This window comes from Streptomyces sp. NPDC056480 (assembly GCF_042795405.1).
In the GTDB taxonomy this organism is placed as follows: Bacteria; Actinomycetota; Actinomycetes; order Streptomycetales; family Streptomycetaceae; genus Streptomyces.
In genome coordinates this window covers 1-56465 of the sequence record NZ_JBHTSA010000046.1, presented here as the reverse complement: position 1 = coordinate 56465, position 56465 = coordinate 1, and the positions used below count along the sequence as shown (strand labels likewise).

At 72.5% G+C, this 56465-nt stretch carries 47 protein-coding genes, 9 tRNA genes and 1 riboswitch (1 of these 57 running past the window's edge); of the genes, 25 read left to right on the top strand and 31 right to left on the bottom strand.

Going from position 1 to position 56465, the window contains the following annotated elements:
• Window positions 1-2020 carry the 3' portion of a sigma-70 family RNA polymerase sigma factor gene (locus ACFQ79_RS21275; protein ID WP_383585741.1) on the top strand. The gene continues 128 nt to the left of window position 1, outside the view, so 2020 of the gene's 2148 nt are visible here — the last part of the coding sequence; its start codon lies beyond the left edge, outside the window; it ends in the stop codon at window positions 2018-2020.
• Here the strand turns inward: ACFQ79_RS21275 and ACFQ79_RS21270 are convergent.
• The 3 genes from ACFQ79_RS21270 to ACFQ79_RS21260 all read right to left on the bottom strand — a co-directional run bounded on the left by ACFQ79_RS21270 (window position 2007) and on the right by ACFQ79_RS21260 (window position 8619).
• Window positions 2007-5591 (bottom strand): BTAD domain-containing putative transcriptional regulator, encoded by a 3585-nt coding sequence (locus ACFQ79_RS21270; protein ID WP_383585740.1) that lies wholly within the window; start codon window positions 5589-5591, stop codon window positions 2007-2009. The genes ACFQ79_RS21275 and ACFQ79_RS21270 overlap by 14 nt on opposite strands.
• A gap of 72 nt (window positions 5592-5663) precedes the next feature.
• Window positions 5664-6260, bottom strand: a complete 597-nt coding sequence (locus ACFQ79_RS21265) for a Uma2 family endonuclease (protein ID WP_383585757.1) — start codon at window positions 6258-6260, stop codon at window positions 5664-5666.
• Window positions 6261-6381: 121 nt separating this feature from the next.
• Window positions 6382-8619, bottom strand: coding sequence for an asparagine synthase-related protein (locus tag ACFQ79_RS21260; protein WP_383585755.1), 2238 nt, complete (start codon window positions 8617-8619; stop codon window positions 6382-6384).
• Between the two features lie 570 nt (window positions 8620-9189).
• Here ACFQ79_RS21260 and ACFQ79_RS21255 point away from each other — a divergent pair.
• From ACFQ79_RS21255 to ACFQ79_RS21230, 6 genes are all read left to right on the top strand, one after another.
• Window positions 9190-10671 (top strand): MFS transporter, encoded by a 1482-nt coding sequence (locus ACFQ79_RS21255; RefSeq protein ID WP_383585738.1) that lies wholly within the window; start codon window positions 9190-9192, stop codon window positions 10669-10671.
• A gap of 213 nt (window positions 10672-10884) precedes the next feature.
• Window positions 10885-12069, top strand: coding sequence for an L-2-hydroxyglutarate oxidase (gene lhgO, locus ACFQ79_RS21250; protein ID WP_383585736.1), 1185 nt, complete (start codon window positions 10885-10887; stop codon window positions 12067-12069).
• 46 nt (window positions 12070-12115) lie between these two features.
• The gene (trmB, locus tag ACFQ79_RS21245; RefSeq protein ID WP_383585734.1) at window positions 12116-12919 is read left to right on the top strand and encodes a tRNA (guanosine(46)-N7)-methyltransferase TrmB; all 804 of its coding nucleotides are present in this window, start codon (window positions 12116-12118) and stop codon (window positions 12917-12919) included.
• Between the two features lie 66 nt (window positions 12920-12985).
• The gene (locus tag ACFQ79_RS21240) at window positions 12986-14314 is read left to right on the top strand and encodes a PrsW family intramembrane metalloprotease (protein WP_383585732.1); all 1329 of its coding nucleotides are present in this window, start codon (window positions 12986-12988) and stop codon (window positions 14312-14314) included.
• A 107-nt stretch (window positions 14315-14421) separates the two neighbouring features.
• A complete protein-coding gene (locus ACFQ79_RS21235) occupies window positions 14422-14637 on the top strand; it encodes a hypothetical protein (RefSeq protein WP_355969166.1) in 216 nt (71 codons plus the stop codon).
• A gap of 30 nt (window positions 14638-14667) precedes the next feature.
• Complete coding sequence (locus ACFQ79_RS21230) at window positions 14668-15156, top strand: hypothetical protein (RefSeq protein WP_383585729.1); 489 nt, start codon at window positions 14668-14670, stop codon at window positions 15154-15156.
• Window positions 15157-15196: 40 nt separating this feature from the next.
• Here the strand turns inward: ACFQ79_RS21230 and ACFQ79_RS21225 are convergent, their stop codons facing one another.
• The 8 genes from ACFQ79_RS21225 to ACFQ79_RS21190 all read right to left on the bottom strand — a co-directional run bounded on the left by ACFQ79_RS21225 (window position 15197) and on the right by ACFQ79_RS21190 (window position 22495).
• On the bottom strand, window positions 15197-16357 hold the full coding sequence (locus ACFQ79_RS21225) for a M23 family metallopeptidase (protein WP_383585727.1): 1161 nt from the start codon (window positions 16355-16357) through the stop codon (window positions 15197-15199).
• A gap of 11 nt (window positions 16358-16368) precedes the next feature.
• Window positions 16369-16515: riboswitch (cyclic di-AMP (ydaO/yuaA leader) on the bottom strand.
• Window positions 16516-16718: 203 nt separating this feature from the next.
• Window positions 16719-17948 carry a PP2C family protein-serine/threonine phosphatase gene (locus ACFQ79_RS21220; protein WP_383585725.1) on the bottom strand — a complete coding sequence of 410 codons (1230 nt, stop codon included), beginning with the start codon at window positions 17946-17948 and terminating at the stop codon, window positions 16719-16721.
• Window positions 17949-18142: 194 nt separating this feature from the next.
• Window positions 18143-19366, bottom strand: coding sequence for an MFS transporter (locus ACFQ79_RS21215; RefSeq protein ID WP_383585723.1), 1224 nt, complete (start codon window positions 19364-19366; stop codon window positions 18143-18145).
• Window positions 19363-20403, bottom strand: a complete 1041-nt coding sequence (locus tag ACFQ79_RS21210) for a PLP-dependent cysteine synthase family protein (protein WP_383585721.1) — start codon at window positions 20401-20403, stop codon at window positions 19363-19365. The genes ACFQ79_RS21215 and ACFQ79_RS21210 overlap by 4 nt, the downstream gene beginning before the upstream one ends.
• Before the next feature lie 64 nt (window positions 20404-20467).
• Window positions 20468-20848, bottom strand: a complete 381-nt coding sequence (locus ACFQ79_RS21205) for a hypothetical protein (RefSeq protein ID WP_383585719.1) — start codon at window positions 20846-20848, stop codon at window positions 20468-20470.
• Between the two features lie 178 nt (window positions 20849-21026).
• Window positions 21027-21767: a MerR family transcriptional regulator gene (locus ACFQ79_RS21200; RefSeq protein WP_383585717.1), complete on the bottom strand. Its 741-nt coding sequence runs from the start codon at window positions 21765-21767 to the stop codon at window positions 21027-21029.
• A gap of 106 nt (window positions 21768-21873) precedes the next feature.
• Window positions 21874-21947 (bottom strand) — tRNA-Met (locus ACFQ79_RS21195).
• A 53-nt stretch (window positions 21948-22000) separates the two neighbouring features.
• Window positions 22001-22495, bottom strand: a complete 495-nt coding sequence (locus tag ACFQ79_RS21190; RefSeq protein WP_383585715.1) for a rhodanese-like domain-containing protein — start codon at window positions 22493-22495, stop codon at window positions 22001-22003.
• 199 nt (window positions 22496-22694) lie between these two features.
• Here ACFQ79_RS21190 and sigJ point away from each other — a divergent pair, with 199 nt between their 5' ends.
• The gene (gene sigJ, locus ACFQ79_RS21185; RefSeq protein WP_383585713.1) at window positions 22695-23648 is read left to right on the top strand and encodes an RNA polymerase sigma factor SigJ; all 954 of its coding nucleotides are present in this window, start codon (window positions 22695-22697) and stop codon (window positions 23646-23648) included.
• Between the two features lie 61 nt (window positions 23649-23709).
• Here sigJ and ACFQ79_RS21180 read toward each other — a convergent pair whose 3' ends face one another.
• The 6 genes from ACFQ79_RS21180 to ACFQ79_RS21155 all read right to left on the bottom strand — a co-directional run bounded on the left by ACFQ79_RS21180 (window position 23710) and on the right by ACFQ79_RS21155 (window position 29909).
• Window positions 23710-24312 carry a phosphatase PAP2 family protein gene (locus tag ACFQ79_RS21180; RefSeq protein WP_383585711.1) on the bottom strand — a complete coding sequence of 201 codons (603 nt, stop codon included), beginning with the start codon at window positions 24310-24312 and terminating at the stop codon, window positions 23710-23712.
• A complete protein-coding gene (locus ACFQ79_RS21175) occupies window positions 24309-25703 on the bottom strand; it encodes a diacylglycerol/lipid kinase family protein (protein WP_383585754.1) in 1395 nt (464 codons plus the stop codon). The genes ACFQ79_RS21180 and ACFQ79_RS21175 overlap by 4 nt, the downstream gene beginning before the upstream one ends.
• Window positions 25704-25878: 175 nt before the next feature.
• Window positions 25879-25951 (bottom strand) — tRNA-Lys (locus ACFQ79_RS21170).
• Window positions 25952-26174: 223 nt separating this feature from the next.
• On the bottom strand, window positions 26175-28529 hold the full coding sequence (locus ACFQ79_RS21165; RefSeq protein WP_383585709.1) for a DEAD/DEAH box helicase: 2355 nt from the start codon (window positions 28527-28529) through the stop codon (window positions 26175-26177).
• A 197-nt stretch (window positions 28530-28726) separates the two neighbouring features.
• Entirely contained in the window at window positions 28727-29353 is a 627-nt protein-coding gene (locus ACFQ79_RS21160) for a hypothetical protein (RefSeq protein ID WP_383585707.1), read from the bottom strand.
• 205 nt (window positions 29354-29558) lie between these two features.
• Window positions 29559-29909 (bottom strand): metallopeptidase family protein, encoded by a 351-nt coding sequence (locus ACFQ79_RS21155; RefSeq protein WP_187622110.1) that lies wholly within the window; start codon window positions 29907-29909, stop codon window positions 29559-29561.
• Window positions 29910-30013: 104 nt separating this feature from the next.
• Between ACFQ79_RS21155 and ACFQ79_RS21150 the strand changes: the two genes are divergently transcribed.
• The 3 genes from ACFQ79_RS21150 (at window position 30014) to ACFQ79_RS21140 (ending at window position 30296) form a co-directional block, all read left to right on the top strand.
• Window positions 30014-30086: transfer RNA gene (locus ACFQ79_RS21150), tRNA-Glu, on the top strand.
• 40 nt (window positions 30087-30126) lie between these two features.
• Window positions 30127-30200: transfer RNA gene (locus ACFQ79_RS21145), tRNA-Asp, on the top strand.
• A gap of 22 nt (window positions 30201-30222) precedes the next feature.
• Window positions 30223-30296, top strand: a tRNA-Phe gene (locus tag ACFQ79_RS21140).
• A gap of 97 nt (window positions 30297-30393) precedes the next feature.
• Here the strand turns inward: ACFQ79_RS21140 and ACFQ79_RS21135 are convergent.
• From ACFQ79_RS21135 to ACFQ79_RS21125, 3 genes are read right to left on the bottom strand one after another with little or no spacing between them, the layout of a single operon-like run.
• On the bottom strand, window positions 30394-31236 hold the full coding sequence (locus ACFQ79_RS21135) for a cytochrome c biogenesis CcdA family protein (protein WP_383585705.1): 843 nt from the start codon (window positions 31234-31236) through the stop codon (window positions 30394-30396).
• Window positions 31233-32015: a DsbA family protein gene (locus tag ACFQ79_RS21130; RefSeq protein WP_383585703.1), complete on the bottom strand. Its 783-nt coding sequence runs from the start codon at window positions 32013-32015 to the stop codon at window positions 31233-31235. The genes ACFQ79_RS21135 and ACFQ79_RS21130 overlap by 4 nt, the downstream gene beginning before the upstream one ends.
• A gap of 58 nt (window positions 32016-32073) precedes the next feature.
• Window positions 32074-32424, bottom strand: coding sequence for a hypothetical protein (locus ACFQ79_RS21125; RefSeq protein ID WP_383585701.1), 351 nt, complete (start codon window positions 32422-32424; stop codon window positions 32074-32076).
• A gap of 229 nt (window positions 32425-32653) precedes the next feature.
• On the opposite strand from ACFQ79_RS21125, the gene hrpA reads away from it, so the two are divergent.
• The 3 genes from hrpA (at window position 32654) to ACFQ79_RS21110 (ending at window position 37166) form a co-directional block, all read left to right on the top strand.
• On the top strand, window positions 32654-36592 hold the full coding sequence (gene hrpA / locus ACFQ79_RS21120) for an ATP-dependent RNA helicase HrpA (RefSeq protein WP_383585699.1): 3939 nt from the start codon (window positions 32654-32656) through the stop codon (window positions 36590-36592).
• Window positions 36593-36679: 87 nt separating this feature from the next.
• Window positions 36680-36753 (top strand) — tRNA-Asp (locus ACFQ79_RS21115).
• Between the two features lie 128 nt (window positions 36754-36881).
• Window positions 36882-37166, top strand: a complete 285-nt coding sequence (locus tag ACFQ79_RS21110; RefSeq protein ID WP_383585697.1) for a DUF6274 family protein — start codon at window positions 36882-36884, stop codon at window positions 37164-37166.
• Window positions 37167-37506: 340 nt separating this feature from the next.
• Here ACFQ79_RS21110 and bldC read toward each other — a convergent pair whose 3' ends face one another.
• Window positions 37507-37713, bottom strand: coding sequence for a developmental transcriptional regulator BldC (bldC, locus tag ACFQ79_RS21105; RefSeq protein WP_003949541.1), 207 nt, complete (start codon window positions 37711-37713; stop codon window positions 37507-37509).
• A gap of 581 nt (window positions 37714-38294) precedes the next feature.
• Window positions 38295-39248 carry a hypothetical protein gene (locus ACFQ79_RS21100; RefSeq protein ID WP_383585695.1) on the bottom strand — a complete coding sequence of 318 codons (954 nt, stop codon included), beginning with the start codon at window positions 39246-39248 and terminating at the stop codon, window positions 38295-38297.
• Window positions 39249-39403: 155 nt separating this feature from the next.
• On the opposite strand from ACFQ79_RS21100, the gene ACFQ79_RS21095 reads away from it, so the two are divergent.
• Both ACFQ79_RS21095 and ACFQ79_RS21090 read left to right on the top strand, forming a co-directional pair.
• Window positions 39404-40495 (top strand): Leu/Phe/Val dehydrogenase, encoded by a 1092-nt coding sequence (locus ACFQ79_RS21095; protein ID WP_383585693.1) that lies wholly within the window; start codon window positions 39404-39406, stop codon window positions 40493-40495.
• A 322-nt stretch (window positions 40496-40817) separates the two neighbouring features.
• Complete coding sequence (locus tag ACFQ79_RS21090) at window positions 40818-41072, top strand: DUF3073 domain-containing protein (RefSeq protein ID WP_030318267.1); 255 nt, start codon at window positions 40818-40820, stop codon at window positions 41070-41072.
• A 210-nt stretch (window positions 41073-41282) separates the two neighbouring features.
• On the opposite strand, the gene purM is transcribed toward ACFQ79_RS21090, so the two are convergent.
• The 4 genes from purM to ACFQ79_RS21070 all read right to left on the bottom strand — a co-directional run bounded on the left by purM (window position 41283) and on the right by ACFQ79_RS21070 (window position 45950).
• Window positions 41283-42377, bottom strand: coding sequence for a phosphoribosylformylglycinamidine cyclo-ligase (purM, locus tag ACFQ79_RS21085; protein WP_073909212.1), 1095 nt, complete (start codon window positions 42375-42377; stop codon window positions 41283-41285).
• 57 nt (window positions 42378-42434) lie between these two features.
• Window positions 42435-43961, bottom strand: coding sequence for an amidophosphoribosyltransferase (gene purF / locus ACFQ79_RS21080; protein WP_383585691.1), 1527 nt, complete (start codon window positions 43959-43961; stop codon window positions 42435-42437).
• Between the two features lie 218 nt (window positions 43962-44179).
• The gene (locus ACFQ79_RS21075; RefSeq protein WP_383585689.1) at window positions 44180-45073 is read right to left on the bottom strand and encodes an META domain-containing protein; all 894 of its coding nucleotides are present in this window, start codon (window positions 45071-45073) and stop codon (window positions 44180-44182) included.
• An 88-nt stretch (window positions 45074-45161) separates the two neighbouring features.
• Window positions 45162-45950: a sterol carrier family protein gene (locus ACFQ79_RS21070; RefSeq protein ID WP_383585687.1), complete on the bottom strand. Its 789-nt coding sequence runs from the start codon at window positions 45948-45950 to the stop codon at window positions 45162-45164.
• A gap of 78 nt (window positions 45951-46028) precedes the next feature.
• Between ACFQ79_RS21070 and ACFQ79_RS21065 the strand changes: the two genes are divergently transcribed.
• Window positions 46029-46439 carry a nuclear transport factor 2 family protein gene (locus tag ACFQ79_RS21065; protein WP_383585685.1) on the top strand — a complete coding sequence of 137 codons (411 nt, stop codon included), beginning with the start codon at window positions 46029-46031 and terminating at the stop codon, window positions 46437-46439.
• Here the strand turns inward: ACFQ79_RS21065 and ACFQ79_RS21060 are convergent.
• The 5 genes from ACFQ79_RS21060 to purS form a co-directional block, all read right to left on the bottom strand.
• Window positions 46427-47257, bottom strand: coding sequence for a M23 family metallopeptidase (locus ACFQ79_RS21060; protein ID WP_383585683.1), 831 nt, complete (start codon window positions 47255-47257; stop codon window positions 46427-46429). The two genes, ACFQ79_RS21065 and ACFQ79_RS21060, sit on opposite strands and share 13 nt — an antisense overlap.
• 29 nt (window positions 47258-47286) lie before the next feature.
• Entirely contained in the window at window positions 47287-47880 is a 594-nt protein-coding gene (locus tag ACFQ79_RS21055; protein WP_383585681.1) for an ArsR/SmtB family transcription factor, read from the bottom strand.
• Window positions 47881-47982: 102 nt separating this feature from the next.
• Window positions 47983-50232, bottom strand: a complete 2250-nt coding sequence (purL, locus tag ACFQ79_RS21050) for a phosphoribosylformylglycinamidine synthase subunit PurL (protein WP_383585679.1) — start codon at window positions 50230-50232, stop codon at window positions 47983-47985.
• The gene (gene purQ, locus ACFQ79_RS21045) at window positions 50232-50912 is read right to left on the bottom strand and encodes a phosphoribosylformylglycinamidine synthase subunit PurQ (RefSeq protein WP_383585677.1); all 681 of its coding nucleotides are present in this window, start codon (window positions 50910-50912) and stop codon (window positions 50232-50234) included. The genes purL and purQ overlap by 1 nt, the downstream gene beginning before the upstream one ends.
• Window positions 50909-51154 carry a phosphoribosylformylglycinamidine synthase subunit PurS gene (purS, locus tag ACFQ79_RS21040; RefSeq protein WP_017240564.1) on the bottom strand — a complete coding sequence of 82 codons (246 nt, stop codon included), beginning with the start codon at window positions 51152-51154 and terminating at the stop codon, window positions 50909-50911. The genes purQ and purS overlap by 4 nt, the downstream gene beginning before the upstream one ends.
• Window positions 51155-51520: 366 nt before the next feature.
• Between purS and ACFQ79_RS21035 the strand changes: the two genes are divergently transcribed.
• The 8 genes from ACFQ79_RS21035 (at window position 51521) to ACFQ79_RS21000 (ending at window position 56382) form a co-directional block, all read left to right on the top strand.
• Window positions 51521-51862: an Lsr2 family protein gene (locus ACFQ79_RS21035; RefSeq protein ID WP_266967420.1), complete on the top strand. Its 342-nt coding sequence runs from the start codon at window positions 51521-51523 to the stop codon at window positions 51860-51862.
• 123 nt (window positions 51863-51985) lie between these two features.
• Window positions 51986-52057, top strand: a tRNA-Gly gene (locus tag ACFQ79_RS21030).
• Between the two features lie 80 nt (window positions 52058-52137).
• Window positions 52138-52213: transfer RNA gene (locus ACFQ79_RS21025), tRNA-Gly, on the top strand.
• A gap of 159 nt (window positions 52214-52372) precedes the next feature.
• Window positions 52373-53332, top strand: coding sequence for an ABC transporter ATP-binding protein (locus ACFQ79_RS21020; protein WP_383585674.1), 960 nt, complete (start codon window positions 52373-52375; stop codon window positions 53330-53332).
• Window positions 53329-54180 (top strand): ABC transporter permease, encoded by an 852-nt coding sequence (locus ACFQ79_RS21015; RefSeq protein WP_383585672.1) that lies wholly within the window; start codon window positions 53329-53331, stop codon window positions 54178-54180. The genes ACFQ79_RS21020 and ACFQ79_RS21015 overlap by 4 nt, the downstream gene beginning before the upstream one ends.
• Window positions 54181-54230: 50 nt before the next feature.
• Entirely contained in the window at window positions 54231-55619 is a 1389-nt protein-coding gene (locus ACFQ79_RS21010) for a sensor histidine kinase (RefSeq protein ID WP_383585752.1), read from the top strand.
• Entirely contained in the window at window positions 55616-56284 is a 669-nt protein-coding gene (locus ACFQ79_RS21005; RefSeq protein WP_383585670.1) for a response regulator, read from the top strand. Before ACFQ79_RS21010 ends, ACFQ79_RS21005 begins: the two co-directional genes overlap by 4 nt.
• A gap of 22 nt (window positions 56285-56306) precedes the next feature.
• Window positions 56307-56382: transfer RNA gene (locus tag ACFQ79_RS21000), tRNA-Gly, on the top strand.
• Window positions 56383-56465: the final 83 nt, after the last annotated feature.

Below are 56465 nucleotides of genomic sequence, written 5' to 3'. Positions count from 1 at the left end.
TTCCGCGGGGGCGGGTTCGGCCGGTACGGGTTCGACCGCATCGGGTTCGGCCGGTACGGATTCGGCCGGTGCCGTGGGGGCCGGCGAGCCGCTCGACCCGAGTGTGCCGCAGCAGCGCGAGGGCAAGGCCTCCGGGCGGGGCCCCGGATCCGCGACGGGCGCCGGGCTCGACACGGCACGCACCGGTCCCGCCGCCGAGGACCACCACGAGTACGACACCGTCCTTCCGCCGCCCGTCGAACTGCCGCCCTCCGACTCCGAACTCGTCCAGCTCATGCGGGACGGCGACGACTCCGCGTACGAGGAACTCTTCCGCAGACACTCCGACGCCGTGCGCCGGTACGCCAGGACCTGCTGCCGCGACGCCCACACCGCCGACGACCTGACCGCCGAGGTCTTCGCCCGCACCCTCCAGGCGGTCCGCGGCGGAGCCGGGCCCGAACAGGCCGTACGCGCCTATCTGATGACCACCGTCCGGCGCGTCGCCGCGAACTGGACGAAGACCCAGAAGCGGGAACACCTCGTCGAGGACTTCGCGGTGTTCGCGGCCGAGGCCGCCCGCTCCTCCGAGGTCTCCGACCAGACCGCGTCCTTCGGGGCGGGGCTCGACCTCGGCGCCGACGTCCTGGCCATGCACGAGGCCGAGCAGTCGCTCGCCATGCAGGCCTTCCGCTCCCTGCCCGAGCGCTGGCAGGCCGTGCTGTGGCACACCACCGTCGAGGAGGAGTCCCCCAGCGAGGTCGCACCGCTCTTCGGTCTGACCGCCAACGCCACGGCCGTACTCGCCAGCCGCGCCCGCGAAGGCCTCAAGCAGGCCTACCTCCAGGCCCACGTCAGCCAGTCCCTGACGGCCGGCGGCGACTGCGCCCGCTACGCCGACCGGCTCGGCGCCTACGCGCGCGGCGGTCTGCGGATGCGCGCCGAACGCGGACTGCGCAAGCACCTCGACGAGTGCGCCAAGTGCCGGCTCGCCGCCGGTGAACTGGCCCATGTCAACGCCGGGATCCCCGCGCTGCTTCCGGTCGCCGTCATCGGCTGGTTCGCCGCCGGGTACTCGCTCAAGGCCGCCGGCGTCGTCGCCGGTGGCGCCGTCGGCGCGGGCGCGGCCGGTGCCGCGGCCGCCGCCACCGGGTCCTCCGGCGGAGCGGCCTCCGGCGGGGCCGCCGCCGAGGGGCTCGGCGCGCCCGCCAAGGCCGGCATCGCGGCGGCCGTGGCCGTCGCCGCGGCCGCCGGGCTCGTCTGGGCCATGGCCGGGGACCCGCAGCCCGTCGCCGCGCCCAGACCCACCCAGCCCGTCGTCACCCCCGTCGTACCGGCGGAGCCCGCGCCGCCGCCGAAGCCGACGCCGACGCCGAAGCCCGTACCGCCGCCGCCCGTGACGTCCGAGCCGCCGGCGCCGACGCCGAAGCCGACGCCCACGCCCCCTCCCGCGAAGCCCGCGCCGAAGCCGACGCCCGCGAAGCCGTCACCCGAACCGACGCCGCCGCCGAAGCCGAAGCCCACGCCCCCGCCCGCGAAGTCCACGCCGACGCCCAGTCCCGAGAAGCCCTCGCCGAAGCCGACGCCGCCGCCCGCCGCGCCGCGGGTCTACCAGGTCAACGAGCTGGACTACGGGATCTTCGGCGACGGCACGAAGCCCGAGGTCGCCCTCTCCGACAGCAGCTGGATGTGGCAGCGCGAAAGCCTGTCCATCGGCGGCACTCCGTACGCGCACGGAGTGAGCGTCCACGCGCCCTCGTCCCTGCTGATCGACCTCAACCGGCAGTGCACGAGTTACGACGCGGTCGTCGGTATCGACGACCTCAGCGCCCTGCTGGGCATCGGCGGCGTCCGGTTCTCGGTGTACGGGGACGAGGAGCGGCTCTGGCGCTCCGACGTGGTCCGGGCCGGCGACCCGCCGGTCCCGGTGCACGTCGACATCTCCGGCCGCCGCACGATCCGGCTGGTGGTGGAGGAGCACACGCCGTTCGGGCGGGCCGCGGTCGCCGACTGGGCGCAGTCGCGGATCAGCTGCGCCTGACGGTCCCGTCCGTCCCTGATCCGTCCGTCCCTGATCCGCCCGGTTCGGGCCGCGCGACGGCGGCCCCCGCGAGGGCGGTCTCCGCGAGGGCGGTCTCCGCGAGGGCGAGCACTTCGTCGACGTCGAGGCCCTCGCCCGCCGCGCGGGCGGCGGCGACGCCCGCCGGGCCGAGCGCCGCGAGCGCCCGGTCGGTCACGTCCTCGAGGTCCTTCAGTCCGGGGACCGAGCGGGGCAGCCCGGTGCGCCAGCCGTCGACGGCCGCCATGATCTCGACCGCCAGGGCGGGTTCGCCCGACGAGGACAGCACGACCGCCAGGCACTCGCCCAGGCCCGCGATGAAGACTTCCGCGCACTGCGCGTCCCGCGCGCCGCGCAGCGCTTCGGTGGCCGTGGCGACGGCGGACGCCCGCCCCTCGCCCGCCTCGACACGCGCGGACAGCCCCACGAACGCCGCCTCGAAGTGCGGTGGGGGCGCTCCGGTCGCGATCGTGCGGCCCGCCTCCTCCAGCTGGGCGCGGGCCTTCGCGACCTCACCGCGGTACAGGGCGACGCCGGCCCGCAGGAAGCAGACGAACACGCCGGTGTCCCGCACGCTGTAGCGCTCCGCCTCCAGGGCGGCCTCGTCGAGCCCCTTCTCCGCGGCGTCCATGTCACCCTTTTGATAGGCGAGTTCGGCCAGCCGGGCGAGGAGGAACGGGGACTCGGCGTGTGCGCCGACCTCACGGGCCAGCCGGAGGGCCTCCTCGTACGCCTCCCCTGCCTCCTCGGTGCGGCCGCGCAGCATGTCGGCCTCGCCCACCGCGCTCGCGATCTGGGCCCCCATCCAGCGGTCGCCGACCCTCCGGGCGAGGTCGCGGAGCTCGGCCAGGTCGTCGTCGATGCCGGGCATGCCGCCGGGCATGTCGACGACCATGTGCGTACGGAACATGAGGCTGACGCCGACCTCCCAGTCGCCGCCGTGGCGGCGGCAGTTGGCGACGGCCTCGTCGAGGAGGGCACGGACCACGGCCGGTTCCTCGGTGAGGTACGCGGTGAACGGCCAGAGCAGGCCGGGGAACCGGGCGCCCTCGGGGCCGGGCGGCTCGCCGAACGCCGAGCGCACACGGCGGGCGAGCGCGAGCGCCTCGGGTTGCTCGAAGTCCCGCAGGGTGCGGCTCTCGACCTCCAGGAAGAAATGCAGCATGCGCAGGCGCATCCGGGGCCAGTAGCGGGGGTCGGCGGGGTCGTCCGGGTCCTCGCCGAGCGCGACCGTGCGGGCGACCCAGGTCAGGCCTTCGGGGCGGTAGTTGCGCAGCCACCAGAACCAGCCCATGGCGAAGACCAGGCGGTGGGCGGTGGCCTCGTCGGGGGAGGTGACGACGGTGCGGTGCAGGGCGGCGCGGATGTTGTCCAGATCGCGTTCGATCCGCTCGATCCACGGGAGCTGCTCGGCCGAGCGGAGTTTCGGCTCCGCCGTCTCTGCGAGGGCCGCGAAGTGGGCGGTGTGGGCGGCCTCGGCGGCGGCGAGGACGCCCGGGGTCTCGGCGGCGCGCTCGGCCGCGTACTCGTGGATGGTCTCCAGGAGCCGGTAGCGCATCTCGCCGCCCTCGGTGGGGGCGGCGACGACGAGGGACTTGTCGACGAGGGCCCCGAGCGGGTCCGCGGCGCGCGGGGACAGGGCCTCGGCGGCGGCGAGGTCCCAGCCGCCGGCGAAGACCGAGACCTGGCGGAGCAGGGTGCGCTCGTCGGGGTCGAGCAGGTCCCAGGACCAGTCGACGACCGCGCGGAGGGTCTGCTGGCGGGGCAGGACCGTACGGGAGCCGGAGGTGAGGAGACGGAAGCGGTCGTCGAGGCGGTCGGCGATCTGGCGCGGGGTGAGCAGCCGGAGCCGGGCGGCGGCCAGTTCGATGGCGAGGGGCAGTCCGTCGAGGCGGCGGCAGATCTCGTCGACGGCGGCGCCGCCGTCCCGGGTGAGGTCGACATCGGGGCGTACGGCGCGGGCGCGCTCGGCGAAGAGGCGGTGCGCGGGGTCCGGCGGCAGGGGTTCGAGGGGGCGGACCGACTCCCCGGGGACGCCGAGGGGTTCGCGGCTCGTGGCGAGGATACGGAGCTGCGGGCAGTCGGTGAGGAGGGTCTCGGCGAGGGCGGCGGCCGCGTCGATCACGTGCTCGCAGTTGTCGAGGACGAGGAGGAAGGGGCGGCGGGCGAGGTGTTCGACGAGATGGGCCGTGGGGTCGTCCTGGAGGGTCACGCCCTCGCGGGTGATCAGGTTGACCTCGCGGAGCCGGAGCGCGGAGAGGACGGCGCCGGGGACGGCCTCGGGGTCGTCGAGCGGGGCGAGTTCGGCGATCCAGGCGGCGGTGGGGGAGGCGGGTGCGGGTGCGGGCTCGGTCCCTCGGAGGTCGGCCCCGGTGAGGCCCGGACCGGTGGGGGCTGAGGTGGTGGGGTTTGCAGCTGTGGCGGGTGTGCTGGCTGAGCCGGTGGCGGGGGCGACGGGCGCGAAGACCCTCAGGGCGGCCTCTTCGGCGAGCCGGGTCTTGCCGGAGCCGCCGGGGCCGGTGAGCGTGACGAGCCGGAAGCGGTCCAGATCGGCGTGGATCGCGGCGAGCTCGGGCTCCCGGCCGACGAAGGAGGTGAGGCGGGGGCGGATGTTGCCGGGGGCGGGGGCGAGGGCGGGGGTGAAGTGGGGGGTGGGGGTGGAGTCGGCCGGGGGCGTCGGGGGGCGCGCGTCGTCCGGCGGTGCGGTCGGCCGCGGGTCGGCAGCGGTCGGCGGACCCCACGCGGTGCCCGTACGCACGGAGGCCGGGGCCGGGGCCGGGGCCGGGGCCGGGGCCGGGGCCGGGGCCGGGGCCGGGATCGGGTGCGGGATCGGGGGCGGACCCGCGAGGAGCTCCCGGTGGAGGGCGGCGAGTTCGGGGCCGGGGTCGGCGCCGAGGGCGTCCGCGAGGGTACGGCGGGCCGAATCGAAGGCGGCGAGGGCGTCGGCGTGCCGGCCCTCGGCCCGCAGGGCGCGGATGAGCTGCGCGTGGAAGGCCTCGTCGTACGGGTACGTGGTGGTGAGCCCGGTCAGCTCCGGTACGAGTCCGTCGGCGGCGCCCCGGCGCAGATCGGCCTCGACGCGCTGCCGCAGCGCCGCGAGCCGCTGGGCCTCGGGGCGGACACCGGCCGGGGCGGACAGGTCGGCGAGGGCGGGGCCCCGGAAGAGGCCGAGGGCCAGGCGGAGCAGGGCGGCGGCCTGCTCCGGGTCGCCGGCGTCGAGGCGGGCGGCCGCGTCCCGGACGTGGCGCTCGAAGACGTACAGGTCGATGTCCTCGTGGCCGGCGACGAGCCGGTAGCCGGGGCCGGGGGTGGAGGCGACGGCGTCGCTGCCGATGATCCGCCGGAGGCGGCCGACGAGGGCCTGGAGGGCGGCGGGGGCGTCCTGCGGCGGGGAGTCCCCGTACACGTCGTCGGCGAGCTCCGTGACGGAGGCGGCCCGTCCGCCGCGCAGCGCCAGCGCGGCGAGCAGCGCGCGCAGCCGGGCACCGCCGACGGGGAGGCTGCGGCCACGGGGGTCGAGGGCCTCGGTGGTGCCGAGGATGAGATACCGCACCGGCTCATTGTGTCCGGTGGCACCGGCGTACGCCTCGGGGTTTACCCGGGTGTGCCCTCCGGGGTCCGGCCGTCAGAAGGCGGAGGTGTCCAGGTCGAAGCCGAGGGGGTGGGGCAGGGCGACGACTGTCCCCAGCTTGTGGACGGACTTGTGTCCGTAGTCGTCCCCGGAGGGCTCGGAGCACACGACGGCTTCACCCGCCTCGCGGTCGATCAGCAGGTAGAGCGGGATGCACCCGCGCGCGTAGGCCCGGATCTTCTGGACGCGGTCGCGGCGCGCGGTGGACGAGGAGGTCACCTCGGCGACGAGCAGGACGGGGTCGGGTGTGTGCCACTCCTGCTGGTCGTCGAAGCTGCCTTTGGGGGCGATGACGAGGTCCGGGATGACTCTGACCGCGTCGGCGGTCCCGGGCAGGCTGAGGCCGATACCGGTGAAGTTGCGCAGCTCCCGGTCGACGCGCCTGGCGATGACCTGTTCCACCACTTCGGTCACGATCGCCTCATGCTCTCCGTTGGCCGGAGGTACCACGTGGATCTCCCCTTCGATCAGCTCCACGCGCCAGCCCTTGGGGGCAGCCGCACTGAACAGCTCGAAGGTCTCCTGCACACTCGCACCCTCACGGTCGGGCATGCCCTCGGAGAACGCGTCCTCGGGAACCGGCAGCGGCATCGCCATGCTGGGCCTCCTTCGCTCGGTGCGACGCTCCCAGCTTAAGGACGCGACCCCGCGGCACTACGGGAGCCGTTAACTCGAACGAACGTGCTGGGACGTTTCGCCCGGAGGGCGGGTTTCACGCCGGGAGGGATCTCGACGCCGGGATCAGGGGGCCCTGGACCGCGCGGTGGGCCCGGGGTTCCGTGGTGTTGGTCCAGCAGGAGCCTCGGCGGGACATGAGGCGGCGGAGCCAGAGTTCGGTGGAGACCAGGTCGGCGAGGCCGTCGAGGGGGACGGGGGCGCCGTCGGCCGCCGAGCGGAGGGCCTCGCGGACCACGCGGGCCTCGATCAGCCCCGCGTCGGCGAGCAGCGGCGCGTCGAAGAGGGCGATCAGGTGGGGCAGCGCGGCACGCAGGCCCGCGCGCGTGGCGCCGGCCGGGACCGCCGGGTGGGGGGCGCCCCAGCCGGTGGGGAGGTCGTGGATGCCGGCGCCGGAGAGGACCGTGCGCAGGACGTTGGCCCGGGCGTCGGGCTGGACCCGGAGCGATTCCGGGAGGGCGCGGCAGGCCCGTACGACCTGGTTGTCGAGGAAGGGGGCGTGCAGGCGCTGGCCGCGGATCTCCGCGGCCTGTTCCAGGACCCGGTGGTCGCCCGCCGCGCGGGCGAGCGCGGCACGCGCGCGTGCTTCGCCCGGACGCTGGACGGAGGTCGGCAGTGTCGCCGCCCGGTTCAGGCGAACCGATACTTCCGCCAGCGCCTCCCCCGTCAGCCACCGCGCCGCGGGCCCGGGCCGGGACCAGGTCAGCGCCGAGAGGGACGCCTCCAGGGGGCCGAAGCCGTCCGAAGCCGTGCGGTTCGCCTCCAGGACCCGCTGGGCGGCCGCCTCCAGGCCCGTCCGGTACGGGGTACGGGCCAGCTTCCGCGCCGCCCGGTACACCGTCAGCGGCACCAGGAGCGAGCCCGCCGAGGTCCCCGAGGCCTTCGCGAGCGCTGTCACCGGACGCACCAGGGAGCGGCGCCTGCGGTCCATCAGGAGGTCCGCGAGGCGCGCCGGGTGCGCGTCCAGAACCTGCTTGGCGCCCATGCCGGTGAAGTGGTCGGCGCTGCCGCCCGCGAGCCGTCTCCGGTGCCGTTCGGCCGTCACGAGGGAGGGCCCCGGCTCGTCCGTGAGCGGCCCGTCGAGCACGGCGTACGGGAGCGCCTCCTCGCCGCCCGCGACGACCACGTGATGCAGCCGCGGGTCGGCCGCGATCGCCCCGGCCCGCTTCAGCTCGTCCTCCCGGTCCGCACCCGCGCGCGTGGCCAGGTCGTTGAAGGTGACCGCGAGCAGCCGCTCCCCCGCGCCCGTGCCCTGCCCGGTGATCGTGCCCGGCACCCCGGGCAGGCCCGCCGCGAGCAGTGCGAGCGTGCCGGACGCGCTGCCGCCCGACAGGTCGGCGCCGATGCCGGGCGCCGGGCCCGCGCCCCGGGCCGCGCGCCGGTCGGCCGGCCCCATGCCGGGCACCGGGCCCGGGTCGGGCAGCGGGGCCTCGGGCGCGTGCCGCGGGGCGGTGAGCCGCGCGCGTACGGCTTCGATCAGGGCGTCCCTGACCCCCTCGACGGCCTGCCGGGGATCGGACTGGGCCGCCGCGACCGCGAGCGAGGCGACCTGCTCGTAGCCGGTGATCTCGCGCGAGCCCTCCCGCAGGATCAGCGCGTGGCCCGGCGGCACCCGCCTGACCCCCTCGTACGGGGTGGAGTCGCGCAGCGCCTCCGGGGTCTCCGGGCAGGCGAGCAGCGCCGCGAGGTGGCCGATGTCGAGCTGGGCCTCGACCAGGTCGGCGAGCGGCAGGGCGGCGGTGGCGAAGGCGGTGCCGCCGGCCCACGGGGTGTGGAACACGGGCCGGGCGCCCGCGAGATCACCGGTGACGGTGACCCGGCGGCCGGCCTTGACGACCGCGGTGTAGCTGCCCGGCCATGCCGTGAGATGCCGCAGCGCGCCCCCGCGCGCGGTGAGCAGGCCGATCCGCAGTTGCTCGTCGCTCGCGGCGCAACAGCCGAGGACGGCGAGGCGGGTGTGGTCGTCGACGGCCACGACCCGCACCTCGTCGGGGCGCCAGTCGCCGACCGCCCACAGCGGATCGGGGTCGCCCCAGAGGAGTTGTGCGCCGACCGGTTGCACCGTGCGCCCCTCGGTGGCGGCCGCGTGGCCGTAGCCGGGACCCGAGGCGGAGCCGTAGCCGGAATTGTGGTCGGTGCCCGAGCCCGAGACGTAGCCGGCGCCCGAGCCGGAGCCGTATCCGCCGCCGTACGAGCCGCTCACCGAGCCCGCCCTGGGCCCGGCCGCCGTTGCGAAGCCCGCGGCGACACTGCTCCAGCCCACCAGCCATCGCATCGGCGCCTCCACATCCGTTTCGGTGGGAGACATGCTGCCACGACAACGGCGCACGGGGCGGAGTCCGGGTGCACGCGCGCGAAAGCCGAATGCGCCCCTGGCATGGGCCAGTTGAACACCGGCGTCATTCGGCCAAATATCGCCCCTCCTCGGTGGGCGTGAGAAGCGTCCGGGGCACCCGCCCACGCACACCGCTTCACACCGGCCACCGGCAGCCCGGGAGGCGCTCCCGCCTCCCGGTGCCGTCCGCCGCCCGCGGGGAATGGGGCGGCGGTATCCCCCAGCCCACTGGTCCGGGACACTTTCCCGGCCGAGCGGGCCGACCCACGCGCTACTCATGGAAGCGCTCCCCCGGCCACCCCGAGAGAGCGCACGGCCGGGCGCACGGCCACACGGCGGGAGCACGAGCCGGTCCCCCGGGCCCGGCTGTCGGTCTTTCACACAACAATCTCGCCATACGGAACACCGCCCCTTAACGGTAGGGATGCGGCGAACTACGCTGTGTTTACGAATGCCGCACGCCTATGCCCGGCGTCGTGGCGGCCGTCTGGGTTGTCGAGGGGTGGCGTCATGTCCAGGGAGCAACGCGGGCCGAACGAAAAGCTCGGCACGGTTCTCGCCCTCGCGGGAATCAGCAACGCCGGGCTGGCCCGGCGCGTCAACGACCTCGGTGCGCAACGGGGCCTGACGCTTCGTTACGACAAGACCTCGGTCGCCCGGTGGGTGTCGAAGGGCATGGTGCCGCAGGGCGCCGCGCCGCACCTGATCGCCGCCGCGATCGGGCAGAAGCTCGGCCGGCCCGTGCCGCTGCACGAGATCGGGCTCGCCGACGCCGACCCCGCGCCCGAGGTGGGCCTCGCGTTCCCGCGCGACGTGGGCGAGGCGGTGCGCTCGGCGACCGACCTGTACCGGCTGGATCTCGCCGGGCGGCGGGCCGGTGGTGGCGGGATCTGGCAGTCGCTCGCCGGCTCCTTCGCGGTGAGCGCGTACGCGACGCCGGCGTCCCGCTGGCTCATAACCCCGGCCGATCCGTCGGTGGAGCGCGAGGCACCGCGCCCGCCGGGGCCCGGGGGCACGGGCGGGAGCGGGGGCGCCACGGGCGGCGCGGCGAGCGTCTCGGCCGCCACCGAGTACGTGCGCGTGGGGCACAGCGACGTCGCCAAGCTCCGCGAGGCCGCCGAGGACGCGCGCCGCTGGGACTCCAAGTACGGCGGCGGGGACTGGCGTTCGTCCATGGTCCCCGAGTGCTTACGGGTGGACGCGGCCCCGCTGCTGCTCGCCTCGTACTCCGACGAGGTCGGCCGGGCCCTCTTCGGTGCGACCGCCGAGCTCACCCGGCTCGCCGGCTGGATGGCCTTCGACACGGGGCAGCAGGAGGCCGCCCAGCGCTACTACATCCAGGCGCTGCGGCTCGCCCGCGCCGCCGCCGACGTGCCCCTGGGCGGCTACGTCCTCGCCTCTATGTCCCTCCAGGCCACCTACCGGGGCTTCGCCGACGAGGGCGTCGACCTCGCCCAGGCCGCGCTCGAGCGGAACCGTGGCCTTGCCACCGCCCGCACCATGTCCTTCTTCCGGCTGGTCGAGGCACGCGCGCACGCGAAGGCCGGTGACGGGGTCGCCGCGGCGGCCGCGCTCAAGTCCGCCGAGGGCTGGCTGGAGCGCTCCCGCGAGGGGGACGGGGACCCGACCTGGCTCGGCTTCTACTCGTACGACCGGTTCTGCGCCGACGCCGCCGAGTGCTACAGCGACCTGAAGGCACCGCGCGAGGTGCGCCGCTTCACCGAGCAGGCGCTCTCGCGGCCGACGGAGGAGTTCGTCCGCTCGCACGGGCTGCGGCTGGTGGTCTCGGCCGTCGCCGAGCTGGAGTCGGGCAATCTGGACGCGGCCTGCGCGGCGGGCACGCGCGCGGTGGAGGTGGCGGGGCGGATCTCGTCGGCGCGGACGACGGAGTACGTACGGGATCTGCTGCACCGGCTCGAGCCGTACGGGGACGAGCCCAGGGTCATGGAACTGCGGGAGCGTGCCAGGCCACTGCTCGTCGCACCGGCGTGAGGGCCGGGGGCGCCGCTCGTCGCCCCCGACGCGAGGGGCGCGACGCGAGCCGGCCTGACGTGAGCCGGCCCGACCCGCGTCGGCACGCCCCGCGGCGGCACGACGGGCGTCGGCGTGGCCTGTTTCGGCGTGACGTGCGTCTCGTGCCGTCGCGCGAGGTTTCACGGGATTGTCAGTGGGCCAGTGCACTATCGGGGGTGGGAGGTGGCGCTGGTGTTTGACTGTGACGTGCTGGTGATCGGCGGTGGGATCGTCGGTCTGTCGACGGCGTACGCCCTGACGCGCGCCGCTCCCGGCACCCGGGTCACGGTCCTGGAGAAGGAGCACGCCCTCGCGAGCCACCAGACCGGGCGCAACAGCGGGGTGATCCACAGCGGGATCTACTACCGGCCGGGGTCGCTCAAGGCCCGGTTCGCGGTCGAGGGCGCGGCCGAGATGGTCAAGTTCTGCGCGGAGTGGGACATTCCGTACGAGGTGACGGGCAAGCTCGTCGTCGCCACCGCGCGCGAAGAGCTGCCCCGGCTGCACGCGCTCGTGCAGCGCGGCAGGGAGAACGGCATCCCGGTGCGCGAGCTCGGCCCCGCCCAGATCAGCGAGTACGAGCCGCGGGTGACGGGCCTGGCCGCGATCCACGTCGGCACGACCGGCATCTGCGACTACGGGGCGGTGTCCCGGCGGCTCGCCGAGTCCTCCCGGGCCCGGATCCTGTACGGGGCCGAGGTCGCCGTCATCGACCGGCGGCCCTGGGGGGTCGCCGTGCGGACGGCGGACGGCCGGGTGGTGCGCGCGCGGGTCCTGGTCAACTGCGCGGGGCTGCACTGCGACCGGATCGCGCTGCTCGCGGGCGACGACCCGGGCATGCGGATCGTTCCCTTCCGGGGGGAGTACTACGAGCTGAAGGACCCCTCGCTCGTGCGGGGTCTCGTCTATCCGGTGCCGGACCCGGCCTTCCCGTTCCTCGGGGTGCATCTGACGCGGGGGATCGACGGCGGCGTCCACATCGGGCCGAACGCGGTCCCGGCGCTCGCCCGGGAGGGGTACGGCTGGTCCGTCGTCCGCCCGCGCGAGCTGGCCGGCACGCTCGCGTGGCCCGGCTCGTGGGCGATCGCCCGGGCGCACTGGCGGTACGGGGCGGGTGAGCTGCGGCGGTCGGTGTCGAAGCGGGCCTTCACGGAGGCGGTGCGGCGGCTGCTGCCGGTGGTGTCGGAGTCGGACCTGCGGCGGGCGGACGCGGGGGTGCGGGCGCAGGCGGTGCTGCGGGACGGGACGCTCGTCGACGACTTCCTGATCCGTGAGGCGCCGCGGACGGTCCACGTCCTGAACGCGCCTTCGCCCGCGGCGACGGCGTCGCTGCCGATCGGACGCGAGGTGGCGGGGCGGGCCCTGGCGCGGCTGTAGCCCACCGCCGGGTGGGCCGCGGGATTCGCCGTAGAATCGGGTCATTGTGTCTGAGCAGCCAGAGAACATCGCGCGTCCCGTCGCCGACCCCGCCGAGTCCGTACGGCCCGTCTCGCAGCGGGGCAGTCAGCGGTTCGCGCCCGGCGAGGGCCCCATGCCCGATCCCGCCGGGTCTCACCACGAGCGGCGGATCCGCAGCTTCCAGCCGCGGCGCAGTCGCGTCACCGCCGGTCAGGCCGAGGCCCTGCTGAAGCGGTGGCCCGACTGGGGTCTCGACATCGACGGCAAGCGGGTCCTCGACCTCGGCGAGATGTTCGACGGCCTCCCCGTCGTCCTCGAGATCGGCTTCGGCATGGGCGAGGCGACCGCGCAGATGGCCGCCGCCGACCCCGGCACGGGCATCCTCGCCGTCGACGTCCACACCCCCGGCCAGGGCAATCTCCTCGGCCTCGCCGACCGGAACGGCCTGACCAACGTCCGGGTCGCCAACGGCGACGCGATCATCCTGCTCCGCGAGATGCTCGAGAAGGACTCCCTCGACGGCTGCCGCGTCTACTTCCCGGACCCCTGGCCCAAGGCCCGCCACCACAAGCGGCGGCTCATCCAGCCCGAGTTCCTCAGCCTCCTCGCGACCCGGCTCAAGCCCGGCGGCGTGCTGCACTGCGCCACCGACTGGGAGTCGTACGCCGAGCAGATGCTGGAGGTGCTCTCCGCGCACCCCGACTTCGAGAACACCCAGGCCGAGGGCGGTTTCTCGCCCCGGCCCGCCTTCCGGCCGCTCACCCGGTTCGAGGGACAGGGCCTCGACAAGGGCCACGTCGTGAACGATCTCCTCTTCCGGAGGAGGTGACCGGGGGATCTCCCCGGGGGCTTAACCCTTTCCCGGCTGTCGGTGCGGGTCGTTAGGGTCGCTGACGTGTCCTTCCCCGTCCCCACCGAAGCCGGTGCCGCTCCCGTCCCCCACCGGGACACCGAGGAGCCGGCCTTCCCTGCCGCCGCCGACCGGTCCCAGTGGCGCTACCGGCCCCGCCGGGACTTCTGGCGCAGCAGGGTGGTCCGGGCCGTCGCGCTGGTCACCGTGCTCGCGATCTGCGCGCTGTTCATCCTCGGGCTGGTCCGCGAGCAGACCGGCACCGAGGGGTTCCTCGTCGGCCTGGGCCTCGCCGTGCTTCCCGTACCGCTGCTGATGGCGGCGTTCCGCTGGCTCGACCGGGTCGAGCCGGGTCCCTGGAAGAACCTGCTCTTCGCGTTCGCCTGGGGCGCCTTCGCCGCCGCGCTCGTCGCGATCCTGGCGAACTCCTTCGCGGTCCGCTGGATCGCGACGGCCACGGCCGATCCCGCCTCGGCGGACACCCTCGGCGCGACCGTCGTGGCGCCCGTCGTGGAGGAGACCGCGAAGGCCGCCGCGATCCTGCTGCTCTTCCTCTTCCGCAGGAGGCATTTCGGCGGGCTCGTCGACGGGGTCGTGATCGCCGGGTTCACCGCGACCGGCTTCGCCTTCACCGAGAACATCCTCTACCTCGGCAACGCCTTCGGCGAGGACCAGGAGTTCGGCTCCACCGGCCTCGGCTCGGTGACCGCCGCGACCTTCTTCGTCCGGGTCGTCATGTCGCCGTTCGCGCATCCGCTCTTCACCGTGCTCACCGGCGTCGGCTTCGGCTTCGCCGCCCTCGCGCCGCGCGGCAAGCGCCTGCGGCGGGTGCTGCTGCCGCTCGCCGGGCTGCTGCTCGCGATGGGCCTGCACGCCGCGTGGAACGGCTCGGCCACCTTCGGCGGCCCCCTGACCTTCTACGCGGTGTACGGGGCGCTCATGGTCCCGGCCTTCGGCCTGCTGACCTGGCTCGCGGTCTGGAGCCGGCAGCGCGAGCTGCGCACGATATCCGGCGAGCTCCCGGCGTACGCGGCGGCCGGCTGGCTCTCCCCCGCCGAGCCGCTCGCGCTCTCCTCGATGCGCGCCCGCCAGCTGGCCCGCTCCTTCGCCGCCCGTACGTACGGGCCGCCGGCGGCGCGGGCCGTCGGCGAGTACGAGTCCTTCGCGACGACCCTGGCGTTCCTGCGGGACCGGGCCCGGCGCGGCACGGCAGGGCCCGACTTCCCGGCCCGTGAGCAGGAGTTGCTGCACCATCTGTGGCAGCGCCGGGCGGTGGCGTCCCCCGCCCTGACGTACGCGGCGCGGGCGACGGGCCAGGTCTGGGCGCCGCCGCAGTACCTGGACTACGACGGCTTCAACCCGTACCGCAGTTAGGGGCGGACGCGACCGCCCCCCGACAGCCGCCCCGAACTGCCGGTGACGGGCTCCGGGGCCTCCTAGCGTGCCGGTACGCCTTTCGTACCCATCCAGGAGGTTGCAGCATGAAGTACACGAGTCGTCCCGCCGTCGGGGGTACCGCGGCCGCGCTCGCGGCCGCCGCGCTCGTTCTCGGCGGAGCGGGTGCCGCGTCCGCGCAGTCCTCGCCCAAGCCCGGACAGATCACCTCGGCGCAGCTGGAGGCGCACCTGGCCAAGGCGGTCGAGCAGGAGCGCACGGCAGCGGCCTGCACTCCGGCCTGCGCCGGCCAGATCGTCTAGCGGTCCCGCCCGACGGACGAGGAGGTGGAGATGAGCACCGCGGACCGTTCCGGAGCGAGCAGGACATGGTGCCCGAGCGGCAAGGCCGACGCACCGGAGTCGGTCGTCCTGGGAGTGCGGTCGGGGCAGGGCGGCGAGGTCGTGTACCTCGCCGATCCCGTGCCGGCCCGAGACGTGCTGCCGGTCATCCCGAAGGATGTCGAGCCGACCCGGGTCCTGCGCTTCGCGTCGCACTGCGTCAGCAACTGTCTGCACCGCAGGGGCAATGACTGCGGCCTGGTGGAGCGGGTGGCCGCAACGCCGGCGGACGAGCGTCGGAGCGTGCCGCGGTGTCATCTGCGCGCCCACTGCAAGTGGTGGGTCCAGGTCGGTGTGGAGGGCTGCCGCAGGTGCCCGGCCCTGGCGACCACCGTCGTCGAGGGCGACGACCTGGGTGCGCTGGTCGCCGACCCCGGCACCACCCGGGAGCAGCTGGACGCCTGGGTGGCGGAGGCCGGGGCCGGCGCGCCCGCGCGGTAGGGCGGGCGGACCGGGTCGCCGTCGTGGCGACCCGGTCGGGTCAGAGGCTGAGGCCCTTGGAGCGCAGCCACTCCGCCGGGTCGAGGCCGGAGCCGCCGGGGGTGTGCACCTCCATGTGGAGGTGGGCGCCGGTGACGTTGCCGGTGGCGCCGACGCGGCCGATGGTCTCGCCGGTGCCCACGGTCTGGCCCGCGGAGACCGTCATGGAGGACATGTGGGCGTACCAGATCTCGGTGCCGTCCGAGAGTTCCAGGACGACGCGGTAGCCGTACGAGCCGGACCAGCCGGCCGACTTGATCGTGCCGCCGTGGACCGCCTTGAGCGGGGTGCCGGTGGGGGCGGCGAAGTCGAGGCCGGTGTGGTAGCCGGAGGACCACATCGAGCCGGACTGCATGTAGGTGGCGCTGAGGCTGTACGAGGAGAGGGGCAGCGTGTAGCTCGCGGCCAGCTTGGCGAGGCGCTCGGCCTCGGCCGCCGCCTCGGCCTTCGCCTTGGCCTCGGCTTCCGCCTTCGCCTTGGCCTCCGCCTCGGCCTTGGCCTTCGCCTCGGCGGCCGCCTTCTCCGCGGCGTCGGCCTTGGCCGCGGCCTCCGCGGCGGCCTTCTCGGCCGCCGCCTTCTCCGCCGCGGCCTTGTCGGCGGCGTCGGCGGAGGCCTGCTGCTGCTCGGCCTGCTGGAGGATGCGGGCGCGCAGGGCCTCGCCCGCGTCGCCGGCGCCGGGCGCGGCCTCGGCCGCCGGGCCGTCCTGGGTGACCAGGCCGGCCTGCTGCATCTGCGGGGCCTTGGTGCCCTGCGCGTCGTCGAGGGTGGCGTACGTGGCGACGGTGAGCGGGTTCGGGTTGGCGCGGGCCGCGCTGACCGTCTCCTGGGTCTCCTCGGGGAGGAGGTCGCCGACACCGGGGAGGTCGTGGGCGTCCGGCAGGTGGAGGTCGGGCAGGTCCGGGAGCGATATGGCCACCGGGGGCTTCTCCTGCGCGGTGGCGAGGCCACCCGCACCGACGGCCGCGATCACACCGACGCCGAGGACGGTGGAGGAGCGGGCGAAGTTGGAGCGCTGCTTGACGACACGGTGGCGGCCGCCGGAGCGGCTCTCGGCGCGGAGGGATCCCTCGGTGGGGTTCCACTCGGTGTCCGGGGCGGCAGGACCCGCACCACCACCGAAGGCATCGAAGGGGGCTTCGGGTGCGGGAGTGTTGGACGCCACGGAGGCGCGCTCCTTTCCTTCCTTCTCGCCTACCGGGTTAGCTGACGGGTTCGGAGCAGGAAGGTCTCCTACGGGCACGGTCGCACAAGTGCGAAGGGCCCGATTCACCCCAAGTAGTGGTTCCCCGGTTCCTTTTCAGGATTCGGCGCGTGCGCACGGTGCCGCCTCTTGCGACGGCTGGGACGACCGCGCTGCGTTATCGAACGTTAATAGACACGGGGTGCCGATTCCAAGCTGTTCCTCTTGATCATTCATTGAATTGGGAGGGAATGGTCCGAGTTGACCCCCCTTCAGTAAGGGAAGCCGAAACCCTCGCGATCTGACGTTATGTCAATTGTTATCGCAGTGAGACACCTTGCGACTACGGCCGGTGACCGGGCCCGCCTCGGGGGGATCCGGACCCGCCCGGCGGCACCACCGGCATCGTCCGGCGACGCTCCGGCTGCCCCGTCGCGGGACGGCTCACCGCGAGCAGCGCCATGTCGTCGGTCGACCCGCCGCCGGTGTGCAGCCGTACGTCGTCCACGAGCGCGTCGAGCAGTTCCTCGGGCCCGGGGAAGATCCGCCCGGCGAGCCGTTCCCCCGGGTCGTAGAAGACGCCCTCGGCGTTCCGCGCCTCCGAGAGGCCGTCGGTGTAGAGGAGCAGCGTGGCGCCCGGCGGGTACGGCCGCGCCTCGGCGCGGTCAGGCCACGACGCCAGCTCGCCCATGCCGAGCGGCAGCGCCGGCTCGCCCGGCTCCATCGTGTCCAGGCGCCCGTCCGCGTACAGCATCAGCGGAGGCGGGTGCCCGCGATTGACGACCCGTACGAAACCGTCGAAGGTGCCGCCCCCGTCACCGCGCGGGATCTCGGCGAGGACGGCCGTGGTGAACCCCTCGAAGGCGTCGAGCCCGTGCCGGCGGGTGCCCTCCCGGGCAAGGGCCCGTTCCAGCCGCTGCGCCACGCCCTCCAGGGTCCGCTCCTGTTCGGCCGCCTCCCGGAACGCCCCGATGACGACGGCGACGGCCTCGACCGCGTCCATGCCCTTGCCGCGGACGTCGCCGACCACGAGCCGTACCCCGTAGGGGGTGTCCTGGACGGCGAACAGGTCGCCGCCGATGAACGCGTCCGCCTGCGCCGCCTCGTACCGCGCCGCGCACTGCAGCCCGCCGATCCGCTCGGCGGGCGTCGGCAGCACCGCCTTCTGCGCGGTCTCCGCGATGACCCGCGCCGAGGCCAGCCGCTCGCCGCTGCGGAGGACGACCCGGTTGATGAGCATGGCGAGCGCGGAGACCGTGAGCACGGTCAGGAACTCGGTGAGCGAAGGGATCCGGGTCGCCGTGTCGTTGTAGACGTGCAGCCCGACGGAGGCGAGGACGGCCGCGATCCCGGTGAGCAGCGTCGTGAGGGTGGAGAAGAAGGGGGCCGCGATCAGCGGGGCGGCGGAGAACATCGGCGCCGCGCTGTACTGGGGCGGCGTCAGGACGTCGAAGAAGACACCGCCCACGATGATGAGCGGCGGGAGCGCCCGGATGAACCGCCGGGCACCCCCGTACGGGCGGCGGCCCTCGCCGCCCCGCCGCCCGCCGATCGCTCCTGGGGGGTGCCCCACCTGTGCTCTCCTGCCCGGTCCGTACCCGGCCGCGGCCCGTACCGCGCCCTCCCAGGGTGGCCGCCGCCGCCCGGGGCGGCGACTCCCGCGGGGCCGACTGGCGTACGGACCCGGGGGAAGGCCCGGCCACGCGCGCGGGGAGACGGACCGGGCCCGGCCGCGCGCGCGGGTACGCACCGTGGCCCCGCCCCGGCTCAGTCCGCCGGCGTCGCTCCCTCCGCCAGCCGCCCGCCCCTCGCCAGAAGGGCCATCGCCGCGGCGCACCCCAGCCCCACCGCGCACAGCGCAAGCCACGGCACCGCCGACCACCCCGTCACGTCGAGCAGCGCGCCCGTCCCCAGGTTCCCGAGGGTGATCCCGATCCCGCACACCGTGTTGTAGAGCCCGTAGTGGGTGGCCACCCAGCGCCCCCGCGACAGGGCGACGACGGTGTCCATCTCGTACGGGTAGAGCACCGCGTTCGCGACGGCCAGGACCGCCGCGCACCCCAGCAGCCCCACCAGGCCCCTGCCCAGGGCCGCCGGGAGCAGGAAGGCACCGCCCATCAGGGCGAGCCCGAGGACCAGACACTTCTCCCGGCTCAGCCGCCGCTTGCACCAGGCGGTGATCCGCAGCTGTCCGGCGAGCGCGACCAGCGCGGAGACGACGAAGAGCGCGGTCGTGGGCCCCGTGCCCCCGGCGGCGAGCGGCAGCGCCAGATAGACCTGGAACGACAGCACGTACGAGCCGGTCATCGCGAGCGAGAACAGCCAGAAGGTGCGGTGGGAGAGCACCGTGCGGAACTGCCCGCGCCCCTCCCCGTCCCGCTCCCGCCGCTCGCCCCGTGCGGGCATGTACCGCAGCTGTACGAGGGTCAGCCCGGCGAACAGCACCGCCGCCACCCCGCACGTCAGCCGGAACGACACCCCCGTCAGGGCCACCCCCACGAGCGGCCCGAGCAGGATGCCCGCCTGGTAGTGGACGTTGAACAGCGCGAAGGCCTCGACCCGGCGCTCCTCTCCCGCCTCGGCCGCGAGACAGGCCCGTACGGCGGGGTTGAACAGCGCCCCCGCGAGCCCGGTCGCGAGCGAGGCGGCGATCAGCATCGGCAGCGACTGCGCGAACGCGAGCGCTCCGAAGCCGACCGTCCGCAGGGCGCAGCCCGCCACGATGAGCGGCTTGAAGCCGAGCCGGTCGGCGAGTGCCCCGCCGACGAGGAACATGCCCTGCTGGGAGAGGTTCCGGGCGCCGAGCACGAGCCCGACCGACCAGGCCGCCATGCCGAGCCCGTCCGCGAGATGCGCGGCCAGGTAGGGCATGAGCATGTAGAAGCCGAGGTTGATGGTGAGCTGGTTGAGGAAGAGGAGCCGGACGGCCGGTTCGAAGCTACGGCTCTGCTTCCAGACCCCGCCCTTGGGCGGCGCTGTCGTCGTGCTCAACGTGCCGGCCCCGTCCGGTCCATGACCCTGCGGGTCCAGCCGCTGACCGTGTCGGCGGAGACGTACCCGGCGGGATCCTCCCGTACGGGCCCGTCGAGCAGACCGTGGGCGGCGCAGAACTCGTCGTTGAAGACGGTGTCGAAGTACCGCTGCGGCCCGTCGGGGAAGACGGCCGCGATCCTCGTCCCGCGCGGCCGGGTCCGGGCCAGCCAGCCGGCGACCAGCGCGACCGCGCCGACGCTCCAGCCGCCCGTGGCGAACTGACGCGAGGCCAGCCGGCGGGCCGCCCGTACCGCCTCGGCGGGGCCCACCCAGTGGATCTCGTCGAAGGCTCCGTGGTCCACGTTGCCCGGGTGGATGGAGGAGCCGAGGCCCCGCATCAGCCGCTCCCCGGCCGGCAGGCCGAACACGGTGGAGCCGACGGAGTCCACGCCGACGAGTTCGAGCGCGGGGCTGCTGGTGGCCCGCAGGGCCCGGGAGATCCCGGCCGAGTGGCCGCCGGTGCCGACCGCGCAGACGAGGACGTCGATCCGGTCGAGCTGTCCGGACAGCTCGGCGGCGAGCCCCCCGTACGCGTCGGGGTTGTCGGGGTTGCCGTACTGGTCGGGCCACCAGGCCCCGTCGAGGCTCACGAGCAGCTCGGCGACCCGGTCCATCCGGGCCTGCTGCCAGCCGCCCCGGGGGCTCGGCTCCCGTACGACGTGGACCCGGGCGCCGTGGGCGACGAGCATCCGCTCGACGATCGGTTCGAGGCCGGGGTCGGTGACGACGTGCACCGGATGGCCGTGGAGGACCCCGGCGAGGGCGAGGCCGAGGCCGAGGGTTCCGGAGGTCGACTCGACGATCGGGGCGCCGGGCCGCAGCTCACCGCGCCGGCGGGCCTGTTCGACCATGTAGAGGGCGGCGCGGTCCTTGATGCCGCCGAAGTTGAAGCCTTCGAGCTTGGCCCAGTAGCCGTCGTCCGTGCGGAGGACGGGGGTGTTGCCGACGGTCTGCTCGGCGACGGGCGGCAGGCTGCCGGACAGCAGGTTGTTCATGGGTGGGGCGTCCTTGGGGTGAGTACGCGGAAGGGGGCCTGGTCACGCGAGGGCGAGACCCGGCTCAGTTCCGGTCCACTCCGAGGGCGATCAGCAGCCGTCCCGGCTCGGGGCCGGGTCCCGCCCTGCCCCGGACACAGCGCGCGCGGGGGTCGGTGCGGAGGTCGGCCGCGTACGGCAGGAGTACGGCTCCGCCGGCGTCCGGCGCGGCGAGGGGCGCGGCGGCGGTCTGCGCGGGGAGGTGGACGTCGAAGGACCATGCCTCCCCGGACCGCTCGCAGCCGTGCGGCAGCGCGGGGGCCGAGACGACGGCCGCGGAGCCCGAGGGCGGCAGCACGTGCCCGTGCGAGCCGTGGCAGACGCTGACGAGGAGGGCGAGGAGCGCGAGCAGGACGAGGACGGCGGGCGCCCGCCGTCGTACGTCACCTGCGCGTGCGTCACTCATGGTGCGCGTGACACTACGGTGAGGCAGTGCGGGCGCACAAAGGGACAGGCGCGGTTTCGGCCACCGTTTACTTCCGACAGCCAAAGCTTCCGGCGGACGGCGGTCTGCGCGGCCAGGGTCTGCGCGGCCGGGGGCTGCGCGGCCAGGGTCTGTGCGGCCGGCCGGGCGGTGGGGCCGGCTACAGGTTCCGCTCCGCGTAAATCTCCAGCGCGTCCCGGACGAGGACCGCGGTGCCCTCACCGTGCCTGTCGTAGTTCACGGTGAAGCGCGGGTCGTCGACGTACATGCGGCCGAGACCGATCAGGTACTCCTTGCTCGGGGTCGTGGTGGTGGACAGCCACGCGACCTGGCGCCACGCGATCGCCTGCACCTCGTCGCTGTCGGCGGCGAGACCGTCCCTGAGCGCCCGCGCGAAGTCGCGGGCGATGCCGGACTGCTCGTCCATGAACATCTTCTTCTGCACGGCGGTGAGCGAGCGCCACCAGCGGTCGGCCTTCTCATGGGCGCCGCGGCCCCAGCGCTCGGTGACCTCCTGCTCGTACACCGTGTGGTCGAATCCGTCGAACACTTCGTCGGCCATGAGCTCTTCTCCGTTCTCGGTCTTGTGGAGAGTGGTCCGCACCGAGGCGATCTGCCGTCCGATGCGCTCGCGCTCCTGCTCCAGGAGCGCGAGATGGGTGCGCAGGGCGGCGGACGTGTCCCGCTGCCCCGCGAGGACCTCGGCGATCGCGGGCAACGAGAGCCCCAGCTCGCGCAGCAGCAGAATCCGCTGCAGGCGCACGAGCGCCGCCTGGTCGTAGTACCGGTAACCGTTCGCGCCGATCCGGCTCGGCTCCAGCAGTCCGCGCTCCCCGTAGTGCCGGAGGGTGCGACTGGTGGTGCCGGCCTTCTTGGCGATCTCTTGGATCGACCACTCCATACCGAGAACGCTAGATCTTGACGTTGCGTAAAGGTCAAGCACCGAGCTGCGGGAACGACGAAGGCCCGGATCCAGTGACTGGATCCGGGCCTTCGTTGCTACTGAGTAGCGGGGACAGGATTTGAACCTGCGACCTCTGGGTTATGAGCCCAGCGAGCTACCGAGCTGCTCCACCCCGCGTCGGTAAACATGACTGTACGGCATGACCGGGGCGATCCGGAAATCGATTTCCGTCAGCAGCCGCAGTCGTCCGAGTCCACCGGCGCCGTGAGCGGGTCCGCGGCCTTCTCCGCGGGCCCCTCCCAGGTCTCGTACGCGAAGCCCTCGCGCACCCAGTACTCGAAGCCGCCGAGCATCTCCTTCACCTGGAACCCCCTCTCCGCGAGGGCCAGCGCGGCGCGGGTGGCGCCGTTGCAGCCGGGGCCCCAGCAGTACGTGACGACCGGCACGGACCGGTCGAGCAGCCGCTCGGCCTGCTCGGGGATGAGCGCGGTCGGCAGGTGGACGGCGCCGGGGACGTGCCCCTGGTCCCAGGAGGCGGTCGAGCGCGAGTCGATCACCACGAAGCCCGGGTCGGTGCCGTCGGCGGCCGCCGCGGCCAGCGCGGAGGCCACGTCGGAGACATCGGCGTGGAAGGCGAGGCTCGCGGAGAAGTACGCGGCAGCGGCGGCGGGAGAGGCCGGCGGGGTGCGGAGTACGGCGTTGACCTGCGAAGTTGTCGTCGTCATGAGAATCAATCTACGGATGATGATCACCGCGCTGAAGGGATGATCCCCGGCGCTCCGAGCCTTCGACCGGGGAATCCCGGGCGTTCGCCGTGAGGCGGCGTGGATCTCACGTACCGGAATCGTCGAGACCGCCGATGCCCCGTCGCACGGCGCGTGACAGGCGGTGTCACATCGACGAGGTTTGGTCCGTCATGACGACATGACGGGACGCGAACGGGGAGAGCGACGAGTGGACCAGAACCGCGACAACCACACCGACGGCAAGGAGCTGCTGGCCCGCCGCTTCGAGGCCGACCGGGGGCATCTGCGGGCGGTGGCGTACCGGATGCTGGGCTCGCTCAGCGAGGCCGAGGACGCCGTCCAGGAGGCCTGGTTCAAGCTGAACCGCAGCGACGTCAGCGCGGTGGAGAACCTGAGCGGCTGGCTGACCACGGTCGTCGGCCGCGTCTGCCTCGACATGCTGCGCTCGCGCGGCTCGCGCCGCGAGGACCCGCTGGAGTACTACGTCCCCGACCCGGTCGTCCGGGTCGCCGACACCACCGACCCGGAGCACGCGGCCGAGGTCACCGAATCCGTCGGCCTCGCGCTCCTCGTCGTCCTGGAGACCCTGGGCCCGGCCGAGCGGCTCGCGTTCGTCCTGCACGACATGTTCGCCGTCTCCTTCGACGAGATCGCGCGGATCGTGGACCGCACCCCGGCCGCCACCCGCCAGCTCGCCAGCCGCGCCCGCCGCCGCGTGCAGGACGCCACCCCGGCCCCCGGGCCCGACGCGCGCAGGCAGCGGGAGATCGCCGACGCCTTCCTCGCCGCCTCGCACGGCGGCGACTTCGAGGGGCTGCTCGCCGTCCTCGACCCGGACGTGGTGCTGCGCGCGGACGGCGGCCGGACGCTCGCGGCCGTCTCCAAGGTCGTGCGGGGCGCGGAGGCCGTCATCTCGCAGGCCCTCATGTACGCCAGGTTCCGGCAGGCGGCGCTGCCGATGGTCGTCAACGGCGCGCCCGCGTTCCTCTCCGTCAGCAACGGACGCCCGGGCGCGCTCATGGCGTTCACGATCGCCGGGGACAAGATCGTCGAGCTCCAGATCCTGGCGGACCCGGAGCGGCTCGCCGCGCTCGACCTCTCGGAGGAGGACCTGGCCCGCGCGACGTACTGAGACCTCCGGCGTACGGGCACGGCCGGGGGCCGAAGGGGCCGGGCGCGTCTCCGACGCCCGGTCACTTCCCCCTGGCGGGCGTCAAGGAGGCCAGGGCCGTCAGGGAGACCGCGGCGCTCGCGACGCCGAGGACGGCGCCCGCGGCGACGTCACCCGGGTAGTGCACCCCGGTGTGGACCCGGGAGTAGCCCACGGCCATCGCCAGGACCTGCAGGGGCACCGCGACCGGCGGGAAGACGACCCCCACGGCGGTCGCGAAGGCGACCGCCGACGCCGTGTGCCCGGAGGGGAACGACGCCGAGTCCGGCATCGGCACATGGCGGGCCACCACGACCCGGGCCGCCTCACGGTCCGGCCGCGGCCTGCGGACGAGGCGCTTGCCCAGCAGGTTGGCCGTGGCCGAGGCGACGGCGACCGCCCCGACGCCCGCCAGGGCGGCACGCCGCGGCCGGCCGGGCACCAGGGCGAGCCCGGCCGCCACGGTGAACGAGATCTTGGAGTGGTTCGCCGCCCTCGACAGCCTGCGGAAGGCCGTGTCGAGGGTGGGCGTGGGGGTGGCGGCCACGGCGGCGTAGACGGCGCCGTCGATCGCGCGGAGGTCCCGGAAGACGGCCCGGACGGGGTTCGTGGTGGGAGGGGGAGTGGGGGTGGTGGTGCCGGTCATGAGCCGCTGCTCCTCGAAGGGGTCTGGAAGGCGATTTCGGTGATGCGCCGCCAGTCCAGTGGCGGCTGGGGCTCGATGACGCCGGGCCGGTGACGCGGTACGAGCACCCGCAGGGCGCGGGGGCGCAGGGTGCAGACGACGGGAGTGGGGAGGGTCAGCGCCTCGCCGTCGACGGCGACGGCGATGGTGCCGGGGGCGCCGGGAGCCCGGGCGGGCGCCGGGACGAGGACGGAGGGGGGCACCGGGACGGGGGCCGCGGCCTTCCCCGTCACCTCGACCCGAGCCGCCGTCAGGACGTTCAACCCGGTCGAGTTGGTGCCCAGTACGGCCATCTCGGCGGCCTGCGCGGCCCCGTCGACCCGGATGGCGATCACCCCGAGCTCCCCGCCGTCCAGGCGGGGTCTCCGGGCGGCGGCGGCGCTGAACGGATCGGGCGCGGCGTACGCGTTGTTGCTGACGAGGAGGGCCTGCTGGGCGGGGAGCCGGAGGCCGTCGGCGGTCGCGTCGAGACGGTCACCGCCACCGCCCTGGAGCAGGTCGGGGAGGACGTCGACGGCGGTTCCGGCCTTCGCGTCGCGGTACTCGGGGAGCTGGACGACATCGGCGTACACACCGAAGGAGACGGTGTTGACGAACGCCCGCCCGGACACGGAGCCGAGGTCGACGCGGAGTTCCTCACCGTCGACGAGGGCGTCCAGGCAGGTCGCCGGGTCGGCGCGGTCGAGGCCCAGGTCGAGGGCGAAGTGGTTGCGGGTTCCGGCGGAGATGACGAGGAAGGGCAGGTCGTGCTCGGCGGCCACGGCGGCGACCAGCGCCTGGGTGCCGTCCCCGCCGGCCACCCCGAGCAGGTCGGCGCCGTCGGCGACGGCCTCCCGGGCGAGCGCGGCGACATCGGTCTCGACGGACGGATCGATGAGGACGACCCGCGCGCCCAGCTTCTCGGCCTTCTCGACGAGCCCGAAGCGGTCGACCTTCCCGCCCCCGGACTTCGGGTTCATGATCAGCACGGGGCGCTTGGGCCGGGGCCGCCGCTTCGGCCGCGGACGGGCCGGCGCGCCGTTCATGTCCCGGATGAGGCGCAGGGAGGCCCGCGCGCAGACCAGCGCCACGCTCCAGGACGCGAGGGCCCCGAGGCCGGTCAGCCAGGGCCCCCAGGCGACGTACAGGACGAGGACGGCGAGCGGCGCGGCGACGGCCAGCAGGGCGCCGGTCACCCGTAGCGGCCCGCGGTGGGCGAGGAACCACCAGATGCCGACGGCCGAACAGACGAGCCCCACGAGCGCGCCCAGGAGGACCAGGAGACCGGCGCCGCCGAGCCCCGTGAGCAGCAGCACGACAGCCGCCGCGGCGGCGCCCAGCGCCCACCGCGCCAGCGTCCTGGCCTGGTCCATCGGATCACCGGATCCGTTCACCGTCACGGTCCCCACCTCCACGCTCAGCGTCCACGAACCAGATTCACCCACGGTGCCGCGCACCGCGTCCCGGATACGGAAACGCCCCGACCGGTCGAAACCGGTCGGGGCGCTTCTCGGCAGCTCGGAGACCGAAACCCCCGCCTGCCACACGTAGGCCGTGTGGGACTCGAACCCACAACCAACGGATTAAAAGTCCGCTGCTCTGCCAATTGAGCTAACGGCCCGTGGACAAGCACACCCGTGCAGCATAGCCCGAGAGATCCCCCGAACCGATCGGGTATACGCGGACGGCTCGGGCCTCGTTCCCCCAACAGCGCGCGGGACGGGCCCCGAGGCGGGCCCTGGGCGCTCCGTTCCGGCCGGGAGAAGGACCGGTCCGCATGCGCGCGGGGCCCGTACGGCACCGAAGTGCTGTACGGGCCCCGCGTGTTGTCAGGTCAGTCGACCTCAGCCGTTGCGCTTCCAGCGCGGCTTGTCGTCGCGGCGGGCGAAGGAGCCACCGGTCGAGCCGGTCGAACCGGTGCCGCGGTGGTCGTCACGACGGCCGTACGGGCGGTCGCCGCCACCCGGGCGGAAGCCGCCGCCGGCGGGGCGGTCGTCGCGACGGTCGCGGTTGAACGGACGGTCGCTGCCACGGTGGCCGCCGGCCGGACGGTCGTCGCGGCGCTCGAAGGAACGGCCGCCGCGGTCGTCGCGGTTGAAGCCGCCGGAGGGGCGGTCGTCACGACGGAAACCACCGGACGGACGGTCGTTGTCGCGGCGGAAGCCGCCACGGTCGCCACCACGGTCGTCACGGTTGAAGCCACCCGACGGACGGTCGTCACGACGGAAACCACCGGACGGACGGTCGTTGTCGCGGCGGAAGCCGCCACGGTCGCCACCACGGTCGTCACGGTTGAAGCCGCCGGAGGGGCGGTCGTCACGACGGAAACCACCGGACGGACGGTCGTTGTCGCGGCGGAAGCCGCCACGGTCGCCACCACGGTCGTCACGGTTGAAGCCACCCGACGGACGGTCGTCACGACGGAAACCACCGGACGGACGGTCGTTGTCGCGGCGGAAACCGCCACGGTCGCCACCACGGTCGCCGCCGCGGAAGCCACCACGGTCGCCACCGCGGTCGCCGCGGTCGTCGCGGTTGAAGCCGCCACGGTCACGACGCTCGTAGTTGCCGCGCTCGTCGCGGGCCGGGCGCTCCTCGCGGCGCTGCTCCTCGGCACGGGCGGCACGCTCGGCCTCGACGGCGGCGGCCGCGACCTCGGCCTCGGCGGCCTCGGTCACCTCGGCGACAGCGGCCTCGGGGTCCTCGCCACGCTCACGGGCGGCGCGGGCCACCAGGCGGTCGGCCTCCTCGCGGAGCTCGACGGCGCGGCGCTGCAGGCGCTCCAGCTGCTTGGTCAGGTCGACGACCTCGCGCTCGGCCTGCTTGGCCGAGTTGTTCGCCGAGTCGGCCTGGACCTCGGTCAGCGAACGGGCGCCGGTGATCTCGGCGACCTCGGGGTCGAACGCGCCGGCACCACCGACGATGTGGCGCGAGGCGTCGACGCCCGCGTCCTCCATCAGACGGAAGATCTGACGGCGCTGGTGCGGCAGGGCCAGGGAGACCACGACACCGGAGCGGCCGGCACGGGCGGTACGGCCCGAGCGGTGCAGGTAGTCCTTGTGGTCGCCGGCCGGGTCCACGTTGAGGACCAGGTCGATGCCGTCGACGTGGATGCCTCGGGCGGCGACGTCGGTCGCGACGAGCGCGTTGACGTAGCCGTCCTTGAAGTCGGCCAGGGTCCGGGTACGGGCGCCCTGGGTCATGCCGCCGTGCAGCGCGTCGGCCTTCACACCGGCGTCGCGCAGCTGCTCCGCGATGCGGTCCGCGCCCAGCTGGGTACGGACGAAGATGATCGTGCGGCCCTTGCGGGCGGCGATGGCGGCGGTGACCGGCGCCTTGTCCTTCGGCTTCACGACGAGGACGTGGTGGGTCATCGTGGTGACGGCACCGGCGGACGGGTCGACCTCGTGCGTGACCGGGTCCACCAGGTAGCGCTTGACCAGGCTGTCGATCTCGTTCTCCAGGGTGGCGGAGAAGAGGAGGCGCTGGCCGCCGGCCGGAACCTGGTCGAGCAGCTCGGTGACCTCGGGCAGGAAGCCCAGGTCGGCCATCTGGTCGGCCTCGTCGAGGACGGCGATCTTGACGGCCTCGAGGGAGCAGGCGCCGCGGTTGATGATGTCGCGCAGACGGCCCGGGGTGGCGACGAGGATGTCGACACCGCGCTCGAGGGCGTAGATCTGGTTGCCCATGGACGTACCGCCGCAGACGACCTTCATCTTGAGGCCGAGCACGTCGCCGTACGGCTGGAGGGCGTCCGCGACCTGCATCGCGAGCTCACGGGTCGGGGTCAGGATGACGCCGCGGGGCTTCTTCTTGTCGGTGTGACCGCCGGCCAGGGTGGCGAGCAGCGGCAGACCGAAGGAGAGGGTCTTGCCGGAGCCGGTACGGCCACGGCCCAGGATGTCCTTGCCGGCCAGGGCGTCCGGGATGGTCGCCGCCTGGATCGGGAAGGGGGTGGTGACACCGTTCTGCGCGAGCTTGCGCACGACGCCGTCCGGCAGACCGAGGTCGCCGAAGGTGATGGTGGGCTCGGCGGGCTCCTCGACGGAGTCGTCGTCGGAGTCGATGTCGATGTCGAGGGCCTCTACGGCCTCGGCGAGGTCGTCGGTGTCGATCTCGACGACCGCGACAGCCTCGGCGGCGTCGACGATCTCGTCGTTCTCGGGCATGACGGCGTGATCAGAACTGAAAATGGACATGCGAAATGCGAAACCTTCCGGAGTCTCGGCACGCGCCCGTCAACTCCGTGATTTCGCAAACGACCGCCTCAATGCGGTCAGCCACGGCTAGGGAGAGTACGCGCCACACGGCGCTCTTCTGTGTCGGCGCCGGGCAATGGGATCAAACGATCTACCACCATACGCACCCTCCCCCACCTATGGCAAATCGGACTCCCTCACACCGGTCCGACCTGCGGTGACGCCACCGGCTCGGGGGGCGCTCCCGGTCCGTCCGCCGCGCGCATCGCACCCATCTGGGTGTCGGCCCCGGGGGCCGGCGGATCGGTCGGATTGGAGGTCGGCTCCGGCGTCGGCTCGGGAGTCGGCTCCACGGTCGGTTCGGGCGTCGGTTCGGGCGTCGGCTCCACGGTCGGTTCCGGCGTGGGCGTGCCCCCGCCGCCCGGACCGCCGGAGCCGCCGCCGTCGGCCGCGCCCCCGCCGCCGCCCGCGTTCCCGCCGGCACCGCTGCCGCCGCCCCCGGCGGCACCGCCCGAGCCGCCGCCCGGGCCGTCCTGACCGCCCGTCGGCTGCGGCTTCGAGGGGCTGCCGGGGCCGCCAGGACCCTCCACCGGCAGCACCGAGCCCGGGGAGGGCTTCGCCGTGCCCGAGGCGGAGCCGCTCGGTACCGGGGACTCCGTGCCGGAACCCGCCACGTCGGGGCCGCCTGCGTCCGGCCGGCCGTTCCACGAACCGGCGTCACCACCGGGCTCCCCGGCCGCACCGCCACCGGAGTCGGTCGCCACGCCCCGCTTCCCGCCGGACGCGCCGGGCGCCGGCTTCGCCCCCTCGTCACTCACACTCATACAGCCGCTCAGGCCGGCGCAGGCCGCTACGGCCAGCGCGGCGGCGGCCCATCTGACACGGGTGGGCAAATGGCGCACGAGGGCACCTCCAGGGCACGACAGGCAGGAACGGAACGCGTCGCACTGCCCAACTCCCCCGGCGCCACAAGGGACACGCCCGAAAGACCCCGGGCGTGAGACCCCGGGCGTGCGCCCGGGGGTCGGCTCAGCCGTAGCCCAGGGCGTGCAGCCGCTCGTCGTCGATGCCGAAGTGGTGGGCGATCTCGTGCACCACCGTGATCTCGGTCTCCGCGACCACGTCCTCGCGCGACTCGCACATCCGCAGCGTCGGCCCCCGGTAGATCGTGATCCGGTCCGGCAGCACACCGGCGTACCACTCGCCGCGCTCGGTGAGCGGCGTCCCCTCGTAGAGCCCGAGCAGGTCGGGATCGTCCGGGGCGGGCTCGTCCTCCACGAACACCGCGACGTTGTCCATCAGCCGCGTCAGCTCCGGCGGAATCCGGTCCAGGGCCTCGGCGACCAGCTCTTCGAACTCCTCGCGCGTCATCTCCAGCACGCGCCCATTGTCCCCCCGCCGGAAACCGTTTTGGCGATAGCGCCCGGCATCCCATATGCTTCTCACGTCCCCGACGCACTGAGAAGTGCGCAGGTGAGCCTCTAGCCCTCATCGTCTAGTGGCCCAGGACGCCGCCCTTTCAAGGCGGTAGCACGGGTTCGAATCCCGTTGGGGGCACGCATGACCGTGTGCGAGACTAGTGATCGCGCACAAGCTTGGCTCTGTGGAGCAGTTGGTTAGCTCGCCACCCTGTCAAGGTGGAGGTCGCGGGTTCAAGTCCCGTCAGAGTCGCTGAAGCTGGAAACGGCTTCGTGGCTGGGTAGCTCAGTTGGTACGAGCGATCGCCTGAAAAGCGATAGGTCGCCGGTTCGACCCCGGCCCCAGCCACAGACAGAAGGCCCCGTTCGAAAGAACGGGGCCTTCTTCGTGTGCCTGCGCGCGGAGACGCGTACGGGGAGGAGGCCGCCGTCCCCTCCCCGTACCGTCAGGCCTCCTCGCGTTCCCCCGAACGGCTCCCCCGCCTCGCCCGCAGCGCGAGCACCAGTGCCACCACGGCCACCACCGCGACGAGCAGGGCCCAGTCCGGGACCGCCCGGCCCAGCGAGGCCACCCGCTGCTCCACCGCGAACGAGTCGTCCACGGACAGCAGTCCCGGCAGCGCGGTCGTCCCGTCGAAGACCAGGAAGAGCGTCCCGAGGGCCACGAAGAACAGGCCCGAGAGCAGCGACGTCGAGTGGAGCGTGAGGGGGCCCACCCGGAGCGGCCGGCCGCGCAGCCAGGACCGCCGGCCCAGGTCGTAGCGCTCCCAGAGCAGCGCGAGCACGAACAGCGGAACGGCCATGCCGAGCGCGTACACGGCGAGGAGCAGTCCCCCGTACGCCGGGCTGCCGCTCAGTGCCGCGACCGTCAGGACACTGCCGAGGATCGGGCCCGCGCAGAAGCCCGCGAGGCCGTAGACCAGGCCGAGTGCGTAGACGGAGAGCGCCGAGGTGGGCCTGATCCGGCCGCTCGCCTCGGCGATCCGCCGGGAGGCGAAACCCAGGCCGAGGATCTGCAGGACGCCGAGGCCGATGATCAGCCAGCCGCCGGCGGTGACGAGCAGGTCCCGGTGGCCGTAGAAGAGGCGGCCCGCGAAGGAGCCCGCCGCGCCGAGCGGGACGAGGGTCGTCGCCAGGCCCGCGTAGAGGATGCCGGTCCTGGCCACCAGCTTCGCGCGCGTGTCGATCGAATACGCGAAGAAGGCCGGCAGGAGCAGGGCGCTGCACGGGCTGAGCAGGGCGAGCAGGCCGCCGAGGAAGGCGGCGAAATAGCCGATGCCGGAGGTCACCGCGCGGAGTCCTGGCCGGGCTTCGTGGCGCCGTCGGCCGGCTCGGTCTTCTTCGGAGCCTTCGACGCCTTGGCGGCCTCGGCGGCGGCCTCGATCGTCTCCGTGAACGTCTCCAGCGGCTGCGCGCCGGCGATCGGCCGGCCGTTGACGAGGAAGGACGGAGTGGAGGTGGCGCCGAGGGAGTAGCCCTGCTCCTGGTCCGCGCTCACGGCCGCGCGGGCCGCCGCCCCCTCGCTGTCCTTCGCGAACCGGGCCGCGTCGGGGACGCCCGCCTCCCTCGCCAGGGCCGCGATCCGGTCCTTGCCGAAGCCCTTCTCCTTGGCGCCCTCCGCGTAGGCGGCCTTGTGGAACTCCCAGAACCGGCCCTGCTGCCCGGCGGCCCAGGACGCGCGGGCGACCGCCTCGGACTCCTCGCCGAAGATCGGGAAGTTCCGCCACTCGATGCGCAGGGTGCCGTTGTCGACGTACTTCTCGATCAGGACGGGCTCGGTGTCCCGGGCGAACTTCCCGCAGTAGCCGCACTTGAAGTCGGCGTACTCGATGAGCACGACGGGCGCGTCGGCGCGGCCGAGGGCGAGCTTGTCGGAGGCGTCGCGGCGGGCGTACGCCTCCAGTTCGGCGTAGACGCCGGCCGAGGGGTCGGCGGAGACCTCGGCGACGGAGGAGGAGCCGGCGGCGCCGGGGGAGGCGGGCCGGGTGGCGGTGTACGAGACGACGCCGAGCAGGACGGCGGCGACGGCCACCCCGGAGACGATGACGATCGGCTTGGACCTGGACATGCGGAAGCGCTCCTGAGGAGAGGAAAGGAGAAGAGGACGGCGGAGGGCGGCCGTCCGTCTAGACCCTCAGGACCGACAGCTCCACGGGAGACAGGGGTACGCGCGCGGGTGGCTCCGGTCCCGCCGCCACGCCCCGGCCGGCCGCGTCCCGTTCCCGGGCGCCGCACGGCGTCCGGTCGGCGGCCAGGGCCGGCAGCAGCTCCGCGAAGGCGTGCGCGCGCGGTGGTACGACGGGGCCCGCGGCCCCCTCGTCGGCCGGGTGGCCCGGGTCGCAGCCGGGTACGGCGGCGCCCAGGACGACCGGGGCCGTCCCCGCGGGCGTGGCCGTCGTCGCACCGCACACCAGGAGTCCGAGGACCAGCGCCACGAGCGCGGCGAACGCCGCCGGCACGCGGGTGGTGCGGAACATGCGAAACCTCTCCGGTCCGGTCGACGTGCCCGAAATAGTACGCACCCCACCACCCCGCACCCGGAAGCCACCCGTCGCGGGGAGGCCGCCCTTGGGGTCCGGGGGAGCCGCTCGTGGGATCCCCGGGGGCCTCCCGTGGGGTCCAGGGGAGCCACTCGTGGGGTCCACGGGCGGCCACTCGTAAATCGGTTCGCCGCTTCTCGGCCGCAGGTGCGATCCTGGATCCCGTATGTCTACTTCCTTCGCCGCCCTCCAGTCCGTCCTGGCCGAGGTCTCGCTGCGGGACTCCCACCGGCTCGGCCGCCGTCTCGAAGGCGCCCGCCGCATCCGCAAGCCCGAGGCCCGCGCGGCCGTCCTGGACGAGATCGCCGTCGAGGCGGCCAAGGCCAAGGAGCGCGTCGACGGGCGCGCCTCCCGCGTGCCCGCGGTCACGTATCCCGAGCAGCTGCCCGTCTCGCAGAAGAAGGACGAGATCCTGGAGGCGATACGCGACCACCAGGTCGTGATCGTCGCCGGTGAGACGGGTTCGGGCAAGACCACCCAGATCCCGAAGATCTGCCTGGAGCTCGGCCGGGGCGTCCGGGGCATGATCGGGCACACCCAGCCCCGCCGGATCGCCGCCCGCACGGTCGCCGAGCGGGTCGCGGAGGAGCTGAGGACCCCGCTCGGCGAGGCCGTCGGCTGGAAGGTCCGCTTCACCGACCAGGTGAACCCCGACGCCACCTTCGTGAAGCTGATGACGGACGGCATCCTGCTCGCCGAGATCCAGACGGACCGCGAGCTGCGCGCCTACGACACGATCATCATCGACGAGGCCCACGAGCGGTCCCTCAACATCGACTTCCTGCTCGGCTATCTGGCCCAGCTGCTCCCGAAGCGCCCCGACCTCAAGGTCGTGATCACCTCGGCGACCATCGACCCGGAGCGCTTCTCCCGCCACTTCGGCGACGCCCCGATCGTCGAGGTCTCCGGCCGTACGTACCCGGTCGAGGTCCGCTACCGGCCCCTCCTCGAAGAGGACTCCGAGGAGAGCGACCGCGACCAGATCACCGCGATCTGCGAGGCCGTCGACGAGCTCCAGTCCGAGGGTCCCGGCGACGTCCTGGTCTTCCTCTCGGGTGAGCGCGAGATCCGTGACACCGCGGACGCCCTGCTCAAGCGGCAGCTGCGCAACACCGAGGTCCTCCCGCTCTACGCCCGGCTGAGCCACGCCGAGCAGCACCGGGTCTTCCAGGCGCACTCCGGCCGCCGGATCGTCCTCGCGACCAACGTCGCCGAGACGTCCCTGACCGTCCCCGGCATCAAGTACGTGATCGATCCGGGCACCGCCCGCATCTCCCGCTACTCGCACCGGACCAAGGTGCAGCGGCTGCCGATCGAGCCGGTCAGCCAGGCCAGCGCCAACCAGCGCAAGGGCCGCTGCGGCCGTACGTCCGACGGCATCTGCATCCGGCTGTACTCGGAGGACGACTTCCTCACCCGGCCGGAGTTCACGGACGCCGAGATCCTCCGTACGAACCTCGCCTCCGTCATCCTGCAGATGACCGCCGCCGGCCTCGGCGACATCGAGAAGTTCCCCTTCATCGACCCGCCGGACCACCGGAACATCCGGGACGGCGTGCAGCTCCTCCAGGAGCTGGGCGCGATCGACCCGGCGGAGAAGGATCCGAAGAAGCGGCTCACCCCGCAGGGCCGGAAACTCGCCCAGCTGCCCGTGGACCCGCGGCTCGCCCGGATGGTCCTGGAGGCCGACAAGAACGGCTGTGTCCGCGAGGTCATGGTGATCGCGGCCGCCCTCTCCATCCAGGACCCGCGCGAGCGGCCGGCGGAGAAGCAGACGCAGGCCGACCAGCAGCACGCCCGGTTCAAGGACGAGGCGAGCGACTTCTCCGCCTTCCTGAACCTCTGGCGCTATGTCCGTGAGCAGCAGAAGGAGCGCGGCTCCAGCTCGTTCCGCCGGATGTGCAAGCAGGAGTACCTGAACTTCCTGCGCATCCGCGAGTGGCAGGACATCTACGCGCAGCTGCGGACGGTCGCGAAGCAGCTGGGCATCCATGTGAACGAGGAGGACGCGCCGGAGCAGTCCGTCCACATCTCGCTCCTCGCGGGCCTCCTCAGCCACATCGGCATGAAGGACGTGAAGGAGGGCGCGAAGAACGACTACCTGGGTGCCCGCAGCGCCAAGTTCGCGATCTTCCCCGGTTCCGCGCTCTTCAAGAAGCCCCCGCGCTTCGTCATGTCCGCCGAGCTGGTGGAGACCTCGCGCCTCTGGGCCCGGGTCAACGCGCGCGTGGAGCCCGAGTGGATCGAGCCGCTCGCCCAGCACCTGGTGAAGAAGACGTACAGCGAGCCGCACTGGGAGAAGGACCAGGCGGCCGTGATGGCCTTCGAGAAGGTGACGCTGTACGGCGTCCCGATCATCGCCGACCGCAAGGTCAACTACGGCCGGATCGATCCCGAGGTCTCCCGCGACCTGTTCATCAGGAACGCGCTCGTCGAGGGCGACTGGCGCACCCACCACAAGTTCTTCGCGGACAACCGCAAGCTCCTCACCGAGGTCGAGGAGCTGGAACACCGCGCGCGGCGCCGGGACATCCTGGTCGACGACGAGACGCTCTTCGACTTCTACGACAAGCGCGTCCCCGAACACGTCGTGTCCGGAGCCCACTTCGACTCCTGGTGGAAGCACAAGCGCCACGAGGAGCCGGAGTTCCTGGACTTCGAGCGCGAGATGCTCATCAACGAGAAGGCCGCCGGGGTCACCAAGGACGACTACCCGGACTCCTGGCGGCAGGGTCCGCTGAAGTTCCGGGTGACGTACCAGTTCGAGCCCGGCGCGGACGCCGACGGTGTCACCGTCCACGTCCCGCTCCAGGTCCTGAACCAGGTGACGGACGACGGCTTCGAGTGGCAGATCCCCGGTCTGCGCGCCGAGGTCGTCACCGAGCTCATCCGCTCCCTGCCGAAGCCGATCCGCCGCCACTACGTGCCCGCGCCGAACTTCGCGTCCCGCTTCCTCGACGTGGTCGTGCCCGTGCAGGAGCCGCTGGCGGGGGCGCTCGCCCGCGAGCTCCAGCGGATGGTCGGCGTGCCGGTGACGGCCGACGACTTCGACTGGGCGAAGGTCCCCGAGCACCTCAAGGTGACGTTCCGGATCGTCGACGAGCGGCGCAGGAAGCTCGCCGAGGACAAGGACCTGGAGACCCTGCGGCTGCAGCTGCGTCCCAAGGCCCGCAAGGCGCTCTCCCAGGCCGCCGCGGCGGCCACGGGCGGCCCGGACGGCTCCGGGCCCTCCCTGGAGCGCACGGGGCTCACGGACTGGACGATCGGGACGCTGACGAGGGTCTTCGAGACCAAGAGGGGCGGGCAGCCGGTCAAGGCGTACCCGGCGCTCGTGGACGAGGGCGCGACCGTCGCCGTACGGCTCTTCGACACGGAGGCCGAGCAGGCGCTCGCGATGTGGCGGGGCACCCGGAAGCTGATCATGCTGAACATCCCGGTGAACCCGGCGAAGTTCGCCTCGGACAAGCTGACCAACCAGCAGAAGCTGGCCCTGTCCTCGAACCCGCACGGCTCGATCCAGGCCCTCTTCGACGACTGCGCCACCGCGGCGGCCGACAAGCTGATCGCCGAGCACGGCGGCCCGGCGTGGGACGAGGAGTCGTTCCGGAAGCTGTACGACAAGGTCCGCGCGGACCTGGTGGACACGACCGTGCGGACGGTGGGCCAGGTCCAGCAGATCCTGGCGGCCTGGCAGGCCTGCGAGCGCCGGCTGAAGTCGACGAACAGCCTGGCACTGATCGACAACCTGACCGACGTGCGCGACCAGCTGGCCTGGCTGATGCCGGCGGGCTTCGTCACCCGCACGGGCCTGAAGCGGCTCCCGGACCTGATGCGCTATCTGGTGGCGGTGGACCGGCGGCTCCAGCAGATGCCGACCGGGGTCCAGCGGGACACCACCCGGATGGAGAAGGTCCGGGAGATGCGGGACGAGTACGCCTGGCTGCTCGAACAGCTCCCCAAGGGCCGCCCGGTGCCGTCCGAGGTCACCGACATCCGCTGGATGATCGAGGAGCTGAGGGTGAGCTACTTCGCGCACGCGCTGGGCACGGCGTACCCGATCTCGGACAAGCGGATCGTGAAGGCGATCGACGCGGCGGCCCCGTAGCGGGGCGTCGCCGTCGGTGAGTTCGACCGGACCCCCTGACCTGCTGTACAGTCTTGCTCGCAGCCGCTTACAAGGGGCTGCGAGCAAGGCTCTGTGGAGCAGTTGGTTAGCTCGCCACCCTGTCAAGGTGGAGGTCGCGGGTTCAAGTCCCGTCAGAGTCGCTTTTCAGGAAAGGCCCGCATCGTGAGATGCGGGCCTTTCTTTGTGCTCCCGTGTCTTGACGGGGCCACAGGCCCGCCGGTACCCCGGACATCAGGGATTCGGGGGCCCACACCGGAGGTGGTCGCGCATGGCCGCGTCGTCCGCAGCTCGGCACGAGACGAGAGCACTGCTGCGCGCCCATCTGGCGGCCGCGTCCCGGTACGGACACCTCACCCGCCACTGCGTGGTCTGTCATCGCCTCCTGCGGCTCTCCATGGACCTTCCGGAGCCCGAGGGGCCCGGGGAAGAGCCCGAGGGGCCGGAGCAGCCCGAGGGCGGGCCGGAGAAGCCGGCGGACGGGACAGAGAAGCCGGCGCGCGGGCCCGAGGGGCCGGCGGGCGGCACTGGGGACGAAAGTCCCACCGACCCATGACCAACGGCGGGTTGAGGCCGTTCCGCGAAGTGGGAGGCTGTTCTTTGGCAAGAGTTCGCCAGTGTGACGGGAGTCACTGAAGCAGTTTCAGAAACCGCTTCACTTACACCCTTCCTACACCGCCCCGATTTAATATGTGCAATTGCACCGCATCCCGAAGAGTGGCGCCGGACACAAAAGAAGATCGCGCCAGACCCGGCGGAGTCCAGCGCGATCGTTGACGAAGGCCTGTTGGGGCAGGAATCCGTCGGCAGAGCTAGGTGTGGGCGACCGGATTGGGGGATCCGGACAGGCCCGGTGTTACGGGGTACTGCAGGTACTGCGGGGTGTCTGCGCGACCTCAGGCCTCGCTGCGCTGCTGCGGAATACCCGCCAGCAGAGCGCGAACCTCAGCTTCGCGGTACCGGCGATGCCCACCCAGGGTGCGGATGGACGTGAGCTTCCCGGCCTTCGCCCAACGGGTCACCGTCTTCGGGTCCACGCGGAACATCGTGGCAACCTCGGCAGGGGTCAGCAGCGGCTCGGCATCAGGGGTGCGAGCGGTCATGAGCGGCCTCCTCGGGAGAACCGAACCATCTCGGTTCTTTCCTCTAAATTCTGCACCTTGACCCGCGTTGCCCGAAATGGCAGAAGCGGGCCGAGTCGGTTATAGGACGAACGGCTTGTCCTCGGCACTACAACTACACCATCCGTCCAGCCACGTCGGCCAAACCGATGGAATTGCCCTCGCAGGTGTTCATCAGCGGCGGAAGTCGATGGACCATGCCATAACGGACAGTCACGCCACTGTGACGATCAGTCACAGAGCGATCAGGAGTCCTCAGACCCCCCATAGAGTGCAATGCTGAGCGTTCCGCCCATAGATGGACGGAAGGAACCCTCCCCGGACTCCTTGTCCTATTTTGGCACGAGGGTGGGTGATGGGCGCAAGGGTGCGTTACGTGCTGTCCGTCACGCTTGAGCCAAAGGCCCGGATCGGGACCAACGTCCCCGCCCAGCGGGTGCCGAAAGACCCGACACCACCCGGCATTCAAAACCGGGCAGGCGGTATCCGGACAGCCACAAGATCATTTACACCCGTCGGACATGTCTTGTCGATACCGACCTGACGAAGATGCCCGGCTGATGTCAATTCGCGAAGCGAAGATCCCTCACCGTCCGCCAGCGCTCCGCGAGCCGCCCGTACGCGTCGCTCGCCCGCTCGCCGTCGCCGGCCCGCAGCGCCGCGATCCCCTCCGCCAGCTGCGCCGCCGACCGGTCAGCCGCCAGCCACTCCTCCGGGACCGCGTGCACCAGACCGCCGAAGTCCAGCTCCACGAGCGCCCGCGGATGGAACTCCTCCAGCCAGCGCCCCACCTCGATCAGGCCCTCCGTCATCGGACCTTCGTCGATCGACTCCCGCAGGGCCCGCAAGGCCCGCGCGAGACGGCGGCGCGCCTGCGCCATCGTCGTCCGGTAGCGCAGCACCGGAGCCCTCCCCGCGCCGTCCGCGCCCGCACCGGGCGCGGTGGCCGCATCGGCCGCAGTGGTCGCACCGACCGCAGTGGTCGCACCGGCCGCTCCCTCACCGTCGGCCCCCGCGCCGGACGGCCGCTCCCCCGGCTCGTACTCCCGGTCCTCGTCCCCGAAGAGCGCGAACCAGCGCAGCGGCACGTGCCAGACCGCCGTGCGGATCCACGGACGCGCGTCGGGGTTCCTGCTCAGCCAGCGCTCGTAGTCGCTCTCCACCTGGACGCGCACGACCGGCGGCAGCATCGCGTCGAGCACCGGCTCCGGGAACTGGCCGGCCAGCTCCTGGAGCGCCAGCCACCCCCGCAGCCTGGTCCGCCACGGGCAGATCACCACCACCCCGTCCAGCCGGGCGACGAAGGCCTCCCCGCTCTCGTGGACCGGCACCGGGACCGGCGGCGTCGGCAGCAGGTCGGCCAGCGAGCGCCGCAGCTCCTCCTGCGCCCCCGGGGTGCGCGGCAGGCGGGCGTACCGGGCCCAGTGGGTCCGCTCCGGCTCGGGGAACGCGGTCAGCGGCTCGTACACCCGCAGATAGGACGCGTAGGGGATGAGGACCGAGGAAGCGACCGACATGTCGCGAATCCTTCCACGGAGGTACTCCGGGAGGGGGTGATCCTGAGCACTGCTGCCGATCTACGCCCAGGTAGGACTTACTCTCTTGCCGAACTGGTCCTCCCCCACCCACAGGGAGGTCCGTAACCGCCGCTTCGTACTTGGGAGTCACCACCGTGACCGATGTGACCGGCGTTCCTGCTGATGTACTGCACACCCTCTTCCACTCGGAGCAGGGTGGCCACGAGCAAGTCGTGCTGTGCCAGGACCGCGCCACCGGCCTCAAGGCCGTCATCGCCCTCCACTCCACCGCCCTGGGCCCCGCCCTCGGCGGCACCCGCTTCTACCCGTACGCCACCGAGGCCGCGGCGATCGCCGACGCCCTCAACCTGGCCCGCGGCATGTCGTACAAGAACGCCATGGCCGGTCTCGACCACGGTGGCGGCAAGGCCGTCATCATCGGCGACCCGGAGAAGATCAAGACGGAGGACCTCCTCCTCGCCTACGGGCGCTTCGTCGCCTCCCTCGGCGGCCGGTACGTCACGGCCTGCGACGTCGGCACCTACGTCGCCGACATGGACGTCGTGGCCCGCGAGAACAAGTGGACCACCGGCCGCTCCCCCGAGAACGGCGGCGCCGGCGACTCCTCCGTCCTCACCGCCTACGGCGTCTTCCAGGGCATGCGCGCCTCCGCGCAGACCCTCTGGGGCGACCCGACGCTGCGCGGCCGCAAGGTCGGCGTCGCGGGCGTCGGCAAGGTCGGCCACTACCTCGTCGAGCACCTCCTGGAGGACGGCGCCGAGGTCGTGATCACCGATGTGCGCGAGGAGTCGGTGCGCCGGATCACCGACAAGCACCCGCAGGTCACCGTCGTCGCCGACACCGAGGCGCTGATCCGCGTCGAGGGTCTCGACATCTACGCGCCCTGCGCGCTCGGCGGCGCTCTGAACGAGGAGACCGTCCCGTTCATCACCGCGAGCATCGTCTGCGGCGCGGCCAACAACCAACTCGCCCACCCGGGCATCGAGAAGGACCTCGTGGAGCGCGGGATCCTCTACGCGCCCGACTACGTGGTCAACGCCGGTGGTGTGATCCAGGTCGCCGACGAGCTGCACGGCTTCGACTTCGACCGCTGCAAGAAGAAGGCGACGAAGATCTTCGACACCACGCTCGAGATCTTCGCACGTGCGAAGGCCGATGGCATTCCGCCGGCCGCGGCGTCCGACCGGATCGCCGAGCAGCGGATGGCCGACGCGCGACGCGCCTGAGGCCGGCCGGGACCGACCCGTCGGCGGGGTGACCGTGAGGCGTCCGTGGGAGGGCCACGGAGCGACCACGGGGAGACTTCGCTCACGCCCCTCGGCGGGTCGGCCCTCAAGAAGAGGTTAAAATCGCGATTGACCAGCGAGGAAAGGGCACCTCGATGGTTCTGTACCGGGGTATGTGATGCGCGCGGCGTACCGTAGACCCGCGGAAACAGGTACCGTTGAAGCCCTACGGACCGGTCTCTCTGTCGAGAGTCCGTTCCGAATCATGAACGCGTGTCAAGACTCTGGGGCCACCGAGCCCCGTCACCGAGGGGGTCGAGCCATGGGGCGCGGCCGGGCAAAGGCCAAGCAGACCAAGGTCGCCCGCCAGCTGAAGTACAGCAGCGGCGGGACAGACCTGACGCGTCTGGCCAATGAGCTGGGCGCTTCGACTTCGAACCAGCCGCCGAATGGCGAGCCGTTCGAGGACGACGACGAGGAAGACGACCCGTACGCCCAGTACGCGGATCTCTATAACGAGGACGACGAGGACGAGGACGACGAGTCCGGTCCGAGCGCGTCCCCGCGTCGCGCTTGACCTTCTGAATCGCAGCACCGAAACCCGGTCCGGGATCACCCGGCCGGGTTTCTGTGCTGTCCGCGTCCGGGGCGCCGCAGGGCCCGTACGACGCGCACGGGGCACCCCTCACGACGCACGGGGCACTCCTCACGACGGCGAACCGGGCACTCCTCCCGACGCGAACGGGGCGCCCCTCAGGAGCGCCCCGTCACCTCGTACCGCCGAGGGTTACTTCGCGTAGTCCCCGACCAGCTCCGCACCCGTGGTGTGCGCGCCGCGCTCGGTGATCTCGCCCGCGACCCAGGACTCGACGCCCCGGTCCGCCAGCGTCGTCAGGGCCGCGTCCACGAACTCGGCCGGCACGACCGCCATCATGCCGACACCCATGTTCAGCGTCTTCTCCAGCTCCAGGCGCTCCACCTGACCGGCCTTGCCGACCAGGTCGAAGATCGCACCCGGCGCCCAGGTCGAACGGTCGACCGTGGCGTGCAGGCCGTCCGGGATCACGCGGGCCAGGTTGGCCGCGAGACCGCCGCCCGTGATGTGGCTGAACGCGTGGACGTCCGTGGTCCGGGTGAGGGCCAGGCAGTCGAGCGAGTAGATCTTCGTGGGCTCCAGGAGCTCCTCGCCGAGCGTCCGGCCCAGCTCGTCGACCCGCTGGTCGAGGGTCATGCCGGCGCGGTCGAAGACCACGTGGCGGACGAGCGAGTACCCGTTGGAGTGAAGACCCGAGGACGCCATGGCGATGACCGCGTCCCCCGTACGGATGCGATCGGCGCCGAGCAGCCGGTCGTGCTCCACGACACCCGTGCCCGCGCCGGCGACGTCGAAGTCGTCCGGGCCGAGGAGGCCCGGGTGCTCCGCCGTCTCGCCGCCGACGAGCGCGCAGCCGGCCAGGACACAGCCCTCGGCGATGCCCTTGACGATGGCGGCGACCCGCTCCGGGTGGACCTTGCCGACACAGATGTAGTCCGTCATGAAGAGCGGCTCGGCGCCACAGACGACGATGTCGTCCATGACCATCGCGACCAGGTCGTGGCCGATCGTGTCGTACACGCCCATCTGGCGGGCGATGTCGACCTTCGTCCCGACCCCGTCGGTGGCGGAGGCGAGCAGCGGACGCTCGTAGCGCTTGAGGGCGGAGGCGTCGAAGAGGCCGGCGAAGCCGCCGAGGCCGCCGAGGACCTCGGGGCGCTGCGTCTTCTTCACCCACTCCTTCATGAGCTCGACGGCGCGGTCACCCGCTTCGATGTCGACGCCCGCGGACGCGTAGCTGGCACCAGTGCCCGCGTGCGGAGCACGCTCGGAGGACTCAGTAGACATGCTGAAGAACTTTCGTGTCGTACTGCGGTTGCAGCGGGGTCTTACGGGCGACGGACCTCACGGGCGGCGGAGCGCGTCGGAGGCCGCCGTGGCAGCGGGACCCGCGGCCAGTTCGGTCTCCAGGAGCTGCTTGCCGAGCAGCTCGGGGTCCGGCAGCTCCATCGGGTACTCGCCGTCGAAGCAGGCACGGCAGAGGTTCGGCTTCTGGATCGTGGTCGCCTCGATCATCCCGTCGATCGAGATGTACGAGAGCGAGTCCGCGCCCAGCGACTTGCCGATCTCCTCGATCGACATGCCGTTGGCGATCAGCTCCGCGCGGGTGGCGAAGTCGATGCCGAAGAAGCAGGGCCACTTCACCGGCGGCGAGGAGATCCGGATGTGGATCTCGGCCGCGCCGGCCTCGCGGAGCATCTTGACGAGGGCGCGCTGGGTGTTGCCGCGGACGATCGAGTCGTCGACGACCACCAGGCGCTTGCCCTTGATGACGTCCTTGAGCGGGTTCAGCTTCAGCCGGATGCCGAGCTGCCGGATGGTCTGGGAGGGCTGGATGAAGGTGCGCCCGACGTAGGCGTTCTTCACCAGACCCGCGCCGAACGGAATGCCCGAGGCCTCGGCGTAGCCGATCGCGGCCGGGGTGCCGGACTCCGGAGTCGCTATCACCAGGTCGGCCTCGACGGGCGCCTCCTTCGCCAGGCGGCGGCCCATCTCCACACGGGAGAGGTACACGTTCCGGCCGGCGATGTCGGTGTCCGGGCGAGCCAGGTACACGTACTCGAAGACACAGCCCTTGGGCTTCGCTTCCGCGAATCGCGAGGTACGGATGCCGTTCTCGTCGATCGCGATCATCTCGCCCGGCTCGACCTCGCGGACGTAGCTGGCGCCGCAGATGTCGAGGGCGGCGGACTCGGAGGCGACGACCCAGCCGCGCTCCAGGCGGCCGAGGACCAGCGGGCGGATGCCCTGCGGGTCACGGGCCGCGTAGAGCGTGTGCTCGTCCATGAAGACGAGGGAGAAGGCGCCCCGGACATCGGGAAGGACCTTGGCGGCCGCCTCCTCGATGGTGAGCGGCTTGCCCTCGTCGTCGACCTGGGCGGCGAGGAGCGCCGTCAGCAGGTCGGTGTCGTTGGTGGCCGCGACACGGGTGTTGCGGCCTTCCTTCTTGGGCAGGTCGGCGACCATCTCGGCGAGCTGCGCCGTGTTCACCAGGTTGCCGTTGTGGCCGAGCGCGATCGAGCCGTGGGCGGTTGCCCTGAACGTCGGCTGCGCGTTCTCCCACACGGAGGCCCCGGTGGTCGAGTAGCGGGCGTGACCGACCGCGATATGACCTTGGAGGGAACCGAGAGAGGTCTCGTCGAAGACCTGGGACACGAGGCCCATGTCCTTGAAGACGAGGATCTGGGAGCCGTTGCTGACCGCGATTCCCGCGGATTCCTGGCCCCGATGCTGGAGGGCGTAGAGCCCGAAGTACGTGAGCTTTGCGACCTCTTCACCCGGAGCCCAGACACCGAAGACGCCACAAGCGTCCTGGGGGCCTTTCTCGCCGGGGAGCAGGTCGTGATTGAGTCGACCGTCACCACGTGGCACGTTTCCGAGTGTAGACGGGCTCGACCACTGGTCCGAATTGAGGAAATGCGGGGCCTACCCCACTCGTGCGATCGCACGAAATGATCATCTCCGGCTTGGAGGGGGCTACGAGGCAGGCGCGGTAAGGGATTCCTGCCCCGGGTGCCCTCCGAGCGGACGCTCGTACCAGGCCCGGAGGCCGGCGACGATGTGACGGAGGGCACCCCGGAGAGCCTCGTTCACCCGGACGTCGGCTTGTCCTGGCCGTCCGTTCCGCCCGTCCCTTCGGAGGTTTCGCCAGAGGGGGCGGCCGTCGCCGTCAGGCCCTCGCCCCGGGAGTCGGTGAGGGTCAGCGTCCGGTGGTCCAGGCGATAGGTCAGCGGGCCGTCGAGGATCTCGTACAGCTGCGTCTCCAGCTGCATCTGCGTGCCGGTGCACATCATCCGGGTCGTCGCCGCGGGTCCCTCGACCGTGAGCTCCTTCCCCTCGACGCGGGCGGTGGCGGCGAAGTTGTTGCAGCCGAGGTTGCCGGAGATCCGGCCGTCGGCGCCGATGACGAGCCGGGCCTTGCCCCCGGTCCCCGGGGCCAGCGAGGACGCGGTGCCCCCCGAGACCAGCCCGTCGATCTTCCAGGTGGTGCCGCGGAGCGGGAGACCCGCCTCGGCGGCCAGCTCCAGGCCGTTGCGGCCGTCGGCCGAGGCCAGAGTGAGGGTCTCGCCCTTCTGCCTGCCCTTGAGCGGGCCGCTGAAGGCCTTGACCAGGTCCTTCTCGAAGCGCTGCCGGTCCTCGGGACAGCCGATCTCGGTGATCTCCTGCGGGGAGACGGTCAGGGTGTCCCCCTTCACGGCGACGGTCGCCCCGAAGGTGTTGCAGCCGCTGTTCCCGCGGGCGCGGCCGTCCGCGCCGAACTCGACGCGGGCGCCGTCCGGGGCGGCGGACCTGCGGCCGTCGACCGTGACGGCGCCGATCGTCCAGTGGGTACCGGCGACGACCAGGTCGGGGGCGAGGGAGTCGGATCCGGAGCCGGGACCGGATCCCGAGCTTCCCCCCTCCGTGCCGCAGGCGGCGAGGAAGAGGGCCAGGGCGGTGGCGGATGCGGCGGATGCGAGGGTGCGCGTCGTCTGCGTCTGCATGGGGGTGGGACGGGCCGGGGCGAAAGTCGGTTCCGTTTCTCTTCCGGGAGCGGTGCCGCCCGGGCCCCGGACCTTCCGTACGGGAACCTCAGCCCATCAGCGGCAGGAGGTCCTTCAGGTCGGCCCGCTCGCCGCTCGCGCCGACCCGGGCCCCGTCCAGCTCCGTCGCCCACTCCGCCCGCCCGGTCGCGAGCCGGATCCAGGTCAGCGGGTCCGTCTCGACCACGTTCGGCGGGGTGCCCCGGGTGTGCCGGGGGCCCTCCACGCACTGCACCACGGCGTACGGCGGGATCCGCACCTCCACCGCCCCGCCCGGGGCCTTCGCCGCGAGGGCGTCGGCGAGCAGCCGGGTACAGGCGGCGAGGGCCTGCCGGTCGTAGGGGACGCCGGCGCCGGTCGCCGCGTTGAGGTCGTCGGTGTGGACGACGAGCTCGACGGTCCGGGTGACGAGGAAGTCGGCGACGGTCATCGCGCCGAAGCGGGTCGGCACCAGCCGCTCGTCGGAGACGTCCGCGAGCGCCGCCTCGTACCGCGCCGCCGTCTCCGCGAACAGCGCCGGCAGATCGGCCGTGTCCACCGCCCGGGTGTCCTCGTCGATGCTCGCGGCCTCCGTCGCCGTGGCCGCGGGCCAGTCGAGCAGGGCGAGCTCCCGGTGGGCCGGCTCGGGCTCCCCGAGCCTCCGGGCCGTCGAGGCGAGCGCCATCGCCAGGTGCGCCGCCAGGTCCCGCACCGTCCACTCCCCCAGCCGGGTCGGCCCGTCGAGCTGCTCGGGTGTGAGCGCCTCGACCGCCTCCCGTACGTGGGCGAACTGGGCGAGCACGGCCGCCCTGGTCTTGGCGGAGTCGTAGCGACGGGTGCGCTTCTTGGCCGGTGGCATGGGGGCGAGGGTAGTCGGAGACTGGAAGGGGAGGGCTTCCGGCAGCGCAACCGTTCGACCGAGAGGGGTCGATGAGCGATGGCTGAGCACCCCCACGCCGCCCTGGTCCGCCGGGGCTTCGACGCGTGGACCAGAGGGGACATGGAGGCCGTCGGCGAGCTGATGACGGCGGACTGCACGCACCACTCGCCCGGCGAGAGCCAGATATCCGGGCACATCAAGGGCCGGGACAACGTCCTCGACATGTACCGGAAGATGTTCGAACTCACCCGCGGCGAGATGCGGGTCGAGCTGCAGAGCGTCTCCGTGGACGGCCGCGGCCATGCCGTGGCGGCGAACAGGTTCTACGCCACGCGCGAGGACAAGGGCATGGGCATCGAGATGAACGGCGCTCTCGTCTTCACCGTCATCGGCGACAAGATCTCCGACATCGACGAGTGCGTCGAGGACATCGACGTCTCCGACGCCTTCTGGGGTCAGGCCGAGTAGACCGGACCGCGCGGCACCTCGAACGTCTCGCCGTTCTTCGGCACGCCCACTCCGCGCCAGGTGAACGGCACTCCGCTCGCCGTGTCCAGGTCCGGGCCGTCCATCAGCTGGAAGTGCACGTGGGGCTCGGTGGAGTTGCCCGAGTTCCCGCACCGGGCGAGTTCCCGGCCGGCCGTGACCCGGTCGCCCGGGCGGACGGTGAGGGAGCCGCGCCGCAGATGCGCGTACATCGCGTACGTGCCGTCGCCGAGGTCGAGGACGAGGTGGTTCCCGGTGATCCGGTGGGATCCCCCGATGCTCCGCGCGCCGGCCTCGATCAGCAGCAGGTAGACGACACCGAGCAGCGAGTTGCGGCTGAGGTGGTCGCGCTGCCCGTCCTCGGCGTGCACGACGGTCGCGTCGGCGACCGCGAGCAGCGGCGCGTCGAAGGCCGGGAAGGCCTCGCTCCGCCGGACCACCGGCCACAGCCATGCGAAGCCCGGGCGGGGCTTCGCCTCGTCCTCCCGGGTGATGTCGATCGCGTACGTCTGCCCCAGCTGGTGGGTGCCGTGGCTGGGCGTCCGGTCCGCCGGGCTGTTCAGTGCCGACCAGCGGCCGGTGACCGGCGGGTCCACCTCGACCGTGGCGCGGGGCGTGGCCATGACCCGGCCGCGGGCGGTCCTGGAGAGACCGGCGCCGAGGATCATCGCGACGATCACGGGCAGCCAGCCCACCCAGTACGGGTACGGCAGTTCGACGACGAACGAGGCGATCACCTGGACGACGAACGCCAGCCAGAGCACGCGGTGGAGGACCATCAGCAGTTTGCGCGAGGACATCCGGATTCCCCCTGAGATCGTGGTGTCGGTTACGGGCGGGCCGCGGTGAGGACCACGAGGAGCGGGACGACCCGGGCTCCCGGGACCTCGTAGCGACCGCGTCCGACGGTCTTGAGCCAGCCCGCGCCGGTCAGCTGGCGCAGGTGGTGGTAGATCTGGCCGGTCGTGCCGATCTCCGCCGGCTCCGCCAGTTCGGCGGCGGTGCGCCGGCCGCCGAGGATCTCCCGCAGCAGCCGGAGCCGTACGGGATGGCCGAGCGCGGCGAAGGACTCGGCGGCGTCCGCCCACTCCTCCTCGAACAGCTGCCCGGTGAAGGCGCCGAACTGCCACTCGTACCGCTCATCGGTCGGCAGCCTGACCGCTCCCGTGAACACGACCGCGCCGTCCTCGCCCCGGTCCCCCGGGTCCGCGGCGAGCTGCGCCTTGAGGCTTTCGAGGGCCCAGAGCGGGCTGTCGGTGACCTCCGGCTCGGGACGCCCGGCGGCTCGGGCCCCGATGTCGGCCGCACGTCCCGCCGCGGCTTCGGCCGCGCTTGCGGCCGCTGTCTCGGCCGCGGTCACGGCCGCGGCCTCCAGGGCCGCCAGACGCCGTTCCAGCGCGGCGACCCGCTCTTCCAGCTCCATGACGTCGAGATTACGTAATTACGTAATCCCTCGCAAGCGGGAAACGCGAAAGCCCCCGCCCGGACCCTTCGGTCCGGACGGGGGCCTCCCCGGTGCTCCGTATCAGGCCAGCAGGCCCGGGATCGTCGCCTCGTGCGCCGTGCGCAGCTCCGTCAGGGAGAGCGCGAACTCACCCTGGACGTCGACCGCGTCCCCGTCGACGACACCGATCCGCGCCGCCGGCAGACCCCGCGCACCGCACATGTCGGTGAAACGGAGTTCCTCGCTGCGCGGGACGGCCACGACCGCCCGGCCCGCCGACTCGCTGAAGAGGAACGTGAACGCGTCCAGACCCTCCGGGACGACCAGGCGCGCGCCGTGTCCGCCGCGCAGGCAGGACTCGACGACCGCCTGGACGAGACCGCCGTCGGACAGGTCGTGCGCGGCGTCGATCATGCCGTCGCGCGAGGCCGAGATCAGGATCTCGCCGAGCAGCTTCTCCCGGTCGAGGTCCACGGCCGGCGGCAGACCGCCGAGGTGCCGGTGGACGACCTCGGACCAGGCCGAGCCGCCGAACTCCTCGCGCGTGTCGCCGAGCAGGTAGAGGAGCTGGCCCTCTTCCGCGAAGGCGATCGGCGTACGGCGGTTGACGTCGTCGATCACACCGAGGACGGCCACGACCGGCGTCGGGTGGATCGCGACCTCGCCGGTCTGGTTGTACAGCGAGACGTTGCCGCCGGTCACCGGGGTGCCGAGCTGCAGACAGCCGTCCGCGAGACCACGGGTGGCCTCGGCGAACTGCCACATCACGGCCGGGTCCTCGGGCGAACCGAAGTTCAGGCAGTCCGAGATGGCCAGCGGCTTCGCGCCGGAGGCGGCGACGTTGCGGTACGCCTCCGCGAGCGCGAGCTGCGCACCCGTGTACGGGTCGAGCTTGGCGTACCGGCCGTTGCCGTCGGTCGCCATGGCCACGCCGAGGTTGGTCTCCTCGTCGATGCGGACCATGCCCGCGTCCTCGGGCTGCGCCAGGACCGTGTTGCCCTGCACGAACCGGTCGTACTGGTCCGTGATCCAGGACTTCGACGCCTGGTTCGGGGAGGAGACCAGCTTCAGGACCTGGTCCTTCAGCTCCTCGCCCGTCTGCGGCCGGGGCAGCTTGCCGGCGTCGTCGGCCTGGAGCGCGTCCTGCCACTCCGGGCGGGCGTACGGCCGGTGGTAGGTCGGACCCTCGTGGGCGACGGAGCGCGGCGGCACGTCGACGATCTGCTCGCCGTGCCAGAAGATCTCCAGACGCTCGCCCTCGGTCACCTCACCGATGACGACCGCGATGACGTCCCACTTCTCGCAGATCTCCAGGAAGCGGTCGACGTGCTCGGGCTCGACGATCGCGCACATGCGCTCCTGCGACTCGCTCATGAGGATCTCCTCGGGCGAGAGGGTCGCGTCGCGCAGGTGGACCCGGTCGAGCTCGACGCGCATGCCGCCGGAACCCGCGGAGGCCAGCTCGGACGTGGCGCAGGAGAGCCCGGCGCCGCCGAGGTCCTGGATGCCCGCGACCAGCTTCTCCTTGAAGATCTCCAGGGTGCACTCGATGAGGAGCTTCTCCTGGAAGGGGTCGCCGACCTGGACGGCGGGGCGCTTGGTCGGCTTCGTGTCGTCGAAGGTCTCGGACGCGAGGACCGAGACGCCGCCGATGCCGTCGCCGCCCGTGCGGGCGCCGTAAAGGATCACCTTGTTGCCGGGGCCCGAGGCCTTGGCGAGGTGGATGTCCTCGTGCTTCATCACGCCGATGCAGCCGGCGTTGACCAGCGGGTTGCCCTGGTAGCACTCGTCGAAGACGACCTCGCCGCCGATGTTCGGCAGGCCGAGGCAGTTGCCGTAGCCGCCGATGCCGGCGACGACACCGGGCAGCACGCGCTTGGTGTCGGGGTGGTCGGCCGCGCCGAAGCGCAGCGGGTCGACGACCGCGACCGGGCGGGCGCCCATGGCGAGGATGTCGCGGACGATGCCGCCGATGCCGGTGGCCGCGCCCTGGTAGGGCTCGATGTACGAGGGGTGGTTGTGCGACTCGACCTTGAAGGTGACCGCGTACCCCTGGCCGACGTCGACGACGCCGGCGTTCTCACCGATGCCGACGAGCATGGCGTCGTTGGCGGGGACCTTCTCGCCGAACTGCTTCAGGTGGACCTTGCTGCTCTTGTAGGAGCAGTGCTCGGACCACATGACGGAGTACATGGCGAGCTCGGCGCCGGTGGGACGGCGGCCGAGGATCTCGCGGATGCGCGCGTACTCGTCCTCCTTGAGGCCGAGCTCCTTCCAGGGCTGCTCGCTGTCCGGCGTCTCGCTCGCGTGCTTGACGGTGTCGAGGCTCATCAGGCGTTGACCAGCTTCTTGAGGATCGAGGTGAAGAACCCGAGGCCGTCCGTCTTGCCGGTACCGATGAGCGGCTCGACGGCGTGCTCGGGGTGCGGCATGAGGCCGACCACGTTGCCCGCGGCGTTGGTGATGCCCGCGATGTCGCGCAGCGAGCCGTTGGGGTTCATGTCCAGGTAGCGGAAGGCGACCCGCCCCTCGGCCTCCAGCTCGTCGAGCACACGCTCGTCGGCGACGTACCGGCCGTCCATGTTCTTGAGCGGGACCTCGATCTCCTGGCCCTCGGTGTAGTCCGAGGTCCAGGCGGTCTCCGCGTTCTCCACCCGCAGCTTCTGGTCGCGGCAGATGAAGTGGAGGTGGTTGTTGCGCAGCATCGCGCCCGGCAGCAGATGGGCCTCGGTGAGGATCTGGAAGCCGTTGCAGATACCGAGGACGGGCATGCCCGCCTTCGCCTGCTCGATGATCGTCTCCATCACCGGCGAGAAGCGGGAGATGGCTCCGGCCCGCAGGTAGTCGCCGTAGGAGAAACCGCCGGCCAGGACCACGGCGTCGACCTGCTTGAGGTCCTTGTCGCGGTGCCAGAGGGATACGGGTTCGGCACCCGCGAGGCGGGCGGCACGCAGCGCGTCCTGGTCGTCGAGCGTTCCGGGGAACGTGACGACGCCGATGCGTGCGGTCACGACTCCACCTTCACGATGAAGTCTTCGATCACGGTGTTGGCAAGGAAGGTCTCGGCCATCTCATGGATGCGGGCGAGGGCGGCGTCGTCGACCGGTCCCTCCACCTCCAGCTCGAAACGCTTCCCCTGACGGACGTCGGCGATTCCGGCGAATCCCAGGCGGGGCAGTGCACGCTGCACCGCCTGCCCCTGAGGGTCGAGGATCTCCGGCTTGAGCATGACGTCGACTACGACGCGTGCCACTGGCACTCCCGGTGGTGTGTTGCGTGGGCGGTTCCCTCAGCGTACCTGTCTCCAAATTCTACGCGGGTAGAGATCTGAAGGATCCTACAAAAGCCAGGCCACGGCGCCGCCCCACCAGGGATCACAGCCCACACCCCCGCCCGGGCACCCCCACGCAAAATTCGAGTGAAATATTGCGGACCTCAATGCACCGGGACACGCTGAAACAATTGCCAGGGCTTCACAATGCGACGCCCACCGCTGTACAAAGGAATCGAGAAGAAATCAGCATTGTCGCGGCACAGCCGTACGGTCGGCATCGCCGCACGTCAGAGGCGCCACAAGCGCCCCCTCTGCGGCGCCGGCCGCAGGAAAGGACCGATATCCGTGGCTCAGCGTGTGGTGGTCACAATCTCCGACGACATGGACGGCGGAGAAGCGGCTGAAACGGTCGCGTTCGGCCTCGACGGGAAGATGTACGAGATCGACCTGAATGCTGCCAATGCAAAGAAACTCCGCAAGGCGCTCGCCCCGTACCTCGCCGCCGGACGCAAGCTGCCGGCGAAGGCCGTGACCGGCCGGAGCGTCTCCCTGGAGTCGTACACCCACACCTCCCTCGCCCCCGACCCGGCGGCGGTCCGCGCCTGGGCGCAGTCCAACAAGATGGAGGTGCCCGCCCGCGGCCGGATCCCGAAGCGGGTCTACGAGGCCTTCCGCGCCGCGAGTTGAGCGGGCCGGCCCCCCGGCCGCCGACGCGGCGGGGCGAGCCGATTTGCATTGCACCCCCCATGATCCGCTAAAGTCTGGAACACGCCGAGGGGCGAGGCCGCAAAGCCCCACCTCACGCAGCGTGCGGGTGTAGTTCAGTAGCAGAACATCCCCCTTCCAGGGGGAAGGCGCAGTGTGCAATTCCTGTCACCCGCTCTGCATCGCAAGACCGAGCACTCCGGTGCATCAGGTAGAGTGGTGCTCGCACCGCCCGGTGAAAGCCGAGCGGCAGCAATGCGGACGTGGCTCAGTTGGTAGAGCATCACCTTGCCAAGGTGAGGGTCGCGAGTTCGAATCTCGTCGTCCGCTCCAGATCGAAGGCCCCGGTTCTCTGGAACCGGGGCCTTCGGCGTGTTCCCCCCCATGCGTTCCGAGTGCCCCCCGACTCCCGCCGCCGCCATGACATTTGTCAGAAGCGGGTGGTGACAGCGCGCACTGCCGGACGGCCCGCGCCGCCGGAAGCCTGGACACATGACCCACGCGACCCACGCGACGCCCGCGATCGAGGCGGAAGGCCTCCGCCGCGGCTACTCCGGCGACTTCGAGGCCGTCCGCGGCATCTCCTTCACCGTCCCGCGCGGCGAGATCTTCGCCCTCCTCGGCACCAACGGCGCCGGGAAGACCTCCACCGTCGAACTCCTCGAAGGCCTCGCCGTCCCGAGCGCCGGCACCGCCCGTGTCCTCGGCCACGACCCGTACCGCGAACGGGCCGCCGTCCGCCCCCGGATCGGCGTGATGCTCCAGGAGGGCGGCTTCCCCTCCGAACTGACCGTGGCCGAAACCGTGAGGATGTGGGCGGACTGCACCACCCACGCCCGCCCCGCCGCCGAAGCACTCGGCGCCACCGGCCTCACCGGACGCGAGGACGTACGGGTCAAGCAGCTGTCCGGCGGCGAACGACGCCGGCTCGACCTCGCCCTCGCCCTCCTCGGCGGCCCCGAGGTCCTCTTCCTCGACGAACCCACCACCGGCCTCGACGCCGAAGGCCGCCGCGACACCTGGGAACTCGTCCGCGCCCTCCGCGACGGCGGCACCACCGTGCTGCTCACCACCCACTACCTCGAAGAGGCGGAGGCCCTGGCCGACCGGCTCGCGATCATGCACCGCGGGCAGATCGTGCTCTCCGGCACCCCGGCCGAGGTCACCGCCGCCCGGCCCGCCCGCATCCGCTTCACCCTCCCCGCCGGCGTCCCCGCCGCCCGGCTCCCGCTCGCGCTGCGGGCCGCCGAGGACGAGGGGCGGGTGGAGATCCGTACCGAATCCCTCCAGGACGACCTCGCCGCGCTGCTCGGCTGGGCCCGGGACGAGGGCGTACGACTCGACGGGCTCGACGCCCGCTCCGCCTCGCTCGAAGAGGCCTTCCTCGACATCGCCGCCGCGGCGGACACCGTGACAGAAGCCCGGACCCCGGAACCGGAGGCCGTTCGATGAGTTCCCCCGCCCAGCTCCCCTCGCGCACGCCGCTGTCCGCCCGTACGCCGAACCCCTCGGACACGCGGCTCCCCTCCCGCACGCGACTCCCCTCCCGCAGACGCCTCGTCGCGCTCGGGCGGGCCGAACTCACCCTCCTCGTCCGCAACCGCACCGCGCTCTTCGGCGCCCTGCTCGTCCCCCTCCTCACGGTGGGAGCGGTCCGCAGCTCCCTCCAGGAGGTCGACCTCGGCGAGGCCGGCACGACCATCGCCGAGGTCGCCGTGACCGGCGCCATCGGCATGGCCCTCCTCATCGGCGTCTACAGCAACCTCGTCGCCGCGTTCGTCGCCCGCCGAGAAGCCCTCGTCCTCAAGCGGCTGCGCACCGGAGAACCGACCGACCCCGAGATCCTGACCGGGATCGCACTCCCGGCCGCCACGCTCGCCCTCGTGCAGAGCGCCGTCCTGACCATCGGCGGCATCGCCGTCCTCGACCTGCCCGCACCCGCACGGCCCGACCTGCTCCTCGCCGGCGTCGTCCTCGGCACCGTCCTGCTCACCACCATCGCCGCGGCCACCTCCGCCGTCACCCGCACGCCCGAGAGCGCCCAGCTCACCGCGCTGCCGCTGGTCCTGATCTCCTCCCTCGGCTCCGGGCTCTTCGTCCCCCTCACGGTGCTTCCCGACGGGCTCGCGTCCGTCGGCGAACTGCTGCCGGTGACCGGGGTCATGACGCTCGTACGCGCCGGCTGGTCGGGCGGAGTGGCAGGGGAAGACCTGCTGGGCGCGGCGGCGGTCACGGTGGCCTGGATCGCGGTCTCGGTGTTTGCTGTCCAGCGGTGGTTCCGCTGGGAACCCCGGCGCTGAGGAACCCGGCGCGCCACCGAGAGGACGGACCCGCGCCCGTGAAGAGGCCCGTGAAGAGCTGGAACGGCCGGAGCGGCCTGGCCAAGGTCGACCTCTACACCCGCGTCACCGCGTACATGCTGCTGTGGGCCGCCGTCCTCGTGCTCGGCCTCCTGCTCCTGATCCGGCCCATCCGGCACGAGGCCCCGCTCCTCCTCGTCGTCGTCGCCCCGCTGCTCAACCTCGCCAACGGCGTGCTCTCCCACCGCTTCCTGCACCGCGCCATGGACGCCTACCTCAAGCCGGGCACCGTGCTCCCGCCGCGCGAGGTGCTTCCCGCCGCGGCGGCCACGGCCGCGATCGCCGGAGCCGTCCTCCTCGAAGCGGCCACCGCCGACCTGACCGGCGCGCTCCCCGGGATGCTCGGGGCGGCGCTCGTGCCCTTCCTCGCCGGGCACTGCCTGATCCACCCCCGCCGGATCGTCGCCCTGCACCACGCCCTGCTCGCCGGGGCGCTCCTGATCCTCGTAGCGCTCACCGAACGGGACGCGGTGCAGAGCCTCACGACCGTGATCAGCGTCGTCTTCATCATCGGCTGGCTCGCCGTCACCCTCCGCCTCTCGCTCTGGGTGCTCGGCGTCGTCTTCGAACTGCGTGAGGCACGCGACGTACAGGCCAGGCTCGCGGTCGCCGAGGAACGACTGCGCTTCGGGCGCGACCTGCACGACATCCTCGGCCGGAACCTCTCCGTGATCGCCCTCAAGAGCGAACTCGCCGTCCAGCTCGCGCGGCGCGAACGCCCCGAGGCCGTCGACCAGATGATCGAGGTGCAACGCATCGCGCAGGAGTCCCAGCGGGAGGTACGGGACGTCGTGCGCGGCTACCGCGAGGCGGACCTGCGGGTGGAGCTGGAGGGCGCGCGGGGCGTGCTCGACGCGGCCGGGATCGACTGCGCCGTCGACACCCCGGGACCGGCGCTCGACCTGCCCGACGAGGTCCAGGCGGCGCTCGGGTGGGTGGTCCGGGAGACCACGACGAACGTACTGCGACACGGGGACGCGCGGCGCTGCGCCATCGCCGTGCTGGAGGAGGAGGACACGGTGCTGCTGACGGTGGAGAACGACGGCGTACGGGCGGGAACGGGGGGCGGCGGTGGGAGCGGTGGGGGCGGTGAGGGCGGTGAGGGTGACGGCGGCTTGGGCGGTTCGGGCGGTTCCGGCGCGGGTGAGGCGGGTCTCGGCGGCTCGGGCGGTTCCGGCGCGGGTGACGGTGGTTCCGGCGGCTCCGGCGCGGGTGAGGGTGGTTCGGTTCGCTCGGCCTCCGGCGCCGGGAGCGGGCTCGTCGGGCTGCGGGAGCGGCTCGCCGCCGTCGGCGGGACGCTCGACGCGGGGCCGGGCGACGGCGGTACGTTCCTCGTGACGGCCCGGATTCCGGTGGCCCGGACGGGGGTCCGGCGATGACCTCACCTGGAGCCCTGCCCTCGCCTGCGTCTGCGCCGGCATCCGCACCCGCACCGGTACCCGTGCGCGTGCTGCTCGCCGACGACGAGCATCTGATCCGTGGTGCGGTGGCCGCGCTGCTCGGCCTCGAGGACGATCTCGTCGTCGTCGCCGAGGCCGCGACCGGGCCCGAGGCGCTCGCCATGGCCCGCGCCCATCGCCCCGACGTCGCCGTGCTCGATCTGCAGATGCCGGGTGCGGACGGTGTGAGGGTCGCCACAGTCCTGCGGGACGAACTGCCCCACTGCCGCACCATGATCGTGACCGGTCACGGCCGTCCCGGGCACCTCAAGCGAGCCCTCTCGGCCGGTGTCCGCGGCTTCGTCCCGAAGACCGTCAGCGCCCAGCGGCTCGCCGAGATCATCCGTACCGTGCACGCCGGAAACCGTTACGTGGACCCGGAGTTGGCGGCCGACGCCATCGCCGCGGGGGACTCCCCGCTGACCGCGCGGGAGGCCGAGGTGCTCGAATTCTCCGCCGACGGCGCACCCGTCGCGGAGATCGCCCGGCGCGCCTCGCTCTCCCCCGGGACCGTCCGCAACTACCTCTCGTCCGCCGCCGCCAAACTCGGTGCCGAGAACCGTCATACGGCGGTGCGTCTCGCACAGGCGAAAGGATGGGTATAGTTGGCTTCGCGCTACGGCGCATGCGGACGTGGCTCAGTTGGTAGAGCATCACCTTGCCAAGGTGAGGGTCGCGAGTTCGAATCTCGTCGTCCGCTCCATGAAGAAGCCCCCGGTCGAATCGACCGGGGGCTTTCTCGTGTCCCGACGTGGGCCCCCCCCCCCCATGACGGGGGCGCCGGCC

Excerpts from the sequence above, each read along its gene's own strand:
- ACFQ79_RS21190 (WP_383585715.1), bottom strand. The coding sequence starts at position 22,495 with ATGACGACGACAACTTCGCAGGTCAACGCCGTACTCCGCACCCCGCCG.
- ACFQ79_RS21230 (WP_383585729.1), top strand. The coding sequence starts at position 14,668 with ATGAGCACCGCGGACCGTTCCGGAGCGAGCAGGACATGGTGCCCGAGC.
- ACFQ79_RS21070 (WP_383585687.1), bottom strand. The coding sequence starts at position 45,950 with ATGCCACCGGCCAAGAAGCGCACCCGTCGCTACGACTCCGCCAAGACC.
- purM (WP_073909212.1), bottom strand. The coding sequence starts at position 42,377 with ATGTCTACTGAGTCCTCCGAGCGTGCTCCGCACGCGGGCACTGGTGCC.
- ACFQ79_RS21175 (WP_383585754.1), bottom strand. The coding sequence starts at position 25,703 with ATGGACCAGGCCAGGACGCTGGCGCGGTGGGCGCTGGGCGCCGCCGCG.
- ACFQ79_RS21125 (WP_383585701.1), bottom strand. The coding sequence starts at position 32,424 with ATGTTCCGCACCACCCGCGTGCCGGCGGCGTTCGCCGCGCTCGTGGCG.
- ACFQ79_RS21165 (WP_383585709.1), bottom strand. The coding sequence starts at position 28,529 with ATGTCCATTTTCAGTTCTGATCACGCCGTCATGCCCGAGAACGACGAG.
- ACFQ79_RS21260 (WP_383585755.1), bottom strand. The coding sequence starts at position 8,619 with ATGCGATGGCTGGTGGGCTGGAGCAGTGTCGCCGCGGGCTTCGCAACG.
- ACFQ79_RS21100 (WP_383585695.1), bottom strand. The coding sequence starts at position 39,248 with ATGTCGGTCGCTTCCTCGGTCCTCATCCCCTACGCGTCCTATCTGCGG.
- ACFQ79_RS21075 (WP_383585689.1), bottom strand. The coding sequence starts at position 45,073 with ATGCAGACGCAGACGACGCGCACCCTCGCATCCGCCGCATCCGCCACC.
- ACFQ79_RS21110 (WP_383585697.1), top strand. The coding sequence starts at position 36,882 with ATGGCCGCGTCGTCCGCAGCTCGGCACGAGACGAGAGCACTGCTGCGC.
- ACFQ79_RS21160 (WP_383585707.1), bottom strand. The coding sequence starts at position 29,353 with ATGAGTGTGAGTGACGAGGGGGCGAAGCCGGCGCCCGGCGCGTCCGGC.
- ACFQ79_RS21255 (WP_383585738.1), top strand. The coding sequence starts at position 9,190 with ATGTCCAGGGAGCAACGCGGGCCGAACGAAAAGCTCGGCACGGTTCTC.
- ACFQ79_RS21205 (WP_383585719.1), bottom strand. The coding sequence starts at position 20,848 with ATGAGTGACGCACGCGCAGGTGACGTACGACGGCGGGCGCCCGCCGTC.
- ACFQ79_RS21200 (WP_383585717.1), bottom strand. The coding sequence starts at position 21,767 with ATGGAGTGGTCGATCCAAGAGATCGCCAAGAAGGCCGGCACCACCAGT.
- ACFQ79_RS21065 (WP_383585685.1), top strand. The coding sequence starts at position 46,029 with ATGGCTGAGCACCCCCACGCCGCCCTGGTCCGCCGGGGCTTCGACGCG.
- hrpA (WP_383585699.1), top strand. The coding sequence starts at position 32,654 with ATGTCTACTTCCTTCGCCGCCCTCCAGTCCGTCCTGGCCGAGGTCTCG.
- ACFQ79_RS21180 (WP_383585711.1), bottom strand. The coding sequence starts at position 24,312 with ATGACCGGCACCACCACCCCCACTCCCCCTCCCACCACGAACCCCGTC.
- ACFQ79_RS21210 (WP_383585721.1), bottom strand. The coding sequence starts at position 20,403 with ATGAACAACCTGCTGTCCGGCAGCCTGCCGCCCGTCGCCGAGCAGACC.
- ACFQ79_RS21235 (WP_355969166.1), top strand. The coding sequence starts at position 14,422 with ATGAAGTACACGAGTCGTCCCGCCGTCGGGGGTACCGCGGCCGCGCTC.
- ACFQ79_RS21265 (WP_383585757.1), bottom strand. The coding sequence starts at position 6,260 with ATGCCGCTGCCGGTTCCCGAGGACGCGTTCTCCGAGGGCATGCCCGAC.
- sigJ (WP_383585713.1), top strand. The coding sequence starts at position 22,695 with ATGACGGGACGCGAACGGGGAGAGCGACGAGTGGACCAGAACCGCGAC.
- ACFQ79_RS21015 (WP_383585672.1), top strand. The coding sequence starts at position 53,329 with ATGAGTTCCCCCGCCCAGCTCCCCTCGCGCACGCCGCTGTCCGCCCGT.
- purL (WP_383585679.1), bottom strand. The coding sequence starts at position 50,232 with ATGAGCCTCGACACCGTCAAGCACGCGAGCGAGACGCCGGACAGCGAG.
- ACFQ79_RS21130 (WP_383585703.1), bottom strand. The coding sequence starts at position 32,015 with ATGTCCAGGTCCAAGCCGATCGTCATCGTCTCCGGGGTGGCCGTCGCC.
- ACFQ79_RS21005 (WP_383585670.1), top strand. The coding sequence starts at position 55,616 with ATGACCTCACCTGGAGCCCTGCCCTCGCCTGCGTCTGCGCCGGCATCC.
- ACFQ79_RS21055 (WP_383585681.1), bottom strand. The coding sequence starts at position 47,880 with ATGGAGCTGGAAGAGCGGGTCGCCGCGCTGGAACGGCGTCTGGCGGCC.
- ACFQ79_RS21090 (WP_030318267.1), top strand. The coding sequence starts at position 40,818 with ATGGGGCGCGGCCGGGCAAAGGCCAAGCAGACCAAGGTCGCCCGCCAG.
- ACFQ79_RS21060 (WP_383585683.1), bottom strand. The coding sequence starts at position 47,257 with ATGTCCTCGCGCAAACTGCTGATGGTCCTCCACCGCGTGCTCTGGCTG.
- bldC (WP_003949541.1), bottom strand. The coding sequence starts at position 37,713 with ATGACCGCTCGCACCCCTGATGCCGAGCCGCTGCTGACCCCTGCCGAG.
- ACFQ79_RS21020 (WP_383585674.1), top strand. The coding sequence starts at position 52,373 with ATGACCCACGCGACCCACGCGACGCCCGCGATCGAGGCGGAAGGCCTC.